Below are 57,671 nucleotides of genomic sequence, written 5' to 3'. Positions count from 1 at the left end.
CGTCGGCGACCCGGTAGCCCTCGCGGGCCAGCAGCCGCAGCCAGGGCCGGGCCAGGCCGATCACGACGGCCGCCTCGGGACCCTTGCCCTGGACGTCGCCGACGGCAAAGCACCAGCGGCCGTCGCCGGCCGGGAACAGGTCGTAGAAGTCGCCGCTGGGCCCGCCCTTGTCGTACGGCTCGTAGACGAGCGCGCTGCGCACACCGGGGATCTCCGCCACGGCGCCGGGCAGCAGTCCGCGCTGGAGCACCGCGCTGATGGTGGCCTGCCGGGCGTACTGGCGGGCGGCACCGATGGCGAGGGCCACCCGGCGGCTGAGGTCCTCGACGAGGCCGGTGATCTCGTCGGGGAAACCGGCCGGCCCGGACCGCCCGATGACCAGGGTGCCGAGCGGCCGTCCCCCGGCGACCAGCCGGTAGGCGAGGGCCGAACCGGGTTCGGCGTCCCCGAGCGCCTCGCCGGGCCAAGGACAGTCGACCGGGCCGGACCCGCCCTGGTCCCGGCCGCGCTCGAACGGGGACGCCCCCAGCGGGTCGAACGGCTGCGGCGGGTCCTTCTCCAGGGCGCGGCGCAGCTCCTCGATGCGGTTCTCGCTGCCGTGCCAGACGCGGGCGAGGCGCGCTCCGCCCACGCCGGCTCCGCCGCTCCAGCCTCCGGCGGTGGCCTCGTCCTCCAGCCACACCGCGCACCAGTCGGCCAGCCGGGGCACGATCAGCTGTCCGGCGAGGGCTGCGACGAGGTCCTCGTCGAGCTGTCCGGCGAGCAGGTCGGAGGCCTCGGCGAGGAAGGACAGGGCACCACGGCCGAGCCAGGCGCCGTCGGGTCCGTTCCGTCCGTCTCGGTTCTCGTGCCGGTCCCGCCAGTCCCGTAAGTCGTTCCAGTCGCGCAGGTCGGAGGTCTCCCGCAGGTCAGGGGTCTTCCGTACGCAGGCCCGGGCCCGTGTCCCCCCGCCCTCCCGTGAGTCCCACGTCTCTCCACCTTCCCGTGAGTCCCACGTCTCTCCACCTTCCCGTGAGTCCCACGTCCCTCCGCCGTCCCGCGGGTCCCACGGCTCTCCGGGATGCCTCGGGTCGATCGGGCCCCAGGCCTCTCCCTCCTCACTCGTCTCCCAGGAGTCTCCGCCGCCACGTCCGCCCCGTACGGCCTCCGCCGTCCGGTGGGGCGGCGGTTCGGGTGCCAGGATCTCCGCCACCCGGAGGCCGCGCGCCAGCGCGTGCTCCCCGGCGTACGCCTCGATCTGGTCGCCCGCTTCGCTCCCCCCGGCGGGCAGCCGGGCCCACACGGTCTTGCGGCCCGTGCGGTACGTGACGCCCCACGCCTCGGAGAGCGCGCCGACGAGTCGGAGCCCCCGCCCGTACTCGGGGGTGTCGTGCGGTGTCTCCGGCTCACTGCCGCGCGGGGCACGGGAGGGGTGGTGGTCGGAGACCTCGACGACGACCGCGGCCGTGCCGGGGGCGTCGCCCTCCAGCCGGCACTCCATCTCGACGTCGGTGCCGGCGTGCACGACGGCGTTGGTGACGAGTTCGCTGACGACGAGCGTGGCGTCGTCGGCCAGGCGGTCGGTGAGGAACTCGGCGCCGGGCAGGCCGAGTCCGGTCCACTCGGTGAGGGCCGCGCGCACCAGGGCGCGGGCGGCGCCCGGGGCGAGGGAGCTGCCGGGCAGGGTCGCGTGCGCCCGCGCGCGCTCCGGCCCGGGCGCCTCGACGGCGGTCCCGGACGGTGCGGGCCCCTCGGAAACGGGCCCCTCCTGGACGGGCACGGGCGTCTCCCCAGCGGGTTCAGGCGCTTCTGAGGCACGGGAGACGGTCTCCCGTTGCGTCGGAATGGCCCCCATGGACAGCTCCCCGGGCAGTTCGTACGAATACGCCACAGTCGATGCCGACAGAGTGACAGACTGGCCACGCCCATAAGCGCCGAGTTACCGAAGTGGGCCGCCATGAGTGATAACAGTGCTACTCCTGTGGTCGAAGACCGGCACGAAGACGGTCAGATTCGTGCATCCGATCTGCGTCCACTGCTCGCCGCCATGACGGCGGCCCGGGACGGCGACTTCACCAAGGTGCCGGAATCCGGCCACGGCATGGTGGCCGAACTCACCGCGGTCTTCAACCAGATCATGGACCGCAGCATGCACTTCACCTCCGAGGTGCGGCGCGTCAGACGGGAGCTGGTGCGGTACGGCCGACTCGACGAGCGGCTCTCGGCCAGCCCGGGCCAGGGTCTGTGGACGTCCCGGATCGACGACGTGAACCAGTTGCTCGACGCCCTGGTCGCCCCGGCGGCGAACGCCACGCGCGTGCTGGACGCGGTGGCCGGCGGCGATCTGACCCAACGCGTCGATCTGCACGACGGGACACGGCAGTTACGCGGCGATCTGCGCCGCCTGGGCCGGGCCGTGAACAAGATGGTGGACCAGCTGTCCCTGTTCACCGGCGAGGTGACGCGGGTGGCCCGCGAGGTCGGCACCGAGGGCCGGCTCGGTGGCCGCGCCAAGGTGCAGGGGCTGTCGGGCAGTTGGCGGGACGTGACGGAGGCCGTCAACACGATGGCGTCCCGGCTGACGGCCCAGGTTCGGGACATCGCGGCGGTGACGACCGCGGTGGCGCGCGGCGACCTGACCCGCACGGTGACCGTGGAGGCGACCGGCGAGCTGCTGGAACTGAAGCTGACCGTCAACACGATGGTCGACCAGCTGTCCGCCTTCGCCGACGAAGTGACGAGGGTGGCCCGCGAGGTCGGCACCGAGGGCCAGTTGGGCGGCCGGGCCCAGGTGCGGGGCGTGTCCGGCGTCTGGAAGGACCTCACCGACAACGTCAACTTCATGGCGTCGAACCTGACCTCGCAGGTCCGCAACATCGCCCAGGTCACCACCGCCGTCGCCAACGGCGACCTGTCCCAGAAGATCACGGTCGACGCGAAGGGCGAGATCCTCGAGCTCAAGTCGACCATCAACACCATGGTCGACCAGCTGTCCGCCTTCGCCGACGAAGTGACGAGGGTGGCCCGCGAGGTCGGCACCGAAGGAAACCTCGGCGGCCGGGCCCAGGTGCGGGGCGTGTCCGGCGTCTGGAAGGACCTCACCGACAACGTCAACTTCATGGCCGACAACCTCACCTCCCAGGTGCGCAACATCGCCCTGGTCTCCACGGCCGTCGCGCAGGGCGACCTCGGCAAGAAGATCACGGTGGAGGCCAAGGGCGAGATCCTGGAGCTGAAGTCCACGATCAACACCATGGTCGACCAGCTGTCCGCCTTCGCCGACGAGGTGACGAGGGTGGCCCGCGAGGTCGGCACCGAGGGAAACCTCGGCGGCCAGGCCCAGGTGCGAGGCGTGTCCGGCGTCTGGAAGGACCTCACCGACAACGTCAACTTCATGGCGCTGAACCTGACCTCGCAGGTCCGCAACATCGCCCAGGTCACCACCGCCGTCGCCAACGGCGACCTGTCGAAGAAGATCACGGTCGACGCGCGCGGCGAGATCCTCGAACTGAAGGACACCGTCAACACGATGGTGGAGCAACTGCGCGCCTTCGCCGACGAGGTGACGCGGGTGGCCCGCGAGGTCGGCACCGACGGCCGGCTCGGCGGCCGGGCCCAGGTGCTGGGCGTCTCGGGCGTCTGGCGGGACCTGACGGACAACGTCAACTACATGGCCGACAACCTCACCTCCCAGGTGCGCAACATCGCCCAGGTCGCGACGGCCGTGGCGCAGGGCGACCTGTCCCGGAAGATCGACGTGGACGCGCGCGGCGAGATCCTGGAGCTGAAGACCACCATCAACACCATGGTCGACACGCTGTCCTCCTTCTCCTCGGAGGTCACGCGCGTGGCCCGCGAGGTCGGCAGCGAGGGCCGGCTCGGCGGCCAGGCCCGGGTCGAGGGCGTCTACGGCACGTGGAAGCGCCTGACGACCAACGTCAACGAACTCGCGTCCAACCTCACCACCCAGGTCCGCGCGATCGCGGAGGTCGCCTCCGCGGTGGCCCAGGGCGACATGTCCCGCTCGATCACCGTGGAGACGCAGGGCGAGGTCGCCGAGCTGAAGGACAACATCAACCTGATGGTGGCCAACCTGCGCGAGACGACCCGCGCGAAGGACTGGCTGGAGTCCAACCTGGCCCGGCTCGCCGCCCTGATGCAGGGCCACCGGGACCTGATGGAGGTCGCCGACCTGATACTCCGCGAGCTGACGCCCCTGGTGAACGCCCAGTACGGCGCGTTCTACCTGGCCGACCCGGAAGAGGCCGGAGCGACGGCTCCCTCCAAGGGCCTGGCCTTCATCGCGGGGTACGGAGCCGCCCAGGACGCGACCGTGGAGACCGGCGGGCTGCCGGTGCACGGCCTGGTCGCGCAGGCGGCCCGGGAGAAGAAGCGGATACTGGTGGAGGGCGCCCCGCCCGACTACATCAAGATCAACAGCGGTCTGGGTGAGGCGGCTCCGACCACGATCGTCATCATTCCGATCCTCTTCGAGGACAAGCTCCTCGGCGTCATCGAGCTCGCCTCGTTCTCCCGCTTCTCCGATGTGCACCTGGCGTTCTTCGACCAGTTCGTCAACACCATCGGCGTCGCCATCAACACGATCATCGCCAACTCCCGCACGGAGTCCCTGCTCGGCGAGTCCCAGCGCCTGGCCATGCAGCTCCAGGAGCGTTCGGACGAACTGCAGAAACAGCAGGGCGAGTTGCAGCGCTCCAACGCCGAACTGGAGGAGAAGGCAGCCCTGCTGGCCACGTCCTCCCAGTACAAGTCCGAGTTCCTCGCGAACATGTCGCACGAGCTGCGCACCCCGCTGAACTCGCTGCTCATCCTGGCCCGGCTGCTCTCCGACAACCCGGACGGCCATCTCTCCGACCAGGAGGTGCAGTTCGCGACGACCATCCACCGCTCGGGCTCCGACCTCCTGCAGCTGATCAACGACATCCTGGACCTGTCGAAGATCGAGGCCGGCCGGATGGACGTACGCCCCAAGCGGCTGCCGCTCATCAAGCTGCTCGACTACGTCCACGCCACCTTCCGCCCCCTCACCCTCGACCGGGGGCTCGCCTTCGAGGTGGCGGTCGCCGAGGGCGTACCGCGCGAGATGTACTCGGACGAGCAGCGGCTCCAGCAGATCCTGCGCAACCTGCTGTCCAACGCGATCAAGTTCACCGCGTCCGGCAAGGTCGAGCTGCGGGTGGGCCGGGTGCAGGACGCCGAGCACCGACGGGGGCCGGTCCGCCCGGGTCAAGCCGAGAGCGGGGTCGTCCGGGACACCGACGACGTCATCGCCTTCGCCGTGTCCGACACCGGCATCGGGATCGCGCCGGAGAAACTCCCGGTGATCTTCGAGGCGTTCGCACAGGCCGACGGCACCACCAACCGCAAGTACGGCGGCACCGGGCTCGGCCTGTCCATCAGCCGGGAGATCGCGGGCCTGCTCGGCGGGCGGATCGTCGCCGAGAGCGAACCCGGAAAGGGTTCGACGTTCACCCTGTACGTGCCGGTCGTCAGCCCCGGCCACACCGCGCCCGCACCCGTGCCCGAGGAGCGCGCCGACCTGCCCCTGCCGCTCCAGCCCGCCGCCGCGCCCTTCCCGGTCGCGCACGACGCGGACGACAGCTGGCCGTCGCCGACGAAGCTGGAGACCTGGACGTCCGGCCGGCCGGGCCGGATCCTCGCCGGGCGGCGGGTGCTCATCGTCGACGACGACATCCGCAACGTCTTCGCCCTCACCCATGTCCTGGGCCGGGTCGGCATGACCGTGCTCTACGCGGAGAACGGCCGCGAGGGCATCGAGACGCTGGAGCGCAGCGGTGACGTCGAACTGGTCCTGATGGACATCATGATGCCGGAGATGGACGGCTACGAGACCATCTCCGCGATCCGCCGCACACCCCGCTGGTCGGGCCTGCCGATCGTGGCCCTGACCGCCAAGGCGATGCCCGGCGACCGGGAGAAATCCATCGCCCGCGGCGCCAACGACTACGTACCCAAGCCGGTGGACATCGACGGCCTGCTGACGGTCGTGTGCGCACTACTGGAACCCGAGGGCACGGAAGAAGAAGCATGAGCGGCACCGCCACCCACCCCGAACGCGCCGGAATCCTCCTCGTGGACGACATGGAGGACAACCTGACCGCCCTGGAGGCCGTCCTGGCGTCCTTGAACGAGCCCCTGGTGCGGGCCCGTTCGGGCGAGGAGGCGATGAAGGCCCTGCTGCGGCAGCCGATCGCCCTGGTGCTGCTCGACATCCGCATGCCCGGCATGGACGGCTTCGAGACGGCCGCCCACATCAAACGCCTCGACCAGACCCGCGACGTCCCGATCATCTTCCTCACCGGCGCGGACGACGACTCCGGCTACGCCTTCCGCGGCTACGCGACCGGCGCCGCCGACTACGTGACCAAGCCCTTCGACCCGTGGGTCCTCCGGGCGAAGGTCAGCGTCTTCCTGGATCTCTACCGCAAAGGCAGAGAGGTGGAACGCCTGCGCGCAGAGATCAAGGACCTCAAACGCCGGGTGGAGCAGGTTCCTTAGGAGCGCGGGGTACTGCGCGACAGGCCGCGGCCAACCCGCGGCCGCCCCACAGCCCCCGCAGCCCCCTACGCCTCGCGAGAGCCCTCGTACATCTCCTCGATCAGGTGCTTGTACTCCCGCTCCACAACGGGCCGCTTCAGCTTCAGACTCGGCGTGATCTCACCGTGCTCGACATCGAGGTCCCGCGGCAGCAGCCGGAACTTCTTGATGGTCTGCCACCGCTGCAGCCCCTCGTTGAGCTGCTTCACGTACCCGTCGACCATCTCCACCGTGACCGGCGAAGCGACGATCTCCGCGTACGGCTTCCCCTCCAGCCCGTTGTCCTTGGCCCAGTCGGTGATGGCAACCTCGTCGAGCGCGATCAGCGCCGTGCAGAAGTTCCGGTCGGCCCCGTGCACCAGGATGTTGGAGACGTACGGGCACACCGCCTTGAACTGTCCCTCGACCTCCGCGGGGGCGATGTACTTGCCGCCCGAGGTCTTGATGAGGTCCTTCTTGCGGTCGGTGATCCGCAGGTAGCCGTCGGGCGACAGCTCACCGATGTCCCCGGTGTGGAACCAGCCGTCCGGCTCCAGCACCTCGGCGGTCTTCTCGGGCAGCTTGTGGTAGCCCTCCATGATGCCCGGGCCGCGCAGCAGGATCTCCCCGTCGTCCGCGATCCGCACCTCCGTGCCGGGCAGCGGCTTGCCGACCGTGCCCGTGCGGTAGGCCTCGCCCGGGTTCACGAAGGACGCCGCCGAGGACTCCGTCAGGCCGTAGCCCTCCAGGATGTGAATGCCGGCACCCGAGAAGAAGTAGCCGATCTCCGGCGCGAGGGCGGCGGAGCCGGAGACGCAGGCCCGCAGGTTCCCGCCGAAGGCCTCGCGGATCTTGGCGAACACCAGCGCGTCGGCGACCTTGTGCTTCGCGCCCAGCCCGAACGGCACGGACGCCGTGCCGGTCCGCCGGAAGTTGTCCTGGGCGACCTTGGCGTACTCGCGGGCCACCTCGGACGCCCACTGGAAGATCTTGTACTTGGCGCCGCCGCCCGCGCGGGCCTTCGCCGCCACGCCGTTGTAGACCTTCTCGAAGATGCGCGGTACCGCCGCCATGTACGTCGGCTGGACCACCGGCAGGTTCTCGATGATCTTGTCGACCCGGCCGTCCACGGCGGTGACGTGCCCGACCTCGATCTGGCCCGAGGTGAGCACCTTGCCGAAGACGTGGGCGAGGGGCAGCCACAGGTACTGCACGTCCTCCCCGCTGACCAGCCCGGTCGCGGCGATCGCCTTCGCCATGTACGACCAGTTGTCGTGCGGCAGGCGCACGCCCTTGGGCCGGCCGGTGGTGCCGGAGGTGTAGATGAGGGTGGCGAGCTGGTCCTTGGTGATCGCGCCGACCCGCTCCTTGATCAGGTCGGGATCCTTCTCCAGCCTGGCCGCGCCGCGCTTCTCCAGCTCGTCCAGGGTGAGGATCCAGTCGGCGGTCTCCACGCCGGTCCCGTCGATCACCACGACGTGCGTCAGCTCGGGCAGCTCGGCGCGCTTCTCCACGGCCTTGGCCAGCTGGCCGGCGTTCTCCGCGATCAGCACCCGGCTCTCGGAGTCCGAAAGGATGTACGCGGACTCGTCGGCGTTGGTCTGCGGATACACGGTGGTGGTGGCCGCGCCGGCGCACATGATGCCGAGGTCGGCGAGGATCCACTCGATCCGGGTGCCGGCGGCCAGGGCGACGCGCTGCTCGGGCTGCACGCCCAGCTCGATGAGGCCCGCCGCGATGGCGTAGACCCGCTCGGCGGCCTGCGCCCAGGTCAGCGACTTCCAGTCGTCGGGCCCCTGGCCCGCGGACGGGACCGGATACCGATAAGCCTCGGCGTCCGGCGTGGCCGCCACGCGCTCCAGGAAGAGGCCCGCCACGGACGGCGGACGGTTCTCGATCAGGGTCTGTGTGTCGCTCACGACATCCTCCGGGGCCCGCGACGGTGCGGCTGGCTCAGGTGCGGCTGGGTGGCACTCACGAGATGCAGGTCACGCCCGTTGTTTAACTCGTGAGTAACTATCGAGCAGGGATCAGAGTAGAGGGCGACCGGCCCCCGCGTAAGGGGCCGCGGCCTGTCACTTCGTACAGAGAGCTACCCCACGAGCGCACAAGGGCCCGCCGCACTTTCGCACGACGAGCCCCTGTTCAACCCGGATTGCGGTGTAACCCGCGGTAATCCGTGATTACTTCTTGCCCTTGCCCGACCCCGCACTGTCATCGCTCGACAGGACGGCGATGAAGGCCTCCTGCGGAACCTCTACGGAACCCACCATCTTCATCCGCTTCTTGCCCTCCTTCTGCTTCTCCAGCAGCTTCCGCTTACGGGAGATGTCACCGCCGTAGCACTTGGCGAGGACGTCCTTGCGGATGGCGCGGATGGTCTCGCGGGCGATGACCCGGGAGCCGATGGCCGCCTGGACCGGCACCTCGAAGGCCTGCCGCGGGATGAGCTCCTTGAGCTTGGCGACGAGCCGCACGCCGTACGCGTACGCCTGGTCCTTGTGGGTGATCGCCGAGAAGGCGTCGACCTTGTCGCCGTGCAGCAGGATGTCGACCTTGACCAGGCTGGAGGTCTGCTCGCCGGTGGGCTCGTAGTCCAGCGAGGCGTAGCCGCGGGTCTTGGACTTCAGCTGGTCGAAGAAGTCGAAGACGATCTCGGCGAGCGGCAGGGTGTAGCGGATCTCGACCCGGTCCTCGGAGAGGTAGTCCATGCCGAGCAGGACACCCCGCCGGGTCTGGCACAGCTCCATGATCGAGCCGATGAACTCGCTGGGCGCCAGGATGGTGGCCCGCACCACCGGCTCGTAGACCTCCGAGATCTTGCCCTCGGGGAACTCGCTCGGGTTGGTGACGGTGTGCTCGGTGCCGTCCTCCATGAGGACGCGGTAGACCACGTTCGGCGCGGTGGCGATGAGGTCGAGGCCGAACTCGCGCTCCAGCCGCTCGCGGATCACGTCCAGGTGCAGCAGGCCGAGGAAGCCGACGCGGAAGCCGAAGCCGAGGGCGGCGGAGGTCTCCGGCTCGTAGACCAGCGCGGCATCGTTGAGCTGGAGCTTGTCCAGGGCCTCGCGCAGCTCCGGGTAGTCCGAGCCGTCCAGCGGATACAGGCCCGAGAAGACCATGGGCTTGGGGTCCTTGTAGCCGCCGAGCGGCTCCTCGGCACCCTTGTGCTGGCTGGTGACGGTGTCACCGACCTTGGACTGGCGGACGTCCTTCACACCGGTGATCAGATACCCCACCTCGCCGACGCCGAGACCGTCGGCCGCCAGCATCTCCGGCGAGTTGGTGCCGATCTCCAGCAGCTCGTGCGTGGCTCCGGTGGACATCATCCGGATCCGCTCACGCTTGTTGAGCTGGCCGTCGATGACACGGACGTACGTCACGACACCGCGGTAGGAGTCGTAGACCGAGTCGAAGATCATCGCGCGGGCGGGGGCGTCCGCGACACCGACCGGCGCGGGGATCTCCGCGACGACCTTGTCCAGCAGCGCCTCGACGCCCAGGCCCGTCTTGGCCGACACCTTGAGCACGTCCTCGGGGTCGCACCCGACCAGGTTGGCGAGCTCCTCGGAGAACTTCTCGGGCTGCGCGGCGGGCAGGTCGATCTTGTTGAGCACGGGGATGATCGTGAGGTCGTTCTCCATCGCCAGGTAGAGGTTGGCGAGGGTCTGCGCCTCGATGCCCTGGGCGGCGTCGACCAGGAGGATGGTCCCCTCGCACGCGGCGAGCGACCGGGAGACCTCGTAGGTGAAGTCGACGTGCCCGGGGGTGTCGATCATGTTCAGGATGTGCGTGTCGTTCTTGTCGTGGGTCGGGGCCCACGGCAGACGCACCGCCTGTGACTTGATCGTGATGCCACGCTCGCGCTCGATGTCCATGCGGTCGAGGTACTGGGCGCGCATCTGCCGCTGCTCGACCACTCCGGTCAGCTGGAGCATCCGGTCGGCGAGCGTGGACTTGCCGTGGTCGATGTGCGCGATGATGCAGAAGTTGCGGATCAGAGCCGGGTCGGTACGGCTCGGCTCGGGCACGTGGCTGGGGATCGCGGGCACGCAGGGTCCTGATTCTTGAGGCGTCCGCAGTGTCTGCGGTCTCGGGTCGGATCGATACGTAGCCTCCATGGTCCCACGGGTGGGGACCATGGACGGGTTTGGGCCGTGGAAGGGGCCGCTGGTACCCTGGGTGGCTGTGCCTCATGCCCTCTCGCAGGAGGCACGACCTCAAGAAATCACCCGGTGCGGGATCGTGCGGTGTCCGTGCGGCCTCGTGCCAGAACCTGAGAAGGCTCATTCGTGGCGAACATCAAGTCCCAGATCAAGCGGATCAAGACCAACGAGAAGGCGCGGCTGCGCAACAAGGCCGTCAAGTCCTCCCTCAAGACCGCGATCCGCAAGGCCCGTGAGGCTGCTGCCGCGGGTGACGTCGAGAAGGCCACCGAGTACCAGCGCGTCGCCGCGCGTCAGCTCGACAAGGCCGTCTCCAAGGGCGTCATCCACAAGAACCAGGCCGCCAACAAGAAGTCGGCGCTGGCTTCGAAGGTCGACGCGCTCAAGGGCTGACATCTGATGTGACGCCGGAGGGAATCGAGCGGGCCCTCTCTCATCCGCTCCCGTCCGGCACCCCTCGGATCCGCGCGCGGCCTGCGTTCGCCACGCGGGCGCGGATCCAGCAGCTCGAACCGAAGGCCCCGCCCTCCGCTCTTCCCCAGAGCGGCCGGCGGGGCCTTCGGCCTGTTCAGGACCAGAACTCGTTGTTCCTGTCGATGTCCTCGACGCATTCGTCGAGATCGGTGACCTTGTCGCCGACGATCCGGAAGACGATGCAGCCGGTGTCGTCGAGGCTCTTGCCGTGGCGCTCGGCCGTGAAGCGGGTCATGCCGACCGCGTGACCGCGGCCGTCGACGGCGACGCCGATCAGGTCGGCGCGCATCGTCCCGTGCGTCTCCGCGCCGAGCCGCTCGTACATCTCGATGATCGAGTCCACCCCTTTGAAGTCGCCCGACAACGGGTGATCGCCGGGCACGTGGTGGGTGGCGTCCCCCGCTATCAATTCGCGCAGAGTGTCCATGTCACCGCGCGAGAAGGCCTCGAATCCCTTGCGGACCAGCGCTGCGTGCGGGTGTTCAGCCATGACCCTCGCCACCTCTCCGTCGCTCGGCGACGTACGGCTGATACACCCGATTCTCCTCTTCGTCAGGAGGAGGGCGACTCGATCACGGCACAGTGGAGACATGGACGCACACGACACCGACGCGCCGGTCCTGGTCCGCGTGGCGACCAGGCTCCCCGCCCAGGACCTGGAGCGGGCGCGGCGCTTCTACTCGGAGAAACTCGGTCTGGACCCCGTGGACGAACGCCCCGGTGGGCTGCTCTACCGGTGCGGCGGCGCGGAGTTCGTACTGTTCCGGTCGACGGGAACCTCGCCCGGCACCTTCACGCAGATGGCGTTGGAGGTCGAGGACATCGAGGCGGCGGTCGCCGGGCTGAAGCGGCGCGGCGTGGTGTTCGAGGAGGTCGACGCCCCCGGCTTCCGCACCCGGAACGGCATCGCCGAGGTCGAGGGCAACTACCCGAGCAAGGGCGCGCAGGGTGAACGGGGCGCCTGGTTCCACGACAGCGAGGGGAACCTGCTGGGGATGGGTGAGCCGGTCTTCTGACGGCCTGACCCGCTCCGCAGAGAAGCGGCCGCGGCTCTGGGCCGGAGCTCGGGGCGGTGTCCGGAGCGGACCACTCGGGTTCGGCTAGGACCGCCCCCTGGAGCGGGCCGCCCGGGCGATGGTGACCACGGCCTTCTCCAGGGCGTACTCGGGGTCGTCGCCCCCGCCCTTCACCCCCGCGTCCGCCTCGGCCACGGCCCGCAGGGCGACCGACACCCCGTCCGGAGTCCAGCCCCGCATCTGCTGGCGCACCCGGTCGATCTTCCACGGCGGCATGCCCAGCTCCCGCGCCAGATCCGCCGGTCGCCCCCCGCGCGCGGACGACAGCTTCCCGATCGCCCGGACGCCCTGCGCGAGCGCGCTCGTGATCAGCACCGGCGCGACCCCCGTCGCCAGCGACCAGCGCAACGCCTCCAGGGCCTCCGCGGCCCGCCCCTCGACCGCCCGGTCGGCGACCGTGAAGCTCGACGCCTCGGCCCGCCCCGTGTAGTACCGCCCGACGACCGCCTCGTCGATCGTCCCCTCGACGTCCGCGACCAGCTGCGACACCGCCGAGGCCAGCTCCCGCAGATCGCTGCCGATCGCGTCGACGAGCGCCTGGCACGCCTCCGGAGTGGCGGATCTCCCGGCCGTCCTGAACTCGCCCCGCACGAACGCCAGCCGGTCCGCCGGCTTCGTCATCTTCGGGCAGGCCACCTCGCGCGCCCCCGCCTTGCGTGCCGCGTCGAGCAGTCCCTTGCCCTTCGCCCCGCCGGCGTGCAGCAGCACGAGGGTGATCTCCTCGGCCGGAGCGCCGAGGTACGCCTTCACGTCCTTGACGGTGTCGGCGGACAGATCCTGCGCACTGCGGACGACCACGACCTTGCGCTCCGCGAAGAGCGAGGGACTCGTCAGCTCGGCGAGCGTGCCCGGCTGCAGCTGGTCCGGGGTCAGGTCCCGTACGTCCGTGTCGGCGTCGGAGGCCCTCGCCGCGGCCACCACCTCCTGCACGGCACGGTCGAGGAGCAGCTCCTCCTGGCCCACGGCGAGCGTCACCGGGGCGAGAGGGTCGTCATTCGCAGTCTTCCTGGCCATCGCCCCAAGCATCCCACGCACCACTGACATCGGGTCCCGACGGACCGGTGCGTACACCCATGGAGGCATCCGGGGGCGGAGGATGCGGGCGGGCGGACGCGCCGGAAGGCCGTACGCGCCACGGCAGCCCGGGTGCCTACGGTTCCTCCCGCCAGCCCTCCCACTCGCCGGCCAGCCCGTCCAGCTCGCCGGGGTCCAGCCGCTCGTCCTCGTCGCGCAGGACGACCAGCCACTGCGCGTCCTCCGCGTCGTCCTCCCCGGCCAGGGCGTCCCGCACCAGCTGCGGCTCCTCGACGACCCCGAACCGCTCCCGCAGCGCCTCCACGACCTCTTCCGCGGCGTCACGGTCGGGCAGCACCAGCACATGTCGCACATCACTCACGCCCGACATTGTCCGACACCGCGTCGCGGGCCGGCCGCTCAGCCCTTGCGGACGACCTGCACATCGAGATCGACCCTGATGCTCGGCCCCACCACCGCGATACCCCGGGCGAGCATGGTCTGCCAGCTCACCGTGAAGTCGTCCCGGTGCAGCTCGGTCGTGGCCCGGCAGGCCGCCCGTACCTCGCCCTCCATGCCGTTGCCCAGCCCCAGGTACTCCGTGTCCAGCGTGACCGTCCGCGTCACACCGTGCAGCGACAGCGCCCCCGTCACCGCCCACCGGTTCCCGCCCTTGTGCACGAACCGGTCGCTGTAGAACTCCAGCGTCGGGAACCGCTCGACGTCCAGGAAGTCCGCCGAGCGCAGGTGGTCGTCCCGCATCCGCATGTCGGTGTCGATGGACGCCGCGTCGATCACCACGTGCATCGCCGACCGCTCCACCGGGTCGGCGACCCGTATGACTCCCGCGAACGACTTGAACCGTCCGTGGATACGGGCCATCCCGATGTGCCGCGCGGTGAAGCCGATCGAGGAGTGCGCCGACTCGATCTCCCAGTCACCGGCGTCGGGAAGCTCCGGCGGCCGGGCCACCTGCAGCGTCACGTCGCCGAGCGAGGCGAGCGTGTTCTCCGCGACCCGCGTCGTCGCCCGGTAGGGCGTGTACCCCTCCGCCGACACCGCGAGCCGGTACTCCCCCGCGGGCACCGTCGTCACGAACGACCCGTAGGGATCCGCTCCGCCGCTGACGACCATGCGCCCCACGGCGTCCGTGACCGCGAACTCCGCGTGTCTGACGGGCTCGTTGACGGGATCCAGCACCCGGCAGGCCAGCACCCCCGCGCTCGGCGGTGTCGGCACCGCCGCCAGTGGACTCGTCCGTTGCACCCGGTCGGTGCGGCTTCCCCGCCAGCGGCCGATCATCCACGGCTCCTCTGCGTGACTCGAAATCGCCTGTTGATCACTGTCGATCACACGCTGCCGAAGACGCATTCGACCACCGTTGAGGCTTTCGAGGCAACACGGGACCACATCACGGGAATCCAGCACATGTGCAGGTACTACGCACGAGTAGGCCCCGTGTGGCCTGAATTGACTTCTACGCGGGATTCCGCCGCACCGGCACCGTGTCGAGCTCGATCCCGAACCGCTCCCGGTACGCCCCGAGTACCTCCTCGTCCGTCTCCAGTTCCCTCTCCTCCCGCGTTCCGTCGGCCGCCGTCACCGTGAACCGCCGCCCGCTGAGCGTGATCCGTCCTCCCTCCTCGGTCACCCGGGAACAGACCAGTGACCGCGTGAAGTGCGACACCGGCGACGTGCTGTGCCACCACGCCCCCGCCACGAAGTCGCCGAGCGCCCGCGGGCGCACCTCCAGGCGGTACTGCGGCCGGCCGTCCCGGAACACGTCCAGGTCCGCCGCCTCCACCGTGCCGTGCCCGCCGCGCACCCCGGCCGCGTCCGGCCCCGCCTCCACGATCCGGAACCTGCCTCCCGGATCCTCCTGTTCCCCCCGGTCCCCGAACGCCAGCGGAAGGTGGCTGTGCGCCCCGAACCCGACGTCGGCCAGCCAGTCGCCCCCGTCCACCGTCCGCACCCGCAGCGCGAGATGGTCGTACGGGATCCCGAGCTGTCCCTCGTCCCCGTACACGCGCGCCGCCAGCAGCGCCACGTCGTACCCCAGCGCCGCGAGCAACGCCCCGAAGGAGCCGTTGAGTTCGTAGCAGAACCCGCCCCGTCGCGCGCCCACCACCTTGTCCAGCAACCGCTTCTCCTCCAGCACGATCTCCTCGCCCAGATGGATCGAGAGGTTCTCGAACGGCACGGTCCGCAGGTGCCGCAGGTGCAGTTCGCGCAGCGCGTCGACGGTGGGCCACGCCGGGTGCTCGACTCCCAGTCGGCGCAGATAGGCATCAACCTGTGCTGAGTTCATGCCCTCAGTCTCGCGCCACCTTCAGCTCACCGCCCCCTCCGGTGACCGCGAGCGCGCCGTCCCGGTCCGTCCGCAGCACCGCCGCGCCCCCGGCGCGCAGCGCCGCCACGGTGCCGGGCGCCGGATGCCCGTACGAGTTGTCCGCACCGCAGGAGATGAGCGCGAGCCGCGGGGCCACTCGGCTTATGAGGTCCGGGTCCTGGTAGGCCGAGCCGTGGTGGGCGACCTTCAGCACGTCGACACCCTCCAGCGCTTCGGCCGCAGGCGAGCGTGCCAGCGCCCGCTGCGCCGGGGGCTCCAGATCGCCGAGGAGGAGCAGGCGCAGGCCGGCCGTGCGGACCAGCAGGGCGACACTGGCGTCGTTCGGCCCCTCCGGCACCGGGTGGGCCGGAAGCACCCCGGGAGGCACCCCCGGAGGCGCCCCGGGTGGCGTGCCCGGCGACGAGTCCGGCGGTGGGCTCGGGGGCGGCCAGACCACCTGCCAGGACAACTCCCCCGCCCGCCGCTGCTCCCCGACCGCTGCCGTGGTCATGGGAATCCGCCGCGCCGCCGCCAGCCTCCGTACGAACGCGGCCTGGTCGGCCGGTTCTTCGAAGCCCGTCGTCTCGATCGCGCCCACCGCCCGTCCACGCAGCACCCCCGGCAGGCCCGCCACGTGATCGGCGTGGAAGTGGGTGAGCACGACCAGGGGAATCCTGCTGATGCCCAGTGAGCGCAGACAGTGGTCGACGAGCTGCGGGTCGGGCCCCGCGTCCACCACCACGCCGGCCCCCTCGCCCGCCGCGAGCACCAGTGCGTCGCCCTGCCCCACGTCGCACATCACCAGCCGCCAGCCCGGCGGCGGCCAGCCCGTGACCACCCGGGTCAACGGGGGCGGCTGCACCACCACCAGAGCCAGCAGCACTCCGCACAGCCCGCACCACCAGGGATGTCCGAGCAGCCGCCGCCCCACGAGCACCAGGGCCAGGATCACGGCGAGGAGCAGCGCCGCACCCGTCCAGCTGCCCGGCCAGTCCACTCCCCCGCCCGGCAGCGCCGCCCCGGCCCGGGCGATCCGCGCGATCCACGCGGCGGGCCAGTGCGCGCACCACGCCAGCGCCTTGGCCACCGGCATCGCCACCGGCGCCGTCGCCAGTGCCGCGAACCCCAGCACGGTCGCCGGCGCGATCGCGAACTCCGCGAGCAGATTGCACGGCACTGCCACCACACTGACCCGCGCCGACAGCACGGCGACGACGGGCGCGCACAGCGCCTGCGCGGCAGCGGCCGCACCCAGGGCCTCGGCCCACCTCGGCGGCACCCCGCGCCGCCGCAGCCCGGCACTCCAGCGCGGCGCGAGCGTGAGCAGGGCGCCGGTCGCGACGACCGACAGCAGGAAGCCGTAACTGCGCGCCAGCCACGGGTCGTACAGCACCAGCAGCAGTACCGCCGTGGCCAGTGCCGGGATCATCGACCTCCGGCGGCCGGTCGCCAGGGCGAGCAGTGCCACCGCTCCGCAGGCCGCGGCCCGCACCACGCTGGGGTCCGGTCTGCACACCACGACGAATCCGAGCGAGAGCACACCCCCGAGCACCGCCGTCCCGCGCAGGGAGATACCGAGCCGAGGCGCGAGCCCCCGCCGCTCGACGTGCTGCGCCAGGCCCGGCGGTCCGAGGAGCAGCGCGAGCAGGATCGTGAAGTTGGCCCCGGACACGGCCAGGGTGTGCGTGAGGTCGGTCTCCTCGAAGGCCTCCTCCAGCTCCGGTGTGACCCGCGAGGTGTCCCCGACCACGAGGCCCGGCAGCAGCGCCCTGGCGTCCGCCGGCAGCCCGTCGGTCGCCTGCCGCAGCCCGGCACGCAACCGTCCGGCGAACCGCTGCGGTCCCGAGGGCTCCCCCACCACGTGCGGTTCGTCCCGGTCCCGCACCCGCAGTACCGCCGCGACCCGGTCGCCGCCGGTCATCGCAGGGGCCAGCCGCCCGCTGACCCGCAGCCGCGTCGACGGCAGCAGACCGAGCCACGGCGACCGGCCCCGCCCCTCGGACACCCGGCCGGGCCGGGCCGGGACCACGTCGACGATCATCAGCACGGGTGCCCGTGTGATCACCGCCGTGCCGCCCGCCTCGTGGACGCGCCGCACGTCGGCCTCGATCAGCACGGCCGTCGGAGCCACGTGATCGCCCCTGACCCTCGGCCGGGTGAGCCGCGGGTCGGACGTCACCTCGGCCTCGGCGGTCACCGGCGCGTACGCCCGCGCCAGGCCCGGCACGGGCCCGCGGCGAAGATCCGCCCCGTGCAGCCCGGCCGAGGCGGCCGCCGCGGCGACACACAGCAGCACGGCGGCGAGCGTGGCGCACGGCCACGACGCGACCCGGTGCCGCGCGGGCCAGTGCCGGGCAGCCCGGTGCCGCCTGGTCACAAGCAGCAGTCCGACGGCTGCCAGACAGCCGGCCACGAGGCCCACCGCCCACTTCGGCGATGCGCCCAGGACCAGGGCCGACGTGCCCCAGGCCGCGAGGGCGGGCGGCACGAGCCGCAGGTCCGCCGGGCCCTCCTGGCGTGGCCGGGCGGTGCCGAGACGCGTGCCGGAGGAGGCGTGCACGGACGACCGGGCGGGACGGGAACCGGCCGCGGCCTCGTCCGGTCGCGGAGGCGGACCGTGGAGGCTCCTCATGGCCGTACGAGGGCGCGCAGGTCGGCGAAACGGCGGTCACCGATGCCGTTCACCTCGCGCAGTTCGTCCACGGAACGGAAACCGCCGTGCTGGGTGCGGTAGTCGATGATGTGCTGCGCCAGCACCGGGCCGACGCCGGGCAGGGTGTCGAGCTGGTCCGCGGTGGCCGTGTTGAGGGAGACCGGAGCCGCCGGTACGGCCGCCCCACCCGCCGCGGCACCGGCGGCGCTCCCGGTGGCACCGGCCGGGCCTCCGGGAGCCGTACCGCCCGCCCCCGGCCCGCCGGCGGGGGCCGGTGCCCCGACGATGACCTGCTCGCCGTCCACGAGGAACCGGGCACGGTTCAGCCCGTCGGTGTTCGTGCCCGGCTTCACCCCGCCCGCCGCGTGCAGCGCGTCCGCCACCCGCGAACCGGGCGGCAGCCGGTGGATCCCCGGGTCCCGGACCTTGCCGCCGACGTCCACGACGATCTCCCCCGCGTCCGCCCCGGTCCTCACCGGGGCGGACGAAGCCCCGGCGGACGTGCCGGCGCCGCCCGGGTTCCGCTGCTCCCTGTCCGGCCCGCTCTCCTGCCGCTCCCCGTACGGCACGGCCGCCCGCACCACCTCCGGCGGCTTCACGGACTGCGTCCGTCCCGTCCAGAAGTGCTGCACGGCGAAGGCCGCCGCCACGACGAGCACCACCGTCAGGGCCAGCACACTCCGTCGCTCCAGACCGCACCTGGTCTGCAACCACAGCGGCATGCGCTCCCGCGCCACCAGGCCGGCCCGCTCCCGCCACGCGCCGCCCGCTGTGCTGCCGCCCCCGCCCACCGATTCGGCGAGAACGCCCACGGGCTGCAAATCGGCCGACCCGGGACGGACGCCCAAGGGCTCGGGAACGGCCGGCTCGGGACGGACACCCACGGGCTCGGGAACGGACGGCTCGGAGAGGACGTCCACGGGCTGGACGACGGTCCCGTGACCACCGGCCCGTCGCCGGTTCCCTGCCTCCTCGGCAGAGCCCGGCGGTCCCTGCCCCGACTCCCGGTGCCCCCGGGGCCGTTCGCCCGGCTCGGCCCGCTGCGGAAACCCCGCGTGCCCGGTGTGGTCGTCGAACAACACCCCCGCCCGCCGCCGCAGTTCCTCCGCGGAGGCCTGACGCTGCCGGGCCCGCCCGCGCGCGATCGGCGGGCGCCGGTGGTGACGGACGCGCCCGTCGGACGCCGGCCCACGGCCCGGCCCACTGGTCGCGGTCGCTGTGCGTGAACGTGATCGAAGTGCCATGCGACGAGGATCGGCCACCTCGGCCCACTCGCGATGATCTTGGTCGATTCCCGGGGACGACACCCCGGTTGTGGAAAACTCCGCCACTCACACGAGCGGACGCCGCCGCACAGCAACGTTCACCGGGGCGAAACGACAACCCCCAGCAGCCCGGGCCCCGTGTGCGCCCCGATCACCGCGCCGACCTCGCTGACATGCAGATCGGCGAGCCCGGACACCCGGGTCCGCAGTCGGTCGGCGAGAGCCGACGCCCGGTCCGGGGCGGCGAGATGGTGTACGGCGACATCGACCTGGGCGCTGCCCGCACGGTCGGCCGCGATCTCCTCGAGGCGGGCGATCGCCTTGGACGCGGTCCGCACCTTCTCCAGCGGTTCGATACGGCCGTCGGCCAGTTGCAGCAGCGGCTTCACCGCGAGCGCCGAGCCCAGCAGCGCCTGCGCGGCACCGATACGTCCGCCGCGCCGCAGGTAGTCGAGGGTGTCGACGTAGAAGTAGGCGGAGGTGCCCGCGGCCCGCTTCTCCGCGGCGGTGACGGCCTCGTCGACCGTCCCGCCCGACTCCGCGGCCTGCGCCGCGGAGAGCGCGCAGAAGCCGAGCGCCATCGCGATCATGCCCGTGTCGACCACCCGCACCGGCACCGGGGCCTGCCGCGCGGCCACGACGGCCGCGTCGTAGGTACCGGAGAGCTCCGCGGAGAGGTGCAGGGAGACGATGCCGGTGGCGCCGGACTCGGCGACCTTGCGGTACGTCTCCTCGAAGAGTGCGGGAGCCGGCCGCGAGGTTGTCACGGAGCGCCGCTTCTGCAAAGCCTGGGCGAGGGCGCGGGTCGAGATCTCGGTGCCCTCCTCCAGCGCCCGGTCGCCGAGGACCACGGTCAGGGGGACCGCCGTGATGCCGTGACGCTCCATCGTCCGGGTCGGCAGGTAGGCCGTTGAATCGGTGACGATCGCGACATGGCGGGACATGAGCTGGAGGTTACCTGCCGTAGCGCTCATGTGGCAGCCCGGCCCCCGCGGCCTGCGGTACGAGTGGCCGGATCAAGTGGTGCTCTCGGGGCGGGGCTTCTTCTGCCAAGGGTGGGTCAGCCGCGGCCCCGGGGGCGTGATGGCGGGCCGTGCCGGTTCCTGTGCCGGGCCCGGCTGCGCGCCGTCCTGCCACGTCTGCCCGGCCGTGCCGGCGTCGGCGGCGGGCGCCTCGGGCCACGGGGAGGCCGCGGGCGGCGGGGGTGAGCCCGGCTGCCGGGAAGGCGCCGGCTGCTGCGCGGATGCGGACCGCACGGGCTGCGGGTCCGGTGCCGTCCAGTGCCGGAGCGCGCCTGACTCCACGTCGATCTGGGCGCTGAGGGTGTCCAGGTCGTCGTCGGCGAAGCGACGGGCCCGGTCGCGGGCGGCCCAGCGCAGTGAGTCCGCGGAGTGCGTGACGCGTTCGGTGCGCTCGCGCAGCCCGGGCAGGCGCTCGGTGAGCGCGGCGCGGTCCGGCTCGGACTCCAGTCGCTTGAGCTCGTCGTCCAGCTCCCGCCCGTGCACGCTGAGCCGCTCGAAGAGACCGAGGGATTCCTTGAGGGACTCGTCCTCGGCGACGGCCGCGTGCAGGGCCTCCTGGGTGGCGCGCATCGAGGTGCGCAGCTTCAGCCGGAGCTGGGCGAGTTCCCCCGCGGCGCCGGGCTGGGCGAAGGACTTGGCGCGCAGTGTGTGGTCCTCGACCGTGCGGCGGGCCTGGGTGATGCCACGGTCCACGCCGCGCTTGGCGGCGCCGACCGCTTTCACGGTGGCGTACGCCCCGAGCCCGAGAATGAGCACGAAGAGCAGGGCGAAGACTGCGATCACTGCTTCCACAAGGGCTCCTCCTCAGGACGTCACGGCGCCTCGCGTCGCTCTTCCACGGTAAACGCAACGAGCAGGTCCGGAGTTCCAGAAAAACCCCGAACCTGCCCGTAGGGGACCACCCCGAGAGCGGCCCTCACGTCCTGCCTGCTACGCCGGAACGATGTTCACCAGCTTCGGCGCGCGCACGATCACCTTCCGGATCCCGGCGCCGCCCAGCGCGGCGACGACCTTCTCGTCCGCCAGCGCGACCTTCTCCAGCTCGTCGTCGGAGATCGACGGAGCGACCTCCAGGCGGGCCTTGACCTTGCCCTTGATCTGCACGACACAGGTCACGGTCTCGTCGACGACGTACGCCGGGTCGGCCACCGGGAAGTCCCGGTGCACCACCGAGTCCGTGTGCCCCAGCTTGCGCCACAGCTCCTCGGCGATGTGCGGGGCCAGCGGCGCGACCATCAGCACCAGCGGCTCGGCGACGGAGCGCGGCACCGCACCGCCCGCCTTGGTCAGGTGGTTGTTCAGCTCGGTGACCTTGGCGATGGCGGTGTTGAAGCGCATGCCCTCCAGGTCGCCGCGGACCCCGTCGATCGCCTTGTGCAGGGCACGCAGCGTCTCCTCGTCCGGTTCGGTGTCGGCCACGGTCACCTCGCCGGTGGCCTCGTCGACGATGTTGCGCCACAGCCGCTGCAGCAGGCGGAACTGGCCGACCACCGCGCGCGTGTCCCACGGCCGGGAGACGTCCAGCGGGCCCATGGCCATCTCGTACAGGCGCAGGGTGTCGGCTCCGTACTCGGCACAGATCTCGTCCGGAGTGACCGCGTTCTTCAGGGACTTGCCCATCTTGCCCAGCAGCCGGGAGACCTTCTCGCCCTGGTACCAGTAGGCGCCGTCGCGCTCCTCCACCTCGGCGGCCGGCACGGCGATGCCCCGGCTGTCACGGTAGACGTAGGCCTGGATCATGCCTTGGTTGAACAGCTTGTGGAACGGCTCGGCGGAGGAGACGTGACCCAGGTCGAACAGGACCTTGGACCAGAAGCGCGCGTACAGCAGGTGCAGCACGGCGTGCTCGGCGCCGCCGACGTACAGGTCGACACCGCCGTGCGGCATGCCCTCGCGCGGGCCCATCCAGTACTGCTCGATCTCCGGGTCGACCAGCTTCTCGGAGTTGTGCGGGTCCAGGTAGCGCAGTTCGTACCAGCAGGAACCGGCCCAGTTGGGCATGGTGTTGGTCTCGCGCCGGTACGGGCGCGGGCCGCGGCCGTCACCCAGGTCCAGCGTGACGTTCACCCAGTCCTCGTTGCGCGACAGCGGCGTCTCGGGCTGGGTGTCGGCGTCGTCCGGGTCGAAGGTGCGGGGGCTGTAGTCCTCGACCTCGGGCAGCTCCAGCGGCAGCATCGACTCGGGCAGCGCGTGGGCGATGCCGTCCTCGTCGTAGACGATCGGGAAGGGCTCGCCCCAGTAGCGCTGGCGGCTGAACAGCCAGTCGCGCAGCCGGAAGTTGACGGTGCCCTCGCCGACGCCGGCCCGCTCCAGCCACTCCGTGATGCGCGCCTTGGCCTCGGCGACGCCCAGGCCGTCCAGGCTGACCTGGTCGTTCGACGAGTTGATGATCTTCGCGTCGTACGACGAGAAGGCGTTCTCCCACGTGGCGGTGTCCGTGCCGCGGCCGTCGGTCGGCTCGACGATGCAGTGGATCGGCAGCTCGAAGGCACGCGCGAACTCGAAGTCGCGCTGGTCACCGGCCGGGACGGCCATGATCGCGCCGGTGCCGTAGCCCATCAGCACGTAGTCGGCGATGAAGACCGGGACCTGCTCGCCGTTGACCGGGTTGGTCGCGTAGGCGCCGATGAAGACGCCGGTCTTGTCCTTGGCCTCGGCCTGGCGCTCCACGTCGGACTTGGACGCGGCCTGGGCACGGTAGGCGGCGACGGCCTCGGCCGGGGTCGCGTGACCGCCGGTCCAGACCTCGTGGGTGCCCTCCGGCCAGGCGGCCGGGGTGAACTTCTCGACCAGCGGGTGCTCGGGCGCCAGGACCATGTAGGTGGCGCCGAACAGGGTGTCCGGGCGCGTGGTGAAGACCGTGATGCGCTCGCCGTCGATGGGGAAGTCGACGCGGGCACCCTCGGAGCGGCCGATCCAGTTGCGCTGCTGCAGCTTGATGGCCTCGGGCCAGTCCAGCGCGTCCAGGTCCTCCAGCAGCCGGTCGGCGTAGGCGGTGATGCGCATGTTCCACTGGCGCAGCTTGGCCTTGAAGACCGGGAAGTTGCCGCGCTCGGAGCGGCCCTCGGCGGTGACCTCCTCGTTGGCCAGCACGGTGCCCAGCCCGGGGCACCAGTTGACCGGCGCGTCGGAGGCGTAGGCCAGCCGGAACTCGCCCAGGACATCGGCCTTCTCGGCGGCGCTCAGCTCACCCCACGCGCGCGTGTGCCCCGGTACGGGCCGCTCACCGGACTCGAACTCGGCGACCAGCTCGGCGATCGGGCGGGCCCGGCGGGCGTCGTGGTCGTACCAGGAGTTGAAGATCTGCAGGAAGATCCACTGGGTCCACTTGTAGTAGTCCGGGTCGATCGTGGCGAACGACCGGCGCTTGTCGTGGCCCAGGCCCAGCCTGCGCAGCTGGGCCTTCATGTTCTCCATGTTGGCCTCGGTGGACACGCGCGGGTGCGTGCCGGTCTGCACCGCGTACTGCTCGGCGGGCAGGCCGAAGGCGTCGAAGCCCAGGGTGTGCAGGACGTTGTGGCCGGTCATCCGCTGGAAGCGCGCGAAGACGTCCGTGGCGATGTAGCCCAGGGGGTGGCCGACGTGCAGGCCCGCACCGGAGGGGTACGGGAACATGTCCATGATGAACTTCTTGGGGCGGTCGGCGATCTCGCGGTCACCGGCCAGGTCGCCCTTGGGGTTGGGCGCGGCGTAGGTGCCGTCGGCGTCCCAGAAGTCCTGCCAGCGTGCCTCGATCTCGGCAGCCATGGCGGCCGTGTAGCGGTGCGGCGCCGCCACCTCGGAGGTGGCGGCGGGGTTCGTCTCGCTCATGATCCTCAAAGCTCCATCGATCGTCTCTGCCGCGGGTGTCTGGTTCGAGAAACGAAAAATCCCCTCACACAGGAGGGGACGCCGCGCCGATGCCGGCCACTCGGTTTCTCCGGTGGCCGGGACTGATCAGCGCGGCCCGCTAAGCAGAAGGCGTACGGCACGCATGGCGCTAGGGTACCGCAGGCCCTCAGCGCGCCGCGACGCGCTTCCGAGGGCCGCCCAGGCACCCGAAAAGCTGAACCAAGGTCAATGGTTACTTCGCGTAACATCCACTAAAGGACATTGCAACGGCCACATTGTCCTTTGATAACAACGCAATAACTCAAACCTCGTACTGATCGGTATCACTCCGCTTAGAGTTCGGCAGCGGGACCGCTGCTTTCCCGAACCGCTCGGAGTTGCCCCCATGAACCCTCATCGCAGTAACACCTCCCTACACCCGGCCGCCGGGACGTGGGGAGGCTTGTCGTGAACCCCTACGACTCCACGGCAGACGACTCGTTCGCCGAGTTCCTCAACTTCGGTGCGGGCGTGCTGTCCCTCGTGTGTCTGACGTGCTCGGTGATCTGGGGCCTGGTCGCCCAGGACCGGGTCCTCCTCGACACGCGCCGTCGCATCCTGGCGCAGGCCGTGCACCGGACCACGGCCGTCGCCTCGATCGCCTTCCTGCTGGTGCACATCGGTGTGAAGCTGGCGCTGTCCCACACCTCGTGGATCGCCGCGGTGATCCCCTTCGGGCTGGTGTTCACCGACGAGGAGCTGGTCGGAGGCCGGTCGTTCCTGATCGGCCTGGGCACCCTGGCGGGCATGCTCATGATCTTCGTGGGCATCACCGGCGTGCTGCGCAACCGCTTCGCGTCCCCCGCGCCCGTCGCGGCGCGCTGGCGGGCCATGCACATGCTGGCCTACCCGGCCTGGTGTGCCGCCCTGGTGCACGGACTCTACGCGGGTCGCTCCGCCAAACCGATCTTCGTCATCCTGTACTGCCTCTCCCTGGCCGGCGTCGCCGGAGCGCTCGCCCTGCGCGCGGCTCCGCGCCAGGTCAAGCGCCGGGTCGCCGACAAGATCACCTCGATGATCGGGGCCGGCGACAGCCAGGCCCGCAGGGACCTGGAGGAGAGCCGCGCCCGGGTCGGCGGTGGCTCCGGACTGCCCGGCTACGAGGGCCGGGAGACTCCCGCACGCTCCGCGGCGTCCCCGTCGGGTCCGCTCTACGAGAAGGCGGAGCGCCCCGCGGCCAAGGAGCCGGCGAACGGCTTCGCCGCCGCCTACCGGGCCGTCTCCGGGCCGCCCCAGGGCGGGCAGGCCTTCGCACCCGGGCCGACCACCAGCATGCAGCTCCCGCTGGACATGCAGCCCACCGAGACCATCCCGACCGTGGACGGCTCCTCCAGCACCTCGGGCAGCTGGCCCATCCCGTCCCCGCCGCCGGTCGGCGAGGCCCCGCCGTCCGCCTACGACCCGCTCCAGGACACGGGCTTCAACATCCCGCCCTACGACCCCCTGCAGGACACCGGACAAAGCATTCCGGCCTATGGCAATCCAGGCGCCGCCGGTTACGGATCGAGTGACGTGTACGACACGGGTGAGTCGAACGCCGCCTTCGGCACGTACTACCCGAACGACACGTACAACAGCGGTCCCGCCAATGAAACAAACCCCGGTGCGTCCTACGACTTCGACGCTCCGGGATCGGGCGAACCTTGGAACACGCCTTCCGGAGGCTTTAAGTGAACGAGGCCCTGCCCGACGTACCCGAAGTCCGCGTGGTCGGCCTTCCCCAGCTCACGTCGGGCTTCGACCTTGTCGATCGGCTCGATCTGCCCATGCACCTCAAGGTGCACGGGCCGCTCGAGCCGATGGGCGGCGAGCAGCTCGCTCAACTCGCCGAACGCATCAACCTGAAGGGCCGCGGCGGCGCGGGCTTCCCCTTCCACAAGAAGCTGCGCTCGGTCGCCGAAGCGGCGATCAAGCGCGGCGTCCGGCCGGTCGTCGTCGTGAACGGAAGCGAGGACGAACCGGCCTGCCGCAAGGACACGGTACTGATCAACCGTGCCCCGCATCTCATCCTGGACGGCGCGCTGCTGTGCGCCGAGGCTCTGGGTGCCCGCACGCTCGTGGTGGGGGTCACCCGTGAGTCGACACAGCGCTCCATGGAGGCGGCGCTGTCCGAGCGCGGCCTGAGCAACGGCCGCCGATCGGCCCTGCGCGCACGCGTCCAGCGCAACCCGGTCCGCATGGTCACCGGCGCCGCCGCGTCGCTGATCCGCTCGATCGACGGCGGCCCGGCCATCCCGCCGGGCCGCAAGGTCAGCGCCTCGCAGAACGGCGTCGGCGGCGCACCCACCCTGCTGTCGAACGCCGAGACCTTCGCCCAGCTGGCGATCGCCGCCCGCATCGGCCCGGAGCGCTACGGCAACACCGGCCTCTACGACGAGCCCGGCACCGTGATGCTCACGGTCTCCGGCGCGGTCGCGCGCCCCATGGTGATCGAGGTCCCGACGGGCGTGCCGCTGCGCTACGTCCTGCAGCTGGCGGGCGCGCCGCCGGTGCCGCAGGGCGTACTCACCGGTGGCTACCACGGCAAGTGGATCGACGCGGCGACGGTCAACGAGGCGATCGTCTCCCGCAACTCCCTCGACGCGGTGGGCGGCGCGCTCGGGGCCGGCGCGATTCTGCCGATCACTCAGGACACCTGCCCGCTGGGCGAGTCGCTGCGGGTGGCGCAGTGGCTGGCCGAGGAGAGCGCGGGCCAGTGCGGCCCCTGCTACCTCGGCCTGCCGGCCGCCGCGCGCGGCATGGAGGACATCCTCAACGGCGGCGGACCGGCCGCCCTGGAGGCGCTCAAGCAGGTCGCCAAGAACGTGAAGCGGCGCGGCGCGTGCTCGCACCCGGACGGCTCGGCGATGTTCCTGGAGTCGACCATCAAGGCGTTCACGGACGACCTGGCCGCCCATGTCCTCGGCAACGGCTGCGGACGGCCCGTGGAGGGCGTTCTGCCGCTCTTCGAGGGAGGCAGGGCCGCTACGGGCATCCCGGGCGGCGGCGAGCCCGAGGAGAGCGGCGCGAGCCGCCAGAAGATCTACGTCGACTGGACCCTGTGCCGGGGCCACGGACTGTGCGCGGACATCCTCCCCGAGGTGTTCCAGCTCGGTGCCGACGGCTTCCCCACCGTGGCGCAGGCTCAAGTGCCGCGGTACGCCGAGGCGAAGGCTCTACGCGCGGTGCGCCGCTGCCCAGCGCTGGCGCTGCGCATCGAGGAGACGGGCCCGCAGGGCGCGCCGTCCCGCAACCTCCCGGTCCTCTCCCAGGGCCGCGGCCGCCGCGCTCTCGGCCGCTGAGCACACGCACCGGCGGGCCTCACCGGCGGGCTTCCCTCCGGGGAGGCCCGCCGCACGCATCAGCACAACAAGAAGGCGGGCCATCCGATCGGATGGCCCGCCTTCTCATCTGTTGTGGAGCTAAGGAGAATTGAACTCCTGACCTCCTGCATGCCATGCAGGCGCTCTACCAACTGAGCTATAGCCCCTTGCTGTGTTCCGCCCGGTTTCCCTGGCCGCGACGCCAACATTACTGGTCCTGGGGGCCCAACACCAAATCGGTTTCCCCTTGCCCGATATGCCCGTTATGTCGAACCTTCGGGCGTCAGGCCGTCACGAACGAATAGAACCGCTTGAGCGTGCAGTGCTCCTCCAGGAGCCGTCCGTAGATCGGCTCGCCCTCCAACTCGCGGTACGTCTCGATCGGGTCGCCTTTTATGATCAGCGCCCGCGCGCATTCCTCGCACCAGTACTGGTAGTCGGGATTGATCGGTTCCATGTCGCGGACGATCGGAGTCCCGCTGCCGCACCAGTCGCACTTCCGCCTGTGTGCACCCATCGATCAGCTCCAGCTGTGGCCGCAGGCCGTGCACACGTAGGAGATCCCGCCGTTGTCGCCGAGCATCTGGGCCACGTGCCCGGAACCGCAGGAAGGGCAGCTGAGTCGGGTGGACATGTCCCGTGTGAACGCTGCTTCGAGGAGGTGGTCGACCTCCTCGAGGATGCTCGCAGGCATCACTACTCCTCCCGTCGGGCCGCGCCCCCTTCCGGCCGTTTGATTCTGCCACGGCAGGACCAATACGGTCAGCGACGCCTCAGTACCAGTCCGGACACGCCACCCGGCGGGGCCGTAGAGGTATACGCCTCAGCGTGCCCGAGTGACTCAAGCCCAACCACGAAAAATCCCGCCCCCACACCGGGAACGGGATCTTGACGTGGAGCTAAGGAGAATTGAACTCCTGACCTCCTGCATGCCATGCAGGCGCTCTACCAACTGAGCTATAGCCCCTCTGTCCTTCCCCGCTGGCGGGGCGAACAAGAAGAACTTTAGCCTGCGACCTGCCGGAAAGTGAAATCCGGGGTCAGTCGTCGTCGCCGAGCACCGCTTCGGGCAGGGTGCCGGCGTTGTGCTCCAGCAGACGCCAGCCACGGGCGCCCTCGCCCAGCACGGACCAGCAGCAGTTGGAGAGCCCGCCGAGGCTCTCCCAGTTGCGGGGATCGAGACCCAGCAGGCGGCCGATGGTGGTGCGGATCGTGCCGCCGTGGCTGACCACGACGAGCGTGCCGTCGTCGGGCAGCTTCTCGGCGTGCCGGAGCACCACCGGGGCCGCGCGGTCGGCGACCTCGGTCTCCAGCTCGCCGCCACCGCGGCGCACCGGCTCGCCGCGCTTCCACGCGGCGTACTCCTCGCCGTACCGGGCGATGATCTCCTCGTGCGTCAGGCCCTGCCAGACGCCCGCGTAGGTCTCCCGCAGCCCCTCGTCGTGGGAGACGTCGAGGCCGGTGAGCGCGGCGAGCTCGGCGGCCGTGGCCGCGGCGCGCCGCAGGTCGGAGGCGACGAGGGCGTCCGGCTTCAGGGACGCGAGCAGCCGGGCGGCACGCCGGGCCTGGGCGACGCCGGTCTCGGTCAGTTCGACGTCCGTGCTGCCCTGGAAGCGGCGCTCCACGTTCCACGAGGTCTGACCGTGCCGCCAGAGGATGATGCGGCGGCAGCGGCCCGTCCCGGCGGACGCCTCACGGGAGGAGGTCACCGCCAGTCACCGTCCAGTTCCGCCTCCTCCTCGGCGGCCCGCAGCTTGGCGTGCTCCTCGGCCTTGCCGCGGGTGGCCTTGGCCTCCTCGGGCAGGTCGAGCTCGGGGCAGTCCTTCCACAGCCGCTCCAGGGCGTAGAAGACGCGCTCCTCGCTGTGCTGGACGTGGACGACGATGTCGACGTAGTCGAGCAGCACCCAGCGGGCCTCGCGGTCGCCCTCGCGGCGCACCGGCTTCGCGCCGAGTTCCTTCGAGAGGCTCTCCTCGATCGCGTCGACGATCGCCTTGACCTGGCGGTCGTTGGGTGCGGAGGCCAGCAGGAAGGCGTCAGTGATGGACAGCACGTCACTGACGTCGTAGGCGACGATGTCGTGTGCCAGCTTGTCTGCGGCCGCCTGGGCGGCGGTGTTGATCAGCTCGTGAGAGCGGTCGGTCAGGGTCACTGCATGGCTTTCGGTCGGCGGTCACTTGACACCAAGGGTCTCACGGACCGCCCCGGGCCCCCCACGCGATTACGGAGATCACGTGGGGAGCGCGCTCCCGCCGGCTAGCCGGCGGACGGCTCGTAGTCCTGGCCGAGGACCACGGAGACGTCGGCACTGCCGGAGGTCCTGCCCTTGGTGACGGAGCCCGCCGGCAGGCCCAGGGTCTTGGCGACCTCGGCGGCGTTCGCCTTGTCGGCGGCGCCGGCGTACACGACCCGGGAGGTGGCCCGGGCGGTGCCGGTGCCGCTCTCCAGGAAGGTGAAGCCGCCGTTGAGGAGCACGACGCGGGCCTTCTCGGTGTTGTCCTCGACGCCGGTGGCGTTCTGGACCGAGACGCTGACCGCGGCGTCCTTGTCGGGGCTCTTCGCGGTGCCGCCGAGGACGTTCTTGACGATCCCGGCGCTCGCCTGGGTGCTGAGCGTGCCGTCGTTCTGGACGGGCAGCAGGTCGGTCTTGACGTCGCCGCCCTTGGCGAGGTCGGAGAGCCCGGCGAGGAAGGTGCCGAGGTCCTTGTCGGTGAGGGACGGGTCGAGGATCTGGGCGAGGGTCTGGATCGTGGTCGTCGCGGCCTGCGGGTCGGAGGACATCTTGCGCAGGATGCCCTGCATGACCTGCCCGAAGCGCTCCAGCTGGGCGTTCTGGGCCTCGCCGGGTGCGCGGTAGGTGGCGTAGGCGACCGCCATCTTGCCGCTGAGGGTCTGGTCCTGGCCCTTGTTGACCAGGGGGGCCTCGCCCTTCTTCTTGGCGGCCGGGTCGGGGACATCGGCGTCGGTGTCGACGTCGATGTTGCCGACGAGGTCGACGAGGTTCTGCAGGTAGGGCGTGTCCAGGCGCCACGTGCCCTCGATGTCGGTGCCGAGGACCGTGTCGAGCGCGTCGCGGGTGCCGTCGGAGCCGTCGTCCTCGACCGACTTGGCGAGCGTCGTCGTGGTGCCGTCGTCGCTGGTCAGGGCGAGGGAGTTGGGCAGCAGGACGGTGGTGCCGCGCTGGGTGGTGGTGTTGTCGACGAGCAGGGCCGTGGAGGTGCCGCCGCCCTTGGTGTCGTGCAGGTGGACGACGATCACGTCGCGCTTCTGGGCGCCCGCGGCCGTCGCCGAGCCCGTCTTGGAGTCCTCGGCGGACAGGCCGGGCAGCTTGCCCGCGTACCAGAGCCAGCCGACGCCGCCGGCCGCGACGAGCGCGAGGACGACCGTCAGGGCGACGATCCGGCTGCGGGCCCGGCGCCGGGCCTCCTCGCGGCGTTCGGTGCGGTTCTCGGTGAACTTCAGCCAGTCGATGACGTCCTCGGAGTTGGCGTCCGGTTCCTCGACGAAGGCGAACTGCTCGGTGTGGTAGTCCCGTTGCTGCTCGGCGGGGGCTTCCCTGTCGTGGTCCGGGCCGGCCTGCTGCGGGATGTGGGCGGTGTGCTGGGCGGTCTGTTCGGCGACCCGGGGGTACCGGCCGTCGGCTGCGGTGGCCTGGCCGTAGGGGTCGTGCGGGGCGCCCTGCTGCGGGGTGGTGCCGTACGGGTCGTAGGAGCCGTAGTCGGAGGCGGGCTGCCGGCCGTCCGTGCCGTAGGCGTACCCGGGCGGGGACTGCTGCCCCTGCTGCTGGGCGTACGGGTCGTAGCCGTAGCCCTGCTGGTGCTGCTGGGCGTACGGATCGTAGCTCTGCCCGCGGGTCTGCTGTGCCTGGACCTGCCGGTAGACCGGCTGGCCGAACTCGTCGTAGCCCACGAGCTCGTACTGGTCGGCCCCGTATCCCGCGGCCCCCGCGTCGTATCGGTCGTTCACCGGTGCCCCTCTCGGCTCACTCGCCGCGGTACAGCTCGCGCTTGTCGATATAGCGCACGACGCCGTCCGGCACCAGGTACCAGATGGGGTCGCCCTTGGCGACTCTCGCGCGGCAGTCGGTGGAGGAGATGGCCAGGGCGGGGACCTCCACCAGCGAGACACCGCCCTCCGGCAGCCCGGAGTCGTCCAGGTGGTGGCCCGGCCGGGTGGCCCCGATGAAGTGTGCCAGGGAGAACAGTTCCTCGCTGTCCCGCCAGGTGAGGATCTGGGCGAGCGCGTCGGCGCCGGTGATGAAGAACAGGTCCGTGTCGGGGTTCAGCGCGCGCAGGTCGCGCAGGGTGTCCACGGTGTAGGTGGGGCCGCCGCGGTCGATGTCGATGCGGCTCACGGAGAACTGCGGGTTCTCGGCGGTCGCGATGACCGTCATCAGGTAGCGGTCCTCGGCCGGGGAGACGCTGCGGTGGCTCTTCTGCCAGGGCTGGCCGGTCGGCACGAAGACCACCTCGTCGAGGTGGAACGCCGCGGCGACCTCGCTGGCCGCCACCAGGTGCCCGTGGTGGATGGGGTCGAAGGTGCCGCCCATGACGCCGAGTCGGCGCTTGCCCGGACGCGAAGGACTCCGTCCCGGGCCGTCGGCCCGGGGGGCCACCGCGGAGGCACGGCGGGGCTCCGAGTGCCGCTCGGTGCCGCTCGCCGTCTCCTGTGCCGGGTCGCGCGGCGTCTCGTCCGCCGGACCGCTAGGCATGTCCTGCTCTCCCATGCGTGCAGACCCTACCGGCCCTGCATGAGGGCTTCCGGCCGCCCCCGTGGTCCCCCGGGCGCCCTCGGCGGGACGCCCCGCGGGTCAGCGGTCGCGGTTGAAGCGGGTCGTGATCCACAGCAGGAGCAGCAGGATGAAGAGCGCGCCGCCGCCGGTGAGGTAGGGGCTGAGGCTCTCATGGTTTCCGCCGTGCTCCTCGCCCTCGGCGGCGAGGGTGACCAACTGGGCAGCGGTGCTGTGGAAGCTCATCTTCGGCAGGACCTATCGCGTGTGGGCGGGTTAAAGACGTCGGCTCATCGTAAGCGGGCGCCCCTCGCGCGATCACCCCGACTCCGCCTGTTCGTGCCGCGGGCGCTCCCACGTGCCGCCCCGGGCCCGGCCCCGGGGCCCGGCGGGGAACCTTCGCGTGGCGTCAGTCGTCCTTCCGTCTGTAGCCACGCAGCAGGAACCAGGCGGTCAGCGCACAGCCCAGGATCATCACGATCAGCACGATCCGCAGCATCCCCGGCCCCTGCCCCCCGGCGGCGTTCGCGGCCCCGGCGAGCCAGGCGGACAGGGGGTGGTGCTCCATGGCGGTGGTCTCCTTCGCTGTACTGCCCGACCACCGTAACTCCGCCTAGGCTGGGCTCTGCCTCGGGGAAGCAAAGGGCCGCACAAAGGGCCGCAAAGGTCATACAGACGCATGGGGGAAGACATGTCCGACGGCCACGAGCAGCAAGGGCACGAGCGCGTGCCGAGCAGGCAGCGCAGGCGCTTCCCCGGGATCTCCTCGCGGACGTACGAGCACCCGGCCGACCGTTCCGCCCTGGTGGCGCTGCGCAAGCTGAGCGGGTTCGACACGGTGTTCAAGGCGCTCAGCGGTCTGCTGCCCGAGCGCAGTCTGCGGCTGCTGTTCCTGTCGGACTCGGTACGCGTCTCGGACCAGCAGTTCGCCCATCTGAACGTGATGCTGCGGGACGCCTGCTACATCCTGGACCTGGAGAAGGTCCCGCCGATGTACGTGAACCAGGACCCGCAGCCGAACGCGATGTGCATCGGCCTGGACGAGCCGATCATCGTCGTCACGACCGGTCTCGTCGAGCTGCTCGACGAGGAGGAGATGCGCGCGGTCGTCGGGCACGAGGTGGGGCACGCGTTGTCCGGGCACTCCGTCTACCGGACGATCCTGCTGTTCCTGACGAGCCTCGCCGTCCGGGTGGCGTGGATCCCGCTGGGCAATCTCGCGATCATGGCGATCGTGACCGGGCTGCGGGAGTGGTTCCGCAAGTCGGAGCTGTCGGCGGACCGCGCGGGGCTGCTGGTCGGGCAGGACCTGCGGGCCTCGATGCGGGGTCTGATGAAGATCGCCGGCGGCAACCACCTGCACGAGATGAACGTGGACGCGTTTCTCGCCCAGGCCGAGGAGTACGAGGCCGGGGGCGATCTGCGCGACTCCGTGCTGAAGATCCTGAACGTGCTGCCCCGCACCCACCCCTTCACCACCGTGCGGGCGGCCGAGCTGAAGAAGTGGGCCGAGTCGCGGGACTTCCAGCGGATCATGGACGGCCACTACGCGCGGCGTGACGAGGACAAGGACACCTCGGTCCGCGACTCCTGGCGGGATTCGGCGAACCACTACACGTCCCACGTGAAGAACTCCAAGGACCCGCTGATGAAGCTGGTCACGGATCTCGCGGGCGGCGCCGGCGACCTGGGCGACCGGGTCCGCCGCGGCTTCGGCGGCTTCACGGCCACGCCCCCGAAGCCGCCTCAGGGGCCTGGGACGGACGCGTCGGGCTCGTCGGACGCATCGGGCCCGTCGGACCCCTCGGGGGGCGACCAGCCGCCGCGAGACGAGCGCTAGGCGCCACACGTCCGCCCCGGGGGCGCGCGGCCCGGTCAGTGCCCTCCCGGCCCGGCTGCCCGATAGTGCCCTCCCGGCCCGGCTGGAGGCTTCTCCGGCCCGGCTGGGGCCCCCTCACACCTTCGGCTGCGCGCTCGTCGCCAGGGAGCCGCACAGGGCCGTCGCGCCGCCCGTGGCGTAGGGGTCGGTGCCGGCGGGGCCGCCCTCCTTGGCCGTCTGGCCGGCAAGGAGGGGCCGGAGGTGGTTCGTGGAGTCCTCGGCGCAGGACAGCGGGCCGGCCTGGACGTAGGAGACCAGGAGCTGGGCCTGGTGCAGCCGCAGGTCGTCGCGGTCGAAGCGGAAGTGCAGCTCTCGCCGGAGGGTGAAGAGGGACACGTCGTCCTTGGCTCCGGCACCGGCCGCCCGCAGCGCGTACACGAACGTGTGATCGGCTGTGACCTCCAGCGTCGACGCGTCGGCCTCGGCGGCCTGCAGCGTGCCCTGGACCCGGACCTTCCGGTCGGCCAGCTCGGCGCGGGACGGGTCGAAGCGCACCAGCCAGCCGGTGGGCGCGTGGCGTCCGTCGGCAGTGGGGCGGGCGAAGCTCTGGTCGAACTGGTCCAGTTGGTCGGGGTCGAGCAGCACCCGGACGGCGCGGACCTCACCGCCCGTGAGGACCTCGGGGTCCAGGGCCGAGCGGACGATGTAGTCCTTGGCGGTGGTCAGGGCGGTCACGACCTGGCTGTCCGAGAAGTGCGCGGTGCGCCGCGAGGCCGGCAGCGGCACCCCCTCCGCGCCGGTGCGGAACTGCGCGGCGGGGCTGTGCTCGTACAGGTACGCCGGGTCGGCTGTGCCGGGCACCTTGCCCTCGGGGGCGAGCGGGATGACGGTCATCCGCAGGGGCTCGACGGGTTCCCGGGCGGCAGGGGTCTGGTAGGGGTGCCGCACACCCATGTAGATCGCGGTGCCGAAGGCGACAGCGATCAGCAGGACGAGGACCAGGGCCTGCCGGGACAGGCCCCGGCGCAGCGGGGGCCTGCGTCGCACTGCGGGGGCGTGGTCCGCGATGCGCTCCTGCGCGGAGAACTCCTGGAGGCGGGCAGCACGGACGAACGACTCGTCGAAGACGACGGATCGGTACTCGTCCTCTCCACCTCCGGGGGCGCCCTCTGGAGTCCCCTCAGGTGGGTTTCCAGGCCCGCCCATATCTTCAGGGTAGGTCGCCGGAAGCTCGGGTAAACGCCCGGCTGCTCCACAAGTTCTGACAGGTTCTCACCAAGACGGGCGGGTTCCGGTCAGGGCCCGTGGGGGATCACCGAGACGGCCGGCGGGGAGGACTCGGCGGAGGCCGAGGGTGCGGCTCCGCTGCCCTGTTCCAGCCCGGTCGAGGCGGGCGGCGGCGCGGGCTCCTCGCGGTTTCCGGATGCGCCCCGGTAGACCGCTGTGAAGGCCAGGGCGACCATGCCGATCCCCATCACCAGGGCCAGCAGCCAGGCGACGGGGCGGTGCCAGCGGACCTGTTTGGAGTACGGCCCGGCGCCGTAGTGGTCCTCGAAGAGGTCGGGGCCGTCGAGCTCGTCGAGGCCGGGCTCGGGGCCGTAGACACCCCGACGGTCCGGGCCGTACCCCTCGTCGTAGCGCTCGCCTCTGGTGTGGGCGCGGCGCGCCTCGGCCTCGGATGCCTCGGCTCTCGCCTGTGCCGCGGCCAGGAGGCGCTCCACCGCGGTCGGCTCGTGCACCACGGCCGCGCGCACGAAGGCCTCGTCGAAGACCACGGAGGCGAACTCTTCGTCCGACACCCCGCGGTCGTGGTCGTCGTCGGGCTCCCGGCCGTCCGGAAACGGCGTGCCCCCCACGTCCTCCGGCACGGATCCAGAGTAGACCTGGGGGGTCAATTTGGGCAGACGGTATGGAAATTCATCCACTGGTCGAGACGGCTTCCACGGGGCGCCGGACGGCGCACGCCCCGCCGGTCACTCCTCCCGCGCGCGTCTGCGCCATTCGGGTGACTCGCAGAGGCATGCGCCCGCCCGCATACTCCGTGCTCCGCGTGGGTGCGGCTCAGCGCCGTACGTGCCCGTCGCCGGTGACGATGTACTTCGTGCTGGTCAGCTCCGGCAGACCCATGGGCCCACGGGAGTGCAGCTTCTGCGTGGAGATGCCGATCTCGGCGCCGAAGCCGAACTGGCCGCCGTCGGTGAACCGGGTGGAGGCGTTCACGGCGACGGTGGTGGAGTCGACCAGTTGGGTGAAGCGGCGGGCGGCTTGCTGGGAGGTCGTCACGATGGCCTCGGTGTGGCCGGAGGTCCACAGCCGGATGTGCTCGACGGCCTTGTCCAGCGAGTCCACGACCGCGGCGGCGATGTCGTACGACAGGTACTCGGTCTCCCAGTCCTCGGCGGTCGCCTCGACGACGGTGGCCTTCGAGTCCTTGGCGTAGGCCTGAACGCGCTCGTCGGCGTGCACGGTGACCCCGGCCTCGGCGAGGGCGTCCAGGGCGCGGGGCAGGAACTCCGCGGCGATGTCCTGGTGGACCAGGAGGGTCTCGGCGGCGTTGCAGACGCCGACCCGCTGGGCCTTGGAGTTGATCAGGATCTCGACGGCCATGTCGAGGTCGGCCTGCGCGTCGACGTAGACGTGGCAGTTGCCGGTGCCGGTCTCGATGACGGGGACGACGGACTCCTGGACGACCGCGTTGATCAGGGAGGCGCCGCCGCGCGGGATGAGCACGTCGACGAGGCCGCGGGCGCGCATCAGCTCGCGCACGCTGTCGCGGCTCTCGCCGGGGACGAGCTGGACGGCGTCGGCGGGCAGCCCGGCCCCGCCGACGGCGTCGCGCAGGACGCGCACGAGGGCGGTGTTCGACTGGTACGCCGAGGAGGAGCCGCGCAGCAGGACCGCGTTGCCGGACTTCAGGCAGAGGGCGGCGGCGTCGACGGTGACGTTCGGCCGGCCCTCGTAGATGATCCCGACGACGCCGAGCGGCACACGGACCTGGCGCAGGTCGATGCCGTTGGGCAGCGTGGAGCCGCGGACGACCTCGCCGACCGGGTCGGGCAGCGCGGCCACGTCACGCACGTCCGAGGCGATGGCGCGGATCCGCTCGGGGGTGAGCGTGAGCCGGTCGATCATGCCCTCGCTGGTGCCGGCCTCGCGGGCCTTGGCGACGTCCTTGGCGTTGGCCTCGACGATCTCGCTCGCACGGACCTCCAGCGCGTCCGCGATGGCGAGCAGCGCGTCGTCCTTCTCGGCCCGGGGCAGCGGCGCGAGGACCGCTGCGGCGGCCTTGGCTCGGTAGGCGGCCTCGGTGACCGGGGACATGGAGTCGTACGGAGAGAGCGTGGTCATGAGGGAAGGGTAGTGCGCCGGGCGGCTCGGTTCATCGTTCGTTCCACAGCGCGAGACACTTCGTGGAACGGGTCAAAACGGATGAACGCCGACCGGGGACGCCGGTGGCGGGCCGTACCCCTCCGCGATGCGCTGGTGGTAGGTCGCGCGGTCGATGACCTCCAGGCCGACGATCTCCCAGGGCGGCAGCCCGGCGGTCTGCCGGTGCTCCCCCCACAGGCGCAGGGCGACGGCGGCAGCGTCGTGCAGGTCGCGGGCCTCTTCCCAGTAGCGGATCTCGGCGTGGTCGACGGCGTAGCGGCTGGTCAGGAAGAAGGGGTGGTCGTGGGCGAGCTGTTCCAGGGCGCGCCGGACCTCGGGGAGCGGGGCCTCCTTGCCGGAGACGCTGAGGGTGACGTGCCACAGACGCGGGGTGTCCACGGGTTCCTCGCCCTCGAACCGGTCCCCGGCCGCAACGCTGGTCAGGGCGCGCTCCTCACCGGCCGCGCGGGAGCCGGCACCACCGCGGGACGCCTGAGTCCCAGGGCGCACTCGTCTCACGACGGCCTCCTTTGCACAGTGGCGCTGCTGCGGAACAGTTCCCCGAGACAAAGTTGAGCAGGCCGCAAGGGATCGCGTGGCGGTTTTGCGGAACGTCCACCACCGGGGGCAGACGTTTCGACACATTAAGGGTGCAGGACCACCAGGTCGTCCCTGTGTACGACCTCGCGTTCGTACGCGGGTCCGAGTTCGCGGGCCAGTTCCCGGGTGGAGCGGCCGATCAGCCGGGGGATCTCCTTGGCGTCGAAGTTGACGAGCCCGCGGGCCACCGCGTGCCCCGCCCCGTCCCGCAGCTCGACCGGGTCGCCGGCGCTGAACTCGCCCTCGACCGCGGCGATCCCGGCCGGCAGCAGCGACTTGCGGCGGTCCACGACGGCCCGCACGGCGCCGTCGTCCAGGGTCAGCGCGCCCTGCGGGGTGGAGGCGTGCTGGAGCCACAGCAGCCGGTCGGCGGAGCGCTTGCCGGTGGGGTGGAAGAAGGTGCCGGTGTCCTGGCCGGTCAGGGCGTCGGCGGCGTGGATGGCGCTGGTGAGGACGACGGGGGTGCCGGCGGCGGCCGCGATCCGGGCGGCCTCGACCTTGGTGACCATGCCGCCGGTGCCGACGCCTGCCTTGCCCGCGCTGCCGATCTCGACGTCGGCGAGGTCGGAGGGCTCGCGCACCTCGCCGATGCGGGACGTGCCGGGCTTGGCCGGGTCCCCGTCGTAGACGCCGTCCACGTCGGACAGCAGGACCAGCAGGTCGGCGCGGACGAGGTGGGCGACCAGGGCGGCGAGGCGGTCGTTGTCGCCGAAGCGGATCTCGTCCGTGGCGACGGTGTCGTTCTCGTTGACGATCGGGAAGGCGCCCATCGCGAGCAGCTTGTCGAGGGTGCGCGAGGCGTTGCGGTGGTGCGAGCGGCGGCTCATGTCGTCGGAGGTCAGCAGGACCTGCCCGACGCGGACGCCGTAGCGGGCGAAGGAGGCGGTGTAGCGGGCGACCAGCAGGCCCTGGCCGACGCTGGCGGCGGCCTGCTGCCGGGCGAGGTCCTTGGGGCGGCGGCGCAGGCCGAGCGGGGCGAGACCGGCGGCGATGGCGCCCGAGGAGACCAGGACGATCTCGCGCTCGCCGCCGCTGCGGACCTTGGCGAGGACGTCGACCAGCGCGTCCACGCGGTCCGCGTCCAGGCCGCCCGAGGCGGTGGTCAGCGAGGAGGACCCGACCTTGACGACGATCCTGCGGGCCTCGCCCACGGCCTGCCTTGCCCCTGCCACGTCGCCGTCCGTCCCCTCGCGTCGATTCGGTCGCTCACCAGGAAATCTACGGGACGCCCGGACGGGGTGCGGCGCCGGTCCACGCTACGGACGGTGCCGTCCGCGTCACGGGAGCGCACCCGCCCGTCCCTTCCGTCGGCTCGACCCCGCCCAGGACCGGAAGCCGCCCCCTCCCTGCCCCTCGGCCCCACGACGGGGAACCGATCATCCGCCCTGACCGCTCGGCCTCTGCCACGGCCGGAAACCGACCTTCCGCCCCTTCCGGGCCCACCCCACGACAGGAACGGGATCATCCGCTACCGTCCGACGACACGCCTTACGGCCCCCGCACCCACACCCCGACGACACGCGCGTGTCGTCGGGAGGCCGCCACGCGTTAACCCGGACGGCCGACCTGCGCCGACCCGACGCTCCTGGAGTGACCGCAGTGCCCGTACCTCTCCCCCGCCCTCAGGCCCTCATCAAGGGGCTGGTCACCGTCGTCCTGGCCGCCGCGTTCGCCGCGCAGGCGGTCGCGGCGCTGCTGCCCGACGTCCCGCTGCTGATCGCCGCGACGACCGTCTCCCTGGCCACCGAAGGCGTCCTGTACAAGTGGCAGCGCGGGGTGCTGTCGCTGTTCGCCAAGTCGCACGCGGACATCACCGTGCGGCACGTCGTACGGGACCTGCTGCTGGTCGTGGCCCTGCTGCGGCTGGGCGAGCAGGACCGGGAGACGGTGTACGCCCCGCTGGTGGCCGGGCTGCTCCTCTGCTACGTGCTGCACAGCGCGATCCAGGCGGTCTCCGTGCTGGTGCGCCGCACCCGCACCCTGCCGGTGGTCACCCGGAACATCGACGCCTCCGCGCTGCGGCTGTCCCCGGCCCCGTGGGGGCTGCTGCGCCGGCCCGGCCACCGGCTGCTGGTGTTCGGCCTGCCGGCGACGGCCGGGCTGCTCGCCAGCACGCCGGGCGACCGGCCCGTGTACGCGGCGGCGGGCATCGCGCTCTCCCTCGCCCTCGGAGTGACCGGCCTCGGCGTCCTGCTGCTCCGGCTGCTGCCCGGCCGTCGCCCGGCGGACGAGCAGGAGGTGCTCGAGTGGTTCGACGCGTGGCTGGCCGAGTACCGGCCCACCGCCGGCCTGTACTTCTCCGGCGGCGCCTCCTCGGCCTACCAGGCGAACATGTGGCTGGAGCCGCTGGCCGGTCTCGAGGGCAGGCCCGTCATCATCCTGCGCGAGCGGTTCATGGTGCAGAAGATCGCGGCGACGGACATCCCGATCGTGTGCCTGCCGAAGGTGTCGACGCTGATGCGCCTGGAACACTCCACGCTCCAGGTCCTCATCCACCCGTCGAACTCCGGCAAGACCTCCCAGGTGCTGCGCATCCCCACGATCAAGCACACCTTCGTCAACCACGGCGAGAGCGACAAGCTGTCCTCGTGCAACCCGTACGCGAAGGCGTACGACGAGGTGTGGGTGGCCGGGCCCGCCGCGCGCGAGCGGTACGCGCTGGCCGAGGTCGGGGTCGAGGACAAGGACGTGGTGGAGACGGGCCGCCCGCAGCTGGACGGTGTGCTGCCCTACGCGGGTCCCCCGGCCGGGCCCTGGACGACCGTGCTGTACGCGCCGACCTGGGAGGGCTGGGACGGCAACCCCGGCAACACGTCGGTGATCGCGGCCGGGGAGAACCTGGTGCGGGCGCTGCTGGCGGACCCGGGCGTGCGGCTGCTGTACAAGCCGCATCCGCTGACGGGGTCGGTGGATCCGCGTGCGGGAGCCGCCGATCTGCGGATCCGGGAGCTGATCCGGGCCGCCAACCGGGAGCGGGCGGGCGCGCGCCCCTCGGACGGTACGGAACTCGCCCGCCGCACCGCCGAACTGGACCGGCTCACCACCTCGGTCTTCCGGTCCGGGGCCGACACCGTGGAACGGATGCTGGTGCAGTCGGCGCCCGAGCCGGGCCGCGCGGAGTCGGTGGCACGGGCGGCTGCCGCGTGGAACGAGGCGTACTGGGCCTCGCTGCCAGCGGGCGAACACCAGATCATCACGGACGCCCGGCCCACGCTGTACTCCTGCTTCAACGTGGCCGACCTGCTGATCAGCGATGTGTCGAGCGTGATCAGCGACTTCCTGGCGAGTGAGAAGCCGTACGCGGTGGCCAACACCAGCGGGCTGCCCGAGGACGCCTTCCGTACGGCTTTCCCGACGGTGGTGGCGGCGACGGTGCTGACGCCGGACGCCGCCGGGGTGCCGGACCTGCTGGAGACCGTCCGGCACCCGGAGCGCGACGAACTGGCCGAGGCGCGTGCCGAGCTGAAGCTGCGTCTGCTGGGCCCGGCCGAGCCGTCGTCGCAGGAGCGATTCAACGAGGCCGTCCGGGCGCTGTGCGGGGAGGCCCGGGACCACCGGGCACGGGTGGCGGAGCGGCTGGCCGCGGTGCCCGGTCAGCGCACCGGAGCCGAGGTCCCGACCGCACAGCGCTGAGCGGCGCCGGACAGCCCCACGTCGGTCACGCCGCGTGGCGTATCTCCCGGGACGTCAGCACGCGTCGGGCCTTGCGCACGGCACGCCGCATGAACGTGTCGGCACCGCCCTCGCGGTACCCCGGGAAGGCACGGGCCTCCCGGGGCTCTGCGAGGTAGACGGAGTCGGGGACACCGGCGGCGCGGTCCCGGAAATGCGGGTAGGCCAGGTACACACGGCGGCCCTTCCTCTCCAGGAGGGCCGCCGCCTGCTTCTTGCTCTTGACGAACTGCACGACGTCCGGGAGCAGTTCGGGGCGCTGCTCGGCGACCAGGTGCAGTCGCAGCCGCTCGTGGACCTTGAGGCGCTGAGCGACGCCCTCGGTCCAGTAGGTGTCCATCAGCGGCTTGGCGAGCTCGAACTTGTGCCGGCGGATCTCCTCGCTGTCCGTCAGGTACTTGGGCCCGAACTGCGGCAGCAGCGTGACGAGGAAGGGCCGGACCATCAGCTGGTCGCGCCGGCCGCCCGCGGGGACGAGTTCGGCGATGAGCTCCATCAGGGCCCGGGCGGAGTCGAAGCGCAGCGTGTAGCTGCCGCTCTTCGTCACGTGCTTGCCGTCGTCGCGGCCGACCAGGTAGTAGCAGGTGTGGTCGGCGACCACGGAGACGCCGTCCGCCCGCAGGTACGCCTCCATGGTGAACAGCGCGTCCTCGCCGGTGAACAGCGACTCGTCGAAGCGCATGCCGTGCCGGTCGAGCAGCGCGCGGCGGAACAGTTTCTGCGCGCTGAGGGTGAACTTGATGTTGGAGGAGAAGACGTCCGTCCGCTCCACCGTCCTGCCCCACATGGACTTCGGCGCCGAGCGGTTGACGCCCTCGACCTTGCCCAGCACCACGTCCGTGCCGGCGCGGTCGGCCATGGCGACCATCCGCTCCAGAGCCTCGGGGCCCAGCCGGTCGTCGGCGTCGAGGAAGAACACGTAGCGCCCGGTGGCCTTCCCCAGGCCCACGTTGCGCGGGCCGCTGGGGCCGCCGGAGTTCTGCTGCCGGATCACCAGCACGTGCATGGGAGCCCGCTCGGCGAACTCCAGCAGGTACTCCCCCGTCCCGTCCGTCGAACCGTCGTCCACCGCGATGACCTCGACGCGCGTCGGATCGATGGTCTGTGCCTCGACGGACGAGAGGCACTCGATCAGATACGGCATCGCTTCGTACGCACCGATGATCACACTCACATCAGGCTGCGTCACGGTCACGTTTCCCCCTAGTCAATGGGATATTCCCCCCCGTATCGCCTCATTCGCTACTTGATAGACGGGTGATCGAGACAAGCGGTTGCCTCGCACACGGGTGTTAGTGGGACACGTCACACAGTGATCGGACAAACTGCGGGAAAGGAAAAGAGTTCGGCCCCGAGGAGAACCCTCGGGGCCGAACTCTTCAGCCGGCGGCGGCAGTTCAGCCCGTGCCGACCTCGTCCGTGTCACCGGCGGCGGGCACCCGCTGCCCGGGCACGGCGTTGGCCAGCTCGGCCTCGCTCTCCGCGAGGGCGGCCGCGTCCCGCGACTGCTGGCCGACGTTGCGCGTCTCGGCCTTGAGCGCGAGGTTCGCCACAGCGGTGTTGAACTGCTCGAGCGAGGTCGGCTCGTCCGGGCCCAGCAGGTACTGCTTGAGCTCCTTGCGGTCCTCGGCCAGCGGGTCGGTGTCCGGGGCGCGGACCGCGCCGAGCAGCTCGCCCAGCTCGTCGGCGCTGTTGGACAGGATCACCGCGGCACGCACCGCCGTGTTGTTCCGCTTGAACTCCTCGACACCCACTCCGGCGGAGTCCGTGACCGCGTACGGCTTGCCGCTCGCGATGAAGTCGGAGACCACGCTGGAGATGTCGGAGACCATCGCGTCGGAGACGTTGAAGCAGTCGTACAGCCGCGGCTCGGCGCCGGTGATGACGCGGTGCTCCCAGGACGGGAAGGAACGCCAGTAGGCGTCGTTCCACTCGGCGCGCAGCCGGGCGACCTCCTCGTGCCGGGCGACGTCGACCAGCCCGTCACGGGTGGCCACGGCCTCGTCGCCGCGGTCACCGCGGGAGCCGGACAGCTGCGCCAGCCGGGCCTCGATGCGGCTCAGCTCGGCCTTGGCCTGGGCCTGGGCGGCGGTGTCGGCGATGAACCGCGTGTCGATGGCGCGCTCCGCGGCGGCCTTCTGCACCAGGGCGGTGATGCGCTGGTGCGCGGCACCGGCCTCCTTGCTGACGTTGCCGGTGAAGGGGTGCGGCTTGTACAGGACGCGGACCGGCGGGTCGGCCTGCACGAGCTGCTTCACGATGTTCTCGCCGGCCAGCACGACCGAGGTGTTGCCCGGGTTGCCGTCCCAGCCCTCCCAGGTGGGGGCGTACAGCACCGTGGGGATGCGGCCCTCGGGCACGCCCTGCCAGGTCTGGATCGGGGCGAGCTGCGGGCGGCCGACCTCGACGATGTCGTCGTCGCGGACACCGACGTCGGCGATGGCGTAGCGGTCGCGGCCCGCACGGCCGGCCGTCCACACCTCGTCGTAGACCTTGCTGTACGGGTTGACGCTGGCGAGCTTGTCGCTGTCGCCGTGGCCGATGAAGACGTGCTTGATGGTGGGCACACGCAGCATGTGGATGTTCTTGCCGACGTTGGCCGCGTAGAGCGCGACGCGCACCGTGGACAGGTCCATGTTCATCAGGTGCACCCCTCCGGGCACGCAGATGACGGGGACCGTGGTGGGCGCCAGGTTGTTCAGGATGGCCCGCTCACGCAGGATGATCAGCGGCTTGGAGTCCAGCTTCTCCATGGTGTCCAGCCACATGTTGACCTGGTACGCGGAGTCCTTGGACCCGGAGAAGTACAGCACCGTCTCCGGCTTGTACTCGCCCAGCCAGTCGTCGACGGCCGCCAGGACCGTCTCCGCCTTCGGCGGGATCCTCCGGCCGCGCACGTACGGCACGAGCGCCAGGACGTAGAGGGTGGCCACGGCCACCGTGATGCCGATGCCGATGAAGCCGACCAGGGACGACTTCACCTGGGCGGCGACCAGGATGCCGACGACCGCCGCGAGGTCGAGGTGCAGCATCTTCTCGGCGGAGCGGTGCAGCAGCTTGCGCGGCGGGGCGTCCGGGATGCGGATGCGGGAGGCCAGGTCGACGTTGCGGGTGGCGACCGGCATACGGCGGCGGTTGCGGATCAGCTGGACCAGCGCGCCGTGCGGGGCCTGGAGGCCGTAGAAGGCGATGAAGCAGGCGATCGCCCCGTAGTAGATCAGGTTGTCCGCCAGGGACAGCCGGGCCAGCAGCAGGACGAGCAGCAGCTGCCGTATCAGGAAGCGGATCGACAGGCCCGCCCGCACCTTGCCGAGGCGGTTGATCAGGTAGCTGCCCTTGCGGTGCAGATAGTGGTCCGCCAGGTACGTCACGGCGGCCGCTGCCGCGAAGGCGGGAACGCTCGGGACGAGCGCGGCCAGCATGAGGGCGGGGAAGCCCGCCACCATGAGGACCGCCGCGGCCAGCTGGGCCGCGCTGCCCACCCGGGCGACGCGAATAGCGGTGGATATCACGGAGAAACCTGCTCTTGGGAGGGGTGTGCCGGTCTTGGTTCGAGAATGCGGCTGGTCTGTGAATATTCGCGGGACGGTATGGATTCAGGCCCCTGCGAACACTCCGGTCGACGGCAAAAGCCGTGAACAGGAGGGCGCAGAGGCCTGAATTACCGAAGTTTATTTGGCGCCAATTATTACACGCCGTCCTGCCGGTCCAGCACCGTGGCCAGGGCCTGCTCGAAGCCGGAGGCCCGGGCCGCGCCGGCCGTCGGGTCCTGCTGGCGGACGTCGATGACGTGGCCGGTGAGCTCGGAGAGCAGCACGTCGAGGGAGGTGCGGGCCACGGCCTCGGAGGACAGCAGGGAACCCGAGGGCTCCTGGCCGAAAGCCTTGGTGCGCATGGGGGTGGCCGTGCGCTCGGGGTTGATGCAGTTGACGCGGACGCCCTCGCCGGCCCACTCGTCGGACAGCGCCTGGGTGAGGTTCACCATGGCGGCCTTGGTGGAGGAGTACAGGCTGTACTCGGCGCGGCCGCGGGTGTAGCTGGAGGAGGTGTAGAGCAGCAACTGGCCCTTGGTCTCGGACAGGTACTTGTACGACGACCGGGCGATCTGCACCGGGGCCAGGTAGTTGACCTTCAGCGCCTCCTCGATGGTGGCGTTGTCGGTCTCGGCGAGCTTCCCTATGCGCAGCACGCCGGCGGTGTTGACCACGTAGTCGATGCGACCGGTCTCGGCGTACGCCTTGGACAGGGCGTCGTCGACCTCCTCCGGGTTCTCCACGTGGGTGCCGGTGGTGGAGCGGCCGAGGGCGTAGACCTTGGCGCCGTAGGACTCGGCGAGCTCGGCGATGTCCTTGCCGATGCCGTAGCTGCCGCCGAAGACGACCATGGTCTTGCCGGTGAGCAGCTCGCGGTAGGCCTCCTCGGAGACCTGCTCGGGTGCGGCCGTGGAGGCCAGCTGGAACAGCTTGTCGGCGATGAAGACGTCGACGGGCTGGGTGACCTTCATGTTGTACTCGTCACCAGCGACGACGTGGATCGGCACGTCCGGCAGGTACTTGAGCACGACGGAGCAGTCGTCGGTGGCCTGGAAGTTGGGGTCGCCGGCGGCGACCTCGTAGGCCCGCTTGATCGTGGACAGCTTGAAGGCCTGCGGCGTCTGGCCGCGGCGCAGCCGGGAGCGGTCCGGGATCTCGGTGATGAACTCGCCGTCCTCGCCGTGCGTGCGCGTGACGATGATGGTGTCCGCGGACGGGATGGCCACGTCGACGGCCTGGTAGCGCTCCAGCGCGGTGACGCAGTCGTCGATGACGCGCTGCGAGAGCAGGGGGCGCACGGCGTCGTGGAAGAGGACGTTGGCGTCCTCGCCCTCGGCCAGGCCCTCGCCCAGCGCGGCGATGGCGCGCTCGGTGGTCTCGTTCCGCGTGGAGCCGCCCTCGATGACCTTCGAGACCTTCTTGAATCCGGCCTTCGCGACGATCTTCTCGATGTCGGGCACGTAACCCGGCGCCATCAGCACGATGATGTCGTCGATCGAGTCGGTGTTCTCGAAGGTGGTCAGCGTGTGCTCGATGACTGCCTTGCCGGCGATCTTCAGCAGCTGCTTGGGGATCGACAGACCCACGCGCTGACCGGTGCCACCGGCCAGGATCACTGCGGTGGTACGGGGCTTGGCTATGTGCTGGGACACAGGTGACCTACCTTGGGGCGACAGGGAACTCGGAAATGGTCCCACTTTTGGTTACCGCGATGCAAGGTGAGCGCCCTCCACCGCATATGTGCGCGCCACCTCTCATTCACCTGCCGACGCTGGTGATTGCGGATGGTTGCTCGAGCCCCGGTAAAAGCGTTGTGAGTAACTGCACAGGAGCTCGGCGACGGGGCCGCCGGGACTGCGGTGACCGGGGACCTGCACGGGTTCCTCGGACGATGTCCTGTGCACGGTACGCGCTTTGGCGGTGCTCCATGTACCGCGCCCGCCGCCCGCGAGGCCGGGTACGGGGGTCGCGGTGCACGGATCTCCACTTCCCGGTGCCCGCGGCCGCACGCGTTCTTCATGACGGCCTGCCGCGAATACGGCTCTCCCGGCCGCTCATTGCGACGGAATTCCCGGTCAAGATTCCGCCGCATTTCGGTCCCGGCGAGAGCAGTGCGCCACAAACCCGGGTCGGACTTCTCACACGTCCCGACCGCCCCGCACGGAAAGGGCCCGGGACTCCGGGAGTCCCGGGCCCGCGCGGCGCTCGGACGGGTCAGACGACCTCGACGCCCGGACGGCCCGCCTCGACCCTCAGCCGGGCCAGCGTGCTCGGGGCCGCCGTGGGCCGGCGCACCGTGTCGACCACCCTGACCTGGGCGTCGATGCCGTCGCGGCGGACGTCGAAGAGGTGGTAGCCGCGGTGGGCGTCGAGCAGCTTCCAGTGCGGGTTGTCCGGGCGCCGCGGGTCCCACTCCCTGCGGAAGGCCTCCTGGTCCTGGTCACCGTTGCTGGAGATGGACGTGCCGACGAACTCGACGCCGACGACGTCCGAGTCCGGGTCGGTGAAGTCCTCCTTGAGGTCGCTGATCATCGTCAGGTGCCGGTCCCCGGACAGCACCACCGGGTTGCGGACCTGCTGGAACTCCTCGAGGAACTGATTGCGTTCGGCCTGGTAGCCGTCCCAGGCGTCGTAGAACCAGAGCTTGCCCTCGCCGGCTTTGAGGTCCGTCTCGGCCATCATGATCTGGGAGGCGATGAGGTTCCAGCGGGCGGGCGAGTCCTGCAGCCCGTCCAGCAGCCAGCGCTTCTGCCGGGCGCCCAGCATGGTCAGAGAGGGGTCCTGGGCGCCTTCCTGGCTGGTGGCCTGGTCGCTGCGGTACTGCCGGGTGTCCAGGACGTGGAGCCGGGCCAGCCGGCCGAACTCCAGACGGCGGTGCATCCGGATGTGCGGACCGTCCGGGACGGCGGTGGCACGGACCGGCATGTGCTCGTAGAACGCCTGGTAGGCCGCGGTCAGCCGGGCCACGAACGCGTCGTGCGGCTGCTTGTCCGGGTCCTGCGGGATCTCGCCCGCGAAGTCGTTGTCCACCTCGTGGTCGTCGAAGGTCACCACGAAGGGCGCGTTCGCGTGCATCGCCGCGAGGTCCGGGTCGGTGCGGTACTGGGCGTACCGGTTGCGGTACTGGAGGAGGCTGAACGGCTCCCCGGTGCCCTCGTGCCGCCGTACGGCCGTCGCCGAGGGCGTGGACTCGTAGATGTAGTCGCCGACGAACACCACGACGTCCGGGTCCTGGTCGAGCATGTCTGCGTATGGCGTGAAATAGCCGTGCTGCCAGTTCTGGCAGGAGGCGAGGGCCATGCGCAGGGAGCCACCCGAGCCATGGGGGTGGGGCGCGGTACGGGTGCGGCCGGCGGGTGAGAGCTGCCCGCTGGTGCGGAAGCGGTACCAGTACGTACGGTCCGCGCGCAGGCCGCGTACGTCCACGTGAACGCTGTGCCCGTACTCGGGCCGGGCCTGGGCGGTGCCCTGCCGGACGGACTTTCTGAACCGCGGGTCCTCCGCGAGCTGCCACTCCACCGGCACCACCCGGTCGGGCATGCCACCGCCGTTCAGCGGGTCCGGGGCGAGCCTGGTCCACAGCACGATGCCGTCCGGGAGCGGGTCGCCCGAGGAGACGCCGAGGCTGAACACGCCGTCCGGCAGCGGGGTCTCGGCCGCGCGGGCCATGGCCGGGAGCCACAGCTGGGCGGAGGCGGCGGCGCCGAGCACCGCGGCACCGGCGGTCAGAAAGCGGCGTCGGTCGGGGGTTGCTGCTCCGGTCATCGGATGACTCCCTTACCTCGCTGGCCACATGGACACGGGGAAGCTTCACGCTCACGGGCGGTCCGCCCGCTGAACGTCGGGGTTCACGTACATGACAACTAAGCAGACAAAAAGAGACTCGCCGCCAGCATCGGAACAAGCCGTTGCCGGGGCGAGTCTGACAGGTGTTCAGCGGGCGGCCCGGGAGCCGGGCCGTACATCTGGGGCGGGCGGGGGTCCTGCGTTCAGCGGGTGAACCCCGCGCCGAGGGAGGAACCGTTCTTCACGGTGCCGAGGGTGCCCGCGCCGAAGCTGACCGAGCCGGTCGCGGTGGGGGTGTTGACGGGGTTGGGGAACGCCCAGACGCCGCCGTCCCGGTTCTCGCCGGTGGCTCCGGCGAACAGCTCGGCCCGGCCGTCGCCGTTGACGTCCAGCAGCTTGGTGTCGGCGCCGAAGAAGTCGTTCCGCTCCGCCTCGCCCGGGACGTTCCTGGTGTTCTGGCTCATGCTGTAGGAGCCGTCACCGGTCAGCCCTGACGTGCCGCCCCGCAGCACGGTCAGCCGGCCGGCCGCGTACACCTCTCCGAGGTCCTCGCTCGCGCTGCCGGTGGAGACGTCCGCGTAGCCGTCGGCGTTGACGTCACCGACGGAGATGCCCCCGCCGAAACTGTCGGACCACTCCGAGCTTCCGGGCACACCCGGGGTCTCCTGCGTGATGATCGTCGTACGGGAGGTGTCGGGTCCGTTCGCCGAGCCGTGCACCACGCCGATCTGGCCGCCCTTCAGCAGCGGGTCGTCGAGATCGACCTCGCCGTAGCCGTCGTTCGGGCGGCCGATGACGAGGTCGGCGTAGCCGTCCTTGTCCACGTCGCCGACACCGAGGCTCTCACCGCCCCGCATGCGTGTGCCGTCGGGGTCGTTCACCGGGGCGGGGGCGCTCAGGCCCTCACGGGTGCCCCGCAGGAAGACCGCGCGGCGGTGCTTGTAGTCGGGGTCGTGCATGTCGTCGTCGCTGCGGTCGTGGATGAGCGCGACCAGGTCCGTGATGCCGTCGTGGTCGACGTCCCCGGCCGCCACGTCGTCCGTGAAGTACGCGGGCTCGATGGCCAGGGTCTGGCTCTTCGCGGCGCCCGTGGTGCGGTCGAACGGCCCGTACAGCAGGCGGTTTCCGGTGGCGAGATCCAGCCGGCCGTCGCCGTTGAAGTCGCCGAGCGCCGGGGTCTCCGCGTCGACCCGGTCCTCCTCGGTGCCGGTGGCGACGGCCGTACCGCCGGACAGGCCCTGCTTGCCGCCCCACAGCACGGCGAGCGTGCCGGCCCACAGGACCTCTCCGACGTCCTCGCCCGGGGCGCCGACGACCAGGTCCGCGTAACCGTCGCCGTCCAGGTCGCCCGCGGAGAGATCGCTGCCGTAGTCGTCGTCGGTCTCCGCAGCGCCGGGTACGCCCGGGGTGTTCTGGCTGATGACCTGCTTGTGCGCGAGGTCGAGGCCCTTGGCCGAGCCGTACACGACGGCCACGTACCCGGCCCGGGCCTTCCCGTCGACCGTGCCGCGCGGCGCGGCGACCGCCAGGTCCTGATAGCCGTCGCCGTTGAAGTCGTCCCGGAGCCTGTCCGCGACGGACGGAGCGGCGGGGGCGGCGTGCACGGCCACCGGGGTGGTCACGGCCGCGACCACGGCGACGGCCACCGCGACCGCTCGGCCGACCCTGCGCTTGCTCATGGACTGTGGCACGTCAACTCCGTTGCATCGCTGGGCAGTCACGGCGCCGTGAGAAACAAGATCCTCACCAGCGCCACCCCGTACGACTCACCCGGGAGCGACTTGGTTGCACCAAAGTCCGTTGCGGATTTGCTCTTTGTAAACTCAGAACGGCTCGAAGTCGTCGTACTCCTGCTCCGCATCGTCCCGCTCGGCCTGCCGGTCCCTGCGGCGCTGCGCGGCCGGCCGCGCACCCTCGAACCGGTGGTCCTCACCGCGCCGGCCGAGCATCTCGGCCCCGGCCGTCACGGACGGCTCCCAGTCGAAGACGACCGCGTTCTCCTCGGGACCGATGGCGACGCCGTCGCCACCCCGGGCACCGGCCTTCATCAGCTCCTGCTCGACACCGAGCCGGTTGAGCCGGTCCGCGAGGTAGCCGACGGCCTCGTCGTTGTTGAAGTCGGTCTGGCGCACCCAGCGTTCGGGCTTCTCGCCGCGCACCCGGAACAGGCCGTCGGCCTCGCGCGTCACGGTGAAGCCGGTGTCGTCCACGGCCTTGGGCCGGATCACGATCCGGGTCGCCTCTTCCTTCGGCTTCGCGGCCCGCGACTGCGCCACGAGCTCGGCGAGCGCGAAGGACAGCTCCTTCAGGCCCATGTGCGCCACGGCCGAGACCTCGAACACGCGGTAGCCGCGCGCCTCCAGGTCGGGTCGCACCATCTCGGCCAGATCCTTGCCGTCCGGCACGTCGATCTTGTTCAGGACGACGATGCGCGGCCGGTTGTCCAGCCCGCCGTACTGCCGCAGTTCCTCCTCGATGATGTCGAGGTCGGAGACCGGGTCACGCTCGGACTCCAGCGTCGCGGTGTCGAGGACGTGCACGAGCACACTGCACCGCTCCACGTGCCGCAGGAACTCCAGGCCCAGCCCCTTGCCCTGGCTGGCGCCGGGGATCAGCCCGGGCACGTCGGCGATCGTGTAGACCGTCGAACCGGCCGTGACGACACCGAGGTTGGGCACGAGGGTGGTGAAGGGGTAGTCGGCGATCTTCGGCTTGGCGGCGCTCAGCACCGAGATCAGGGACGACTTGCCGGCGCTCGGGTAGCCGACGAGCGCCACGTCGGCGACGGTCTTGAGCTCCAGGACGATGTCCCGCAGGTCACCCGGCTCGCCGAGGAGCGCGAACCCGGGCGCCTTGCGCCGCGCGGACGCCAGCGCCGCGTTGCCCAGCCCGCCCCGGCCGCCCTGCGCGGCGACGTACGACGTGCCGTGCCCGACCAGGTCGGCGAGGACGTTGCCCGCCTTGTCCAGCACCACCGTGCCGTCCGGCACCGGCAGGACCAGGTCCTGGCCGTCCTTGCCGAAGCGGTTGCCGCCCTCGCCGGGCTTGCCGTTGGTGGCCTTGCGGTGCGGGGAGTGGTGGTAGTCGAGCAGCGTGGTGACCGACTGGTCGACGGTGAGGATCACATCCCCGCCGCGCCCGCCGTTGCCGCCGTCCGGCCCGCCCAGCGGCTTGAACTTCTCACGGTGGACGGAGGCACAGCCGTGGCCTCCGCTACCCGCGGCGACGTGCAGCTCGACGCGGTCCACGAAGGTGGTCATGGTGTGTGCCTCCAGGTGCGTACGTATGTGTACGAGGTTCTACGGGGGTTGTTCTCTGCGTAACACGCGAAAGGCGGACCCGCTTCCCGTGAGGGAAGTGAGGTCCGCCTCGCGAAAGTGTCCGATCAGGCGACCGGAACGATGTTCACGACCTTGCGGCCACGGTGGGTGCCGAACTGCACCGAACCGGCCTCGAGGGCGAACAGCGTGTCGTCGCCGCCACGGCCGACACCGGAGCCCGGGTGGAAGTGGGTGCCACGCTGACGGACCAGGATCTCACCCGCGTTGACGACCTGACCGCCGAAGCGCTTCACGCCGAGCCGCTGGGCGTTGGAGTCGCGACCGTTCCGGGTGGACGATGCGCCCTTCTTGTGTGCCATTTCTCCTCAGTCCCTTACTTCGCAGCCGCGGGGATCTCAGTGACCTTGATCGCCGTGTACTGCTGGCGGTGGCCCTGGCGACGGCGGTAACCCGTCTTGTTCTTGTAGCGCAGAATGTCGATCTTCTGGCCCTTGTGGTGGTCCACGACCTCGGCCTGGACCTTGATGCCGGCCAGCACCCACGGGTCGCTGGTCACGGCGTCGCCGTCGACAACGAGCAGGGTCGAGAGCTCGACCGTGTCGCCAACCTTGGCAGTGGAAATCTTGTCAACCTCAACGATGTCGCCGACAGCAACCTTGTGCTGGCGACCACCGCTGCGCACGATGGCGTACACGCGGAACTCACTCTCTCGCTCGGGAAACGGCACCCCCGCAGGCCAGCCGCCCGACTCAGCGAACAGCCTCTCCTGGGCGCCCGGCGCCCGGAGGATGAAGGTTTACGGGGATGTGACGCATCAGTCGACACGCCGACGGTCAAGGTTACGGGGCCGCGGCCGAAAGGGTCAAACCGAGTCGGACACGCCGCCTGTGCGACCGGTCACGCCGGTCGCACAGGCAGTGGATCTCAGCCCTCGTCGGCGGAGGCCGAGACGGAGGACCCGGAGGACGCCGTCTGCTCCGCCGCCACGGTCTTCTTCGACGCGGTCTTCTTGGCGGCGGTCTTGGTGGTCTTCGCCGCCTTCTTGGCCGTCGTCTTCTTGGCCGCGGTCTTCTTGGCCGCCGTCTTCTTGGTGGCGGCCTTCTTCGCCGTGGCCTTCTTGGCCGTCTTGCGGGCCGTCTTCTTGGCGGGGGCCGACTCCTCGGCGGCCTCCTCCGTGACGGCACCGTCGGACGCGGGCACCTCCGCGGCCTCCTCGGACGCGGCCGACGGGACGACCACGACGGCCGTCTCCTCGGACGCCGTGGACGCCGTCGGCTTGCGCACGGCACGACGCCGCGGACGGGCCGGGGCGGCGCTCTCGGCGGGCGCCTCGGCGACCGGCTCGGCCGGTGCCTCGGAGGCCTCGGCCTCGGGCGCCGCGGGCGCGGTCTCGGCGACCGTCACCACGGCCGCCTCGGCGCCCGCCGGGGAACCGGCCGGAGCGGAGACCTTGCGGGTGGCCCGGCGCCGGGTACGGCCCTTGGGCGCGGCCTCCTCCGCCGGAGCCGCCGGGGCGGCGGGCGCGGCCTCGACCACCGGGTCCTCCACGGCCATCGGCTCGGCCTGTGCCTCGGCGGCCGGCTCCGGCTGCACGGGGCGGGCGGCCTCCTGCTCGGCGGTCACGTCCTGAGCCGTCGGCGCCTCGGCCACGGCCTGCGCGGCCCTGCCCCTGCCCCGCCGGGTCGTGTCCCTGCTCTCCTCGGCCTTCGGCTCGGCCACCTCCCCGCGCGGGGAGCCCGCCGGGGCCGACGCCCGCCGGCTCGCCCGGCGACGCGAGCGCCCGCGGCCGGCCGCGGCCTCCGCCTCGGCGGCGCTGCTGTACAGCTCCTCGTCGGGCTCGAAGGCCGGCGCGGGCAGCGCGACCGGCTCGGCGACCTCGGCGACGACCTCCGCCTCGGCCTCCGCCTCCTGCTCGGCGGTGTCGACGGCGGCCTCGTGCACGTGCGGCTGCTCGGCGGCGCCGGCACGGGCGCGCTTCTTGCGCTTGCCACCGCCCCCGGGAGCCGTCGGCTGCTCCATGTGCACGATGACACCGCGGCCGTTGCAGTGGACGCAGGTCTCGGAGAAGGACTCCAGCAGCCCCTGCCCGACCCGCTTGCGGGTCATCTGCACGAGCCCCAGCGAGGTCACCTCGGCGACCTGGTGCTTCGTACGGTCCCGGCCCAGGCACTCCAGCAGGCGCCGCAGCACCAGGTCCCGGTTGGACTCCAGCACCATGTCGATGAAGTCGATGACGATGATGCCGCCGAGGTCGCGCAGCCGCAGCTGGCGGACGATCTCCTCGGCCGCCTCCAGGTTGTTCCTGGTGACGGTCTCCTCGAGGTTGCCGCCCTGGCCGGTGAATTTGCCGGTGTTGACGTCGACGACGACCATCGCCTCGGTCCGGTCGATGACCAGCGAACCGCCGCTGGGCAGCCAGACCTTGCGGTCGAGGGCCTTGGCGAGCTGCTCGTCGATCCGGTACGTGGCGAAGACGTCGACCTCGGAGGTCCACTTCGACAGCCGCTCGGCGAGGTCCGGCGCGACGTGCGAGACGTAGCCGTGGATGGTCGACCAGGCCTCGTCACCGCTGACGACGACCTTGGAGAAGTCCTCGTTGAAGATGTCGCGCACGACCCGGACGGTCATGTCCGGCTCGCCGTAGAGCAGCGTCGGGGCGTTGCCGCTCTTGGCCTTCTTCTGGATGTCCTCCCACTGCTGCTGCAGCCGCTCGACGTCCCGGCGCAGCTCGTCCTCGCTCGCGCCCTCGGCGGCGGTGCGCACGATGACGCCCGCGTCCTCGGGGACGATCTTCTTGAGGATGGTCTTCAGCCGGGCCCGCTCGGTGTCGGGCAGCTTGCGGCTGATGCCGGTCATGGAGCCCTCGGGCACGTACACGAGGTAGCGGCCCGGGAGGGAGACCTGGCTGGTCAGGCGGGCGCCCTTGTGACCGATCGGGTCCTTCGTCACCTGGACGAGCACCGACTGGCCGGACTTCAGGGCGGACTCGATACGGCGCGGCCCGTGGGCCATGCCGAGCGCCTCGAAGTTGACCTCACCGGCGTACAGGACGGCGTTGCGGCCCTTGCCGATGTCGATGAAGGCGGCCTCCATCGACGGCAGCACGTTCTGCACCTTGCCGAGGTAGACGTTGCCGACGTACGAGGTCGCCTGCTCCTTGTTGACGTAGTGCTCGACGAGCACGTCGTCCTCGAGGACGCCGATCTGCGTGCGGTCGCCGTGCTGGCGGACGACCATCACGCGCTCGACGGCCTCGCGGCGGGCCAGGAACTCGGCCTCGGTGATGATCGGGACGCGGCGGCGGCCCTGCTCGCGGCCTTCGCGGCGGCGCTGCTTCTTGGCCTCCAGACGGGTCGAGCCCTTGATGGACTGCACCTCGTCGGACGGTTCCGTCTTGGGGCGGGGCTCGCGGACCTTGACGACCGTGCGCTCCGGGTCGTCGTCGGAGGGCTCGGAGTCGGTGCCGGAGTCCCCGGCGCGGCGGCGACGCCGACGGCGGCGGCGGCTGCTGCTGCTGCTGGAGCCGCTCCCGCCGGACTCGTCACGGTCGGTGGCCTCCTCGGAGTCCTCGTCGTCCTCCTCGGCGCCGTCCTCGCCGTCCTGCGCGGCGCTCGGCTCGGACTCGGCGTCCGACTCGTCGCCGCCCTCACCGTCGGAGTCGGCGGACTCGCCACGCCGGCGACGGCGACCGCCCCGGCGACGGCGGCGGCGCGAGCCGGTGCCCTCGGACTCGTCCTGCTCGTCGCCGTCGGCCTGCTCCTCGGCGGACTCGTCGGTCTCCTCCGCCTCGTCGGCGGCGGTGTCCTCGGCGGTCCCGGGGGCCTGGGCCTCCGGCTCGTCGGCGGCACCCCGGCGCCGGCGACGGCGACGCGAGCCTCCGCTCTGCTCCTCGCCCTGGGCCTCGGCCGGTGCGGGCTCCTGCTTCTGTTCGGGCTCCGCCACCTCGGCCGCCTCCGCGGCGGCAGCGGCAGCAGCCCGCTCCGGCGTCTGGAACTGGGGCTCGGTGAAGACGGGCGCCTGGAACAGCGCGACGGCGGGCCGCCGCGGACGCGAGGGCGCCTCGCTCTCACTGTCGGCCTCGTCCGCGGACACCCGGGCGGCGGCCTTCGAGGCCTTCCCGCCCCGGGTGGGCTGGGCGGGCTCGGCGAAGCCGCCGGCGGCCCGGCGCACGACACGGCGACGGCGACGCGGGCCGGCCTCTTCGGCCTCACCGGCGGACACCTCGGAGGCGACGGCCTCGGACGCACGGGCGGGCTCGGTGGCAGCGGCCTCGGCGGCGGGGGTCTCGGAGGCGGCGGCCTCGGACGCGCGGTCGGGCTCGGCGGCGGGAGTCTCGGTCACGGGTGCCTTCGCCTCCTCGGCGGTCACCTCCGCGGTCTCCGCGGCGGAGGGCGCCCCGGCAGGCGCGGACGCACGTCGCGAGGCACGCCGGCGGGTCCGGCGCGGAGCAGCCTCTTCAACGGTCTCTTCAGCGGCCTCGGCGCTGTCGGCCACGACCGCCGGCTCCTCGGTGTCGGCCACGGCCGGTGCCGCGACCGTCTCGGCCGCCTCGGCCGGAGCGGCGGCGGGCGAGGTCACGGTGCGGGTGGCGCGGCGGCGGGAGCGCTTGGGGGCGGCGTCCTCGGTCACTCCGGAGGACGCGGTGGGAGCGGCGGTCTCGGCCGGCTCGGTCGCCTCGGAGTCGGAGTCCGGGCTGGCGGCGGTCACCGGGACCACCGTCTCGGCGGCCTCCGCGGCGGCGGGAGCACCGGCAGGTGCGGAGGCGCGGCGCACGGCGCGACGGCGCTTGCGCCCGGCGGGCGCGGCGTCCTCGGCGCTCTCACCGGCCACGGGCGCTGCGGCGGCCTCGGGGGCCTGGGCGGCCTCGGCTGCTGCTTCCTCGGCCTCGCCGGACTCGACGTCCGCCGCGAGTTCCTCGGCATCGGCGGCCGGTATGGCCGGCGCGACGGTCTCCGCCGGCGTGTCGGAGGAGGCACCGGTGGGCGGGCCCGCCGGGCGGGACGCGGCACGGCGCCGCCGACGGGGCGGCAGGGTGTCGCTGGGGGTGGTGTTCTGTTCGGAACCCTCTGTGGGTTCGGTCGGCTCGAGCATGCGGGCTTGTCTCCCGTCAGGCTCCCGGGCGCCGCGCCTGGTCCGGCGAATGCCGGTGACGTCCGCGGCGCGCGCTGTGCGCG

At 71.4% G+C, this 57,671-nt stretch carries 43 protein-coding genes and 2 tRNA genes (1 of these 45 running past the window's edge); 8 read left to right on the top strand and 37 right to left on the bottom strand.

All coding sequences use genetic code 11. The annotated features are described in order from the left end of the window. A protein-coding gene (locus AB0937_RS03595) for a SpoIIE family protein phosphatase (RefSeq protein WP_366709270.1) crosses the window boundary here: on the bottom strand, positions 1–1,834 show its 5' portion. It extends 527 nt beyond the left edge of the window; 1,834 of the gene's 2,361 nt are visible here — the first part of the coding sequence; it begins with the start codon at positions 1,832–1,834; its stop codon lies beyond the left edge, outside the window. 102 nt (positions 1,835–1,936) lie between these two features. Here AB0937_RS03595 and AB0937_RS03590 point away from each other — a divergent pair, with 102 nt between their 5' ends. Together AB0937_RS03590 and AB0937_RS03585 are read left to right on the top strand one after the other, a co-directional pair. Further along, a complete protein-coding gene (locus AB0937_RS03590) occupies positions 1,937–6,052 on the top strand; it encodes a HAMP domain-containing protein (protein ID WP_366709269.1) in 4,116 nt (1,371 codons plus the stop codon). After that, positions 6,049–6,519: a response regulator gene (locus AB0937_RS03585; RefSeq protein WP_366709268.1), complete on the top strand. Its 471-nt coding sequence runs from the start codon at positions 6,049–6,051 to the stop codon at positions 6,517–6,519. The genes AB0937_RS03590 and AB0937_RS03585 overlap by 4 nt, the downstream gene beginning before the upstream one ends. Before the next feature lie 65 nt (positions 6,520–6,584). On the opposite strand, the gene AB0937_RS03580 is transcribed toward AB0937_RS03585, so the two are convergent. Both AB0937_RS03580 and lepA read right to left on the bottom strand, forming a co-directional pair. Beyond that, positions 6,585–8,456 (bottom strand): AMP-dependent synthetase/ligase, encoded by a 1,872-nt coding sequence (locus tag AB0937_RS03580; protein ID WP_366709267.1) that lies wholly within the window; start codon positions 8,454–8,456, stop codon positions 6,585–6,587. Between the two features lie 264 nt (positions 8,457–8,720). Next, on the bottom strand, positions 8,721–10,589 hold the full coding sequence (gene lepA / locus AB0937_RS03575; protein WP_366709266.1) for a translation elongation factor 4: 1,869 nt from the start codon (positions 10,587–10,589) through the stop codon (positions 8,721–8,723). 240 nt (positions 10,590–10,829) lie between these two features. Here lepA and rpsT point away from each other — a divergent pair, with 240 nt between their 5' ends. Next, positions 10,830–11,096 carry a 30S ribosomal protein S20 gene (gene rpsT, locus AB0937_RS03570; protein WP_053669127.1) on the top strand — a complete coding sequence of 89 codons (267 nt, stop codon included), beginning with the start codon at positions 10,830–10,832 and terminating at the stop codon, positions 11,094–11,096. A 175-nt stretch (positions 11,097–11,271) separates the two neighbouring features. Here the strand turns inward: rpsT and AB0937_RS03565 are convergent, their stop codons facing one another. Continuing rightward, on the bottom strand, positions 11,272–11,667 hold the full coding sequence (locus tag AB0937_RS03565) for a nuclear transport factor 2 family protein (protein WP_366709265.1): 396 nt from the start codon (positions 11,665–11,667) through the stop codon (positions 11,272–11,274). 100 nt (positions 11,668–11,767) lie between these two features. Between AB0937_RS03565 and AB0937_RS03560 the strand changes: the two genes are divergently transcribed. Then, a complete protein-coding gene (locus tag AB0937_RS03560; RefSeq protein ID WP_366709264.1) occupies positions 11,768–12,193 on the top strand; it encodes a VOC family protein in 426 nt (141 codons plus the stop codon). 84 nt (positions 12,194–12,277) lie between these two features. Here the strand turns inward: AB0937_RS03560 and holA are convergent, their stop codons facing one another. The 9 genes from holA to leuS form a co-directional block, all read right to left on the bottom strand. Next, positions 12,278–13,267, bottom strand: coding sequence for a DNA polymerase III subunit delta (holA, locus tag AB0937_RS03555; RefSeq protein WP_366709263.1), 990 nt, complete (start codon positions 13,265–13,267; stop codon positions 12,278–12,280). 136 nt (positions 13,268–13,403) lie between these two features. Beyond that, a complete protein-coding gene (locus AB0937_RS03550; RefSeq protein ID WP_185013351.1) occupies positions 13,404–13,649 on the bottom strand; it encodes a hypothetical protein in 246 nt (81 codons plus the stop codon). Positions 13,650–13,687: 38 nt separating this feature from the next. Continuing rightward, entirely contained in the window at positions 13,688–14,569 is an 882-nt protein-coding gene (locus tag AB0937_RS03545) for a YceI family protein (protein ID WP_366709262.1), read from the bottom strand. A gap of 175 nt (positions 14,570–14,744) precedes the next feature. Further along, complete coding sequence (locus AB0937_RS03540) at positions 14,745–15,575, bottom strand: arylamine N-acetyltransferase (RefSeq protein ID WP_366709261.1); 831 nt, start codon at positions 15,573–15,575, stop codon at positions 14,745–14,747. A gap of 4 nt (positions 15,576–15,579) precedes the next feature. Then, positions 15,580–18,228 carry a ComEC/Rec2 family competence protein gene (locus AB0937_RS03535; protein ID WP_366709260.1) on the bottom strand — a complete coding sequence of 883 codons (2,649 nt, stop codon included), beginning with the start codon at positions 18,226–18,228 and terminating at the stop codon, positions 15,580–15,582. After that, positions 18,225–19,493 (bottom strand): ComEA family DNA-binding protein, encoded by a 1,269-nt coding sequence (locus AB0937_RS03530; protein ID WP_366709259.1) that lies wholly within the window; start codon positions 19,491–19,493, stop codon positions 18,225–18,227. Before AB0937_RS03530 ends, AB0937_RS03535 begins: the two co-directional genes overlap by 4 nt. Positions 19,494–19,612: 119 nt before the next feature. Continuing rightward, positions 19,613–20,458: a DegV family protein gene (locus AB0937_RS03525; RefSeq protein WP_366709258.1), complete on the bottom strand. Its 846-nt coding sequence runs from the start codon at positions 20,456–20,458 to the stop codon at positions 19,613–19,615. A 72-nt stretch (positions 20,459–20,530) separates the two neighbouring features. After that, a complete protein-coding gene (locus AB0937_RS03520) occupies positions 20,531–21,328 on the bottom strand; it encodes a hypothetical protein (protein WP_366709257.1) in 798 nt (265 codons plus the stop codon). Between the two features lie 138 nt (positions 21,329–21,466). After that, positions 21,467–24,346 (bottom strand): leucine--tRNA ligase, encoded by a 2,880-nt coding sequence (gene leuS / locus AB0937_RS03515; protein ID WP_366709256.1) that lies wholly within the window; start codon positions 24,344–24,346, stop codon positions 21,467–21,469. A gap of 468 nt (positions 24,347–24,814) precedes the next feature. Between leuS and AB0937_RS03510 the strand changes: the two genes are divergently transcribed. Together AB0937_RS03510 and AB0937_RS03505 are read left to right on the top strand one after the other, a co-directional pair. Further along, positions 24,815–26,080 carry a cytochrome b/b6 domain-containing protein gene (locus AB0937_RS03510; RefSeq protein WP_366709255.1) on the top strand — a complete coding sequence of 422 codons (1,266 nt, stop codon included), beginning with the start codon at positions 24,815–24,817 and terminating at the stop codon, positions 26,078–26,080. After that, the gene (locus AB0937_RS03505) at positions 26,077–27,687 is read left to right on the top strand and encodes an NADH-ubiquinone oxidoreductase-F iron-sulfur binding region domain-containing protein (RefSeq protein WP_366709254.1); all 1,611 of its coding nucleotides are present in this window, start codon (positions 26,077–26,079) and stop codon (positions 27,685–27,687) included. Before AB0937_RS03510 ends, AB0937_RS03505 begins: the two co-directional genes overlap by 4 nt. Positions 27,688–27,802: 115 nt before the next feature. On the opposite strand, the gene AB0937_RS03500 is transcribed toward AB0937_RS03505, so the two are convergent. The 10 genes from AB0937_RS03500 to AB0937_RS03455 form a co-directional block, all read right to left on the bottom strand. Further along, positions 27,803–27,875 (bottom strand) — tRNA-Ala (locus AB0937_RS03500). 116 nt (positions 27,876–27,991) lie between these two features. Then, positions 27,992–28,225, bottom strand: coding sequence for a hypothetical protein (locus AB0937_RS03495; protein ID WP_006136074.1), 234 nt, complete (start codon positions 28,223–28,225; stop codon positions 27,992–27,994). A gap of 3 nt (positions 28,226–28,228) precedes the next feature. Then, positions 28,229–28,402 (bottom strand): hypothetical protein, encoded by a 174-nt coding sequence (locus tag AB0937_RS03490; protein WP_344453471.1) that lies wholly within the window; start codon positions 28,400–28,402, stop codon positions 28,229–28,231. 200 nt (positions 28,403–28,602) lie between these two features. Continuing rightward, positions 28,603–28,675 (bottom strand) — tRNA-Ala (locus AB0937_RS03485). A 73-nt stretch (positions 28,676–28,748) separates the two neighbouring features. Then, a complete protein-coding gene (locus AB0937_RS03480) occupies positions 28,749–29,417 on the bottom strand; it encodes a histidine phosphatase family protein (RefSeq protein ID WP_366709253.1) in 669 nt (222 codons plus the stop codon). Next, positions 29,414–29,860 (bottom strand): ribosome silencing factor, encoded by a 447-nt coding sequence (rsfS, locus tag AB0937_RS03475; RefSeq protein WP_366709252.1) that lies wholly within the window; start codon positions 29,858–29,860, stop codon positions 29,414–29,416. The genes AB0937_RS03480 and rsfS overlap by 4 nt, the downstream gene beginning before the upstream one ends. Positions 29,861–29,964: 104 nt before the next feature. After that, positions 29,965–31,674 (bottom strand): LCP family protein, encoded by a 1,710-nt coding sequence (locus AB0937_RS03470; RefSeq protein WP_366709251.1) that lies wholly within the window; start codon positions 31,672–31,674, stop codon positions 29,965–29,967. 16 nt (positions 31,675–31,690) lie between these two features. After that, positions 31,691–32,434 carry a nicotinate-nucleotide adenylyltransferase gene (gene nadD / locus AB0937_RS03465; RefSeq protein ID WP_366709250.1) on the bottom strand — a complete coding sequence of 248 codons (744 nt, stop codon included), beginning with the start codon at positions 32,432–32,434 and terminating at the stop codon, positions 31,691–31,693. A gap of 84 nt (positions 32,435–32,518) precedes the next feature. Further along, positions 32,519–32,683, bottom strand: a complete 165-nt coding sequence (locus AB0937_RS03460) for a hypothetical protein (protein WP_003990192.1) — start codon at positions 32,681–32,683, stop codon at positions 32,519–32,521. Between the two features lie 163 nt (positions 32,684–32,846). Then, the gene (locus AB0937_RS03455; RefSeq protein ID WP_366709249.1) at positions 32,847–33,005 is read right to left on the bottom strand and encodes a hypothetical protein; all 159 of its coding nucleotides are present in this window, start codon (positions 33,003–33,005) and stop codon (positions 32,847–32,849) included. Positions 33,006–33,128: 123 nt separating this feature from the next. Between AB0937_RS03455 and AB0937_RS03450 the strand changes: the two genes are divergently transcribed. After that, the gene (locus AB0937_RS03450; RefSeq protein WP_366709336.1) at positions 33,129–34,277 is read left to right on the top strand and encodes a M48 family metallopeptidase; all 1,149 of its coding nucleotides are present in this window, start codon (positions 33,129–33,131) and stop codon (positions 34,275–34,277) included. A 114-nt stretch (positions 34,278–34,391) separates the two neighbouring features. Here AB0937_RS03450 and AB0937_RS03445 read toward each other — a convergent pair whose 3' ends face one another. The 5 genes from AB0937_RS03445 to proB all read right to left on the bottom strand — a co-directional run bounded on the left by AB0937_RS03445 (position 34,392) and on the right by proB (position 39,376). Next, a complete protein-coding gene (locus AB0937_RS03445) occupies positions 34,392–35,462 on the bottom strand; it encodes a hypothetical protein (RefSeq protein ID WP_366709248.1) in 1,071 nt (356 codons plus the stop codon). Between the two features lie 89 nt (positions 35,463–35,551). After that, on the bottom strand, positions 35,552–36,151 hold the full coding sequence (locus AB0937_RS03440; protein WP_366709247.1) for a hypothetical protein: 600 nt from the start codon (positions 36,149–36,151) through the stop codon (positions 35,552–35,554). 166 nt (positions 36,152–36,317) lie between these two features. Next, positions 36,318–37,604, bottom strand: a complete 1,287-nt coding sequence (locus tag AB0937_RS03435; protein WP_366709246.1) for a glutamate-5-semialdehyde dehydrogenase — start codon at positions 37,602–37,604, stop codon at positions 36,318–36,320. A gap of 72 nt (positions 37,605–37,676) precedes the next feature. Beyond that, entirely contained in the window at positions 37,677–38,135 is a 459-nt protein-coding gene (locus AB0937_RS03430; RefSeq protein ID WP_351632845.1) for a hypothetical protein, read from the bottom strand. A gap of 134 nt (positions 38,136–38,269) precedes the next feature. Continuing rightward, on the bottom strand, positions 38,270–39,376 hold the full coding sequence (proB, locus tag AB0937_RS03425; protein ID WP_366709335.1) for a glutamate 5-kinase: 1,107 nt from the start codon (positions 39,374–39,376) through the stop codon (positions 38,270–38,272). 448 nt (positions 39,377–39,824) lie between these two features. Here proB and AB0937_RS03420 point away from each other — a divergent pair, with 448 nt between their 5' ends. Beyond that, positions 39,825–41,858, top strand: a complete 2,034-nt coding sequence (locus tag AB0937_RS03420) for a hypothetical protein (RefSeq protein ID WP_366709245.1) — start codon at positions 39,825–39,827, stop codon at positions 41,856–41,858. 25 nt (positions 41,859–41,883) lie between these two features. Here the strand turns inward: AB0937_RS03420 and AB0937_RS03415 are convergent, their stop codons facing one another. From AB0937_RS03415 to AB0937_RS03375, 9 genes are all read right to left on the bottom strand, one after another. After that, complete coding sequence (locus AB0937_RS03415) at positions 41,884–43,092, bottom strand: glycosyltransferase family 2 protein (protein ID WP_366709244.1); 1,209 nt, start codon at positions 43,090–43,092, stop codon at positions 41,884–41,886. Between the two features lie 202 nt (positions 43,093–43,294). After that, a complete protein-coding gene (locus tag AB0937_RS03410; protein WP_366709243.1) occupies positions 43,295–45,409 on the bottom strand; it encodes a hypothetical protein in 2,115 nt (704 codons plus the stop codon). A 176-nt stretch (positions 45,410–45,585) separates the two neighbouring features. Next, complete coding sequence (locus tag AB0937_RS03405) at positions 45,586–47,082, bottom strand: bifunctional cytidylyltransferase/SDR family oxidoreductase (RefSeq protein ID WP_366709242.1); 1,497 nt, start codon at positions 47,080–47,082, stop codon at positions 45,586–45,588. A gap of 562 nt (positions 47,083–47,644) precedes the next feature. Beyond that, the gene (locus AB0937_RS03400; protein WP_366709241.1) at positions 47,645–49,195 is read right to left on the bottom strand and encodes an alkaline phosphatase D family protein; all 1,551 of its coding nucleotides are present in this window, start codon (positions 49,193–49,195) and stop codon (positions 47,645–47,647) included. A 224-nt stretch (positions 49,196–49,419) separates the two neighbouring features. After that, entirely contained in the window at positions 49,420–50,907 is a 1,488-nt protein-coding gene (locus AB0937_RS03395; protein ID WP_366709240.1) for a VCBS repeat-containing protein, read from the bottom strand. Between the two features lie 132 nt (positions 50,908–51,039). Further along, positions 51,040–52,476 carry a GTPase ObgE gene (gene obgE, locus AB0937_RS03390; RefSeq protein ID WP_366709239.1) on the bottom strand — a complete coding sequence of 479 codons (1,437 nt, stop codon included), beginning with the start codon at positions 52,474–52,476 and terminating at the stop codon, positions 51,040–51,042. Positions 52,477–52,601: 125 nt separating this feature from the next. After that, a complete protein-coding gene (gene rpmA / locus AB0937_RS03385; protein WP_031107501.1) occupies positions 52,602–52,856 on the bottom strand; it encodes a 50S ribosomal protein L27 in 255 nt (84 codons plus the stop codon). A gap of 14 nt (positions 52,857–52,870) precedes the next feature. Beyond that, complete coding sequence (gene rplU, locus AB0937_RS03380) at positions 52,871–53,191, bottom strand: 50S ribosomal protein L21 (RefSeq protein ID WP_004931419.1); 321 nt, start codon at positions 53,189–53,191, stop codon at positions 52,871–52,873. Between the two features lie 230 nt (positions 53,192–53,421). Further along, positions 53,422–57,588 carry an Rne/Rng family ribonuclease gene (locus AB0937_RS03375; RefSeq protein ID WP_366709238.1) on the bottom strand — a complete coding sequence of 1,389 codons (4,167 nt, stop codon included), beginning with the start codon at positions 57,586–57,588 and terminating at the stop codon, positions 53,422–53,424. Positions 57,589–57,671 lie beyond the last annotated feature (83 nt).

The sequence above is a fragment of the Streptomyces sp. NPDC047880 genome, from assembly GCF_040706515.1.
In the GTDB taxonomy this organism is placed as follows: Bacteria; Actinomycetota; Actinomycetes; order Streptomycetales; family Streptomycetaceae; genus Streptomyces.
The sequence above is the reverse complement of the archived record's forward strand: the minus strand, read 5'-3'. Positions and strand labels throughout refer to the sequence as shown.

Excerpts from the sequence above, each read along its gene's own strand:
- obgE (WP_366709239.1), bottom strand. The coding sequence starts at position 52,476 with ATGACCACCTTCGTGGACCGCGTCGAGCTGCACGTCGCCGCGGGTAGC.
- AB0937_RS03530 (WP_366709259.1), bottom strand. The coding sequence starts at position 19,493 with ATGGCACTTCGATCACGTTCACGCACAGCGACCGCGACCAGTGGGCCG.
- AB0937_RS03585 (WP_366709268.1), top strand. The coding sequence starts at position 6,049 with ATGAGCGGCACCGCCACCCACCCCGAACGCGCCGGAATCCTCCTCGTG.
- AB0937_RS03490 (WP_344453471.1), bottom strand. The coding sequence starts at position 28,402 with ATGCCTGCGAGCATCCTCGAGGAGGTCGACCACCTCCTCGAAGCAGCG.
- AB0937_RS03525 (WP_366709258.1), bottom strand. The coding sequence starts at position 20,458 with ATGTCCCGCCATGTCGCGATCGTCACCGATTCAACGGCCTACCTGCCG.
- AB0937_RS03400 (WP_366709241.1), bottom strand. The coding sequence starts at position 49,195 with ATGACCGGAGCAGCAACCCCCGACCGACGCCGCTTTCTGACCGCCGGT.
- AB0937_RS03560 (WP_366709264.1), top strand. The coding sequence starts at position 11,768 with ATGGACGCACACGACACCGACGCGCCGGTCCTGGTCCGCGTGGCGACC.
- AB0937_RS03375 (WP_366709238.1), bottom strand. The coding sequence starts at position 57,588 with ATGCTCGAGCCGACCGAACCCACAGAGGGTTCCGAACAGAACACCACC.
- AB0937_RS03565 (WP_366709265.1), bottom strand. The coding sequence starts at position 11,667 with ATGGCTGAACACCCGCACGCAGCGCTGGTCCGCAAGGGATTCGAGGCC.
- AB0937_RS03455 (WP_366709249.1), bottom strand. The coding sequence starts at position 33,005 with ATGGAGCACCACCCCCTGTCCGCCTGGCTCGCCGGGGCCGCGAACGCC.
- AB0937_RS03590 (WP_366709269.1), top strand. The coding sequence starts at position 1,937 with ATGAGTGATAACAGTGCTACTCCTGTGGTCGAAGACCGGCACGAAGAC.
- AB0937_RS03535 (WP_366709260.1), bottom strand. The coding sequence starts at position 18,228 with ATGAGGAGCCTCCACGGTCCGCCTCCGCGACCGGACGAGGCCGCGGCC.
- leuS (WP_366709256.1), bottom strand. The coding sequence starts at position 24,346 with ATGAGCGAGACGAACCCCGCCGCCACCTCCGAGGTGGCGGCGCCGCAC.
- AB0937_RS03450 (WP_366709336.1), top strand. The coding sequence starts at position 33,129 with ATGTCCGACGGCCACGAGCAGCAAGGGCACGAGCGCGTGCCGAGCAGG.
- AB0937_RS03540 (WP_366709261.1), bottom strand. The coding sequence starts at position 15,575 with ATGAACTCAGCACAGGTTGATGCCTATCTGCGCCGACTGGGAGTCGAG.
- AB0937_RS03495 (WP_006136074.1), bottom strand. The coding sequence starts at position 28,225 with ATGGGTGCACACAGGCGGAAGTGCGACTGGTGCGGCAGCGGGACTCCG.
- AB0937_RS03435 (WP_366709246.1), bottom strand. The coding sequence starts at position 37,604 with ATGACCACGCTCTCTCCGTACGACTCCATGTCCCCGGTCACCGAGGCC.
- nadD (WP_366709250.1), bottom strand. The coding sequence starts at position 32,434 with ATGGGAGAGCAGGACATGCCTAGCGGTCCGGCGGACGAGACGCCGCGC.
- AB0937_RS03545 (WP_366709262.1), bottom strand. The coding sequence starts at position 14,569 with ATGATCGGCCGCTGGCGGGGAAGCCGCACCGACCGGGTGCAACGGACG.
- rpmA (WP_031107501.1), bottom strand. The coding sequence starts at position 52,856 with ATGGCACACAAGAAGGGCGCATCGTCCACCCGGAACGGTCGCGACTCC.
- AB0937_RS03460 (WP_003990192.1), bottom strand. The coding sequence starts at position 32,683 with ATGAGCTTCCACAGCACCGCTGCCCAGTTGGTCACCCTCGCCGCCGAG.
- AB0937_RS03445 (WP_366709248.1), bottom strand. The coding sequence starts at position 35,462 with ATGGGCGGGCCTGGAAACCCACCTGAGGGGACTCCAGAGGGCGCCCCC.
- holA (WP_366709263.1), bottom strand. The coding sequence starts at position 13,267 with ATGGCCAGGAAGACTGCGAATGACGACCCTCTCGCCCCGGTGACGCTC.